45 protein-coding genes (2 of these 45 running past the window's edge) are annotated in these 57,671 nt (G+C 32.3%); 27 read left to right on the top strand and 18 right to left on the bottom strand.

All coding sequences use genetic code 11. The features are described from left to right. A protein-coding gene (locus NHF47_RS01640) for a bifunctional UDP-N-acetylmuramoyl-tripeptide:D-alanyl-D-alanine ligase/alanine racemase (RefSeq protein ID WP_252763285.1) crosses the window boundary here: on the bottom strand, positions 1-2,048 show its 5' portion. 397 nt of this gene lie to the left of the window's left edge; only the first 2,048 of its 2,445 coding nucleotides appear in the window; its start codon is at positions 2,046-2,048; the stop codon falls past the left edge of the window. Beyond that, positions 2,049-2,645, bottom strand: a complete 597-nt coding sequence (locus tag NHF47_RS01635) for a thymidine kinase (protein ID WP_130736295.1) — start codon at positions 2,643-2,645, stop codon at positions 2,049-2,051. Between the two features lie 102 nt (positions 2,646-2,747). Between NHF47_RS01635 and NHF47_RS01630 the strand changes: the two genes are divergently transcribed. After that, positions 2,748-3,587 carry a hypothetical protein gene (locus NHF47_RS01630; RefSeq protein WP_252763284.1) on the top strand — a complete coding sequence of 280 codons (840 nt, stop codon included), beginning with the start codon at positions 2,748-2,750 and terminating at the stop codon, positions 3,585-3,587. 3 nt (positions 3,588-3,590) lie between these two features. Further along, positions 3,591-4,268: a 16S rRNA (cytidine(1402)-2'-O)-methyltransferase gene (gene rsmI, locus NHF47_RS01625; protein WP_252763283.1), complete on the top strand. Its 678-nt coding sequence runs from the start codon at positions 3,591-3,593 to the stop codon at positions 4,266-4,268. 54 nt (positions 4,269-4,322) lie between these two features. Here rsmI and NHF47_RS01620 read toward each other — a convergent pair whose 3' ends face one another. Next, on the bottom strand, positions 4,323-4,553 hold the full coding sequence (locus NHF47_RS01620; RefSeq protein ID WP_252763282.1) for a hypothetical protein: 231 nt from the start codon (positions 4,551-4,553) through the stop codon (positions 4,323-4,325). Positions 4,554-4,665: 112 nt separating this feature from the next. Between NHF47_RS01620 and NHF47_RS01615 the strand changes: the two genes are divergently transcribed. Together NHF47_RS01615 and NHF47_RS01610 are read left to right on the top strand one after the other, a co-directional pair. Beyond that, positions 4,666-5,091, top strand: a complete 426-nt coding sequence (locus NHF47_RS01615; protein WP_252763281.1) for an OsmC family protein — start codon at positions 4,666-4,668, stop codon at positions 5,089-5,091. Positions 5,092-5,104: 13 nt separating this feature from the next. After that, positions 5,105-5,443 carry a HopJ type III effector protein gene (locus NHF47_RS01610; protein WP_252763280.1) on the top strand — a complete coding sequence of 113 codons (339 nt, stop codon included), beginning with the start codon at positions 5,105-5,107 and terminating at the stop codon, positions 5,441-5,443. 27 nt (positions 5,444-5,470) lie between these two features. Here the strand turns inward: NHF47_RS01610 and NHF47_RS01605 are convergent, their stop codons facing one another. After that, the gene (locus tag NHF47_RS01605) at positions 5,471-5,824 is read right to left on the bottom strand and encodes a hypothetical protein (RefSeq protein ID WP_252763279.1); all 354 of its coding nucleotides are present in this window, start codon (positions 5,822-5,824) and stop codon (positions 5,471-5,473) included. Between the two features lie 96 nt (positions 5,825-5,920). Continuing rightward, the gene (gene ade / locus NHF47_RS01600; protein WP_252763278.1) at positions 5,921-7,543 is read right to left on the bottom strand and encodes an adenine deaminase; all 1,623 of its coding nucleotides are present in this window, start codon (positions 7,541-7,543) and stop codon (positions 5,921-5,923) included. Between the two features lie 140 nt (positions 7,544-7,683). Between ade and recJ the strand changes: the two genes are divergently transcribed. After that, positions 7,684-9,393, top strand: a complete 1,710-nt coding sequence (gene recJ, locus NHF47_RS01595; RefSeq protein ID WP_252763277.1) for a single-stranded-DNA-specific exonuclease RecJ — start codon at positions 7,684-7,686, stop codon at positions 9,391-9,393. Continuing rightward, positions 9,386-10,654, top strand: a complete 1,269-nt coding sequence (locus NHF47_RS01590) for an MFS transporter (protein WP_252763276.1) — start codon at positions 9,386-9,388, stop codon at positions 10,652-10,654. Before recJ ends, NHF47_RS01590 begins: the two co-directional genes overlap by 8 nt. On the opposite strand, the gene NHF47_RS01585 is transcribed toward NHF47_RS01590, so the two are convergent. Further along, complete coding sequence (locus tag NHF47_RS01585) at positions 10,651-11,403, bottom strand: UDP-2,3-diacylglucosamine diphosphatase (protein ID WP_252763275.1); 753 nt, start codon at positions 11,401-11,403, stop codon at positions 10,651-10,653. The two genes, NHF47_RS01590 and NHF47_RS01585, sit on opposite strands and share 4 nt — an antisense overlap. 174 nt (positions 11,404-11,577) lie before the next feature. Between NHF47_RS01585 and NHF47_RS01580 the strand changes: the two genes are divergently transcribed. Genes NHF47_RS01580 through NHF47_RS01570 form a run of 3 tightly spaced genes read left to right on the top strand, consistent with a single transcriptional unit; the run spans position 11,578 to position 21,760 of the window. Next, positions 11,578-18,873 (top strand): fibronectin type III domain-containing protein, encoded by a 7,296-nt coding sequence (locus NHF47_RS01580; protein WP_252763274.1) that lies wholly within the window; start codon positions 11,578-11,580, stop codon positions 18,871-18,873. A 55-nt stretch (positions 18,874-18,928) separates the two neighbouring features. Continuing rightward, complete coding sequence (locus NHF47_RS01575) at positions 18,929-19,867, top strand: type IX secretion system membrane protein PorP/SprF (RefSeq protein WP_252763273.1); 939 nt, start codon at positions 18,929-18,931, stop codon at positions 19,865-19,867. An 18-nt stretch (positions 19,868-19,885) separates the two neighbouring features. Then, on the top strand, positions 19,886-21,760 hold the full coding sequence (locus tag NHF47_RS01570) for an OmpA family protein (RefSeq protein WP_252763272.1): 1,875 nt from the start codon (positions 19,886-19,888) through the stop codon (positions 21,758-21,760). A 74-nt stretch (positions 21,761-21,834) separates the two neighbouring features. Here NHF47_RS01570 and NHF47_RS01565 read toward each other — a convergent pair whose 3' ends face one another. After that, a complete protein-coding gene (locus tag NHF47_RS01565) occupies positions 21,835-22,287 on the bottom strand; it encodes a 6-carboxytetrahydropterin synthase (protein WP_252763271.1) in 453 nt (150 codons plus the stop codon). 99 nt (positions 22,288-22,386) lie between these two features. Here NHF47_RS01565 and NHF47_RS01560 point away from each other — a divergent pair, with 99 nt between their 5' ends. Beyond that, the gene (locus tag NHF47_RS01560) at positions 22,387-23,004 is read left to right on the top strand and encodes a 2OG-Fe(II) oxygenase (protein ID WP_252763270.1); all 618 of its coding nucleotides are present in this window, start codon (positions 22,387-22,389) and stop codon (positions 23,002-23,004) included. A gap of 125 nt (positions 23,005-23,129) precedes the next feature. Here the strand turns inward: NHF47_RS01560 and NHF47_RS01555 are convergent, their stop codons facing one another. From NHF47_RS01555 to NHF47_RS01535, 5 genes are all read right to left on the bottom strand, one after another. Next, positions 23,130-23,885, bottom strand: a complete 756-nt coding sequence (locus tag NHF47_RS01555; RefSeq protein ID WP_252763269.1) for an enoyl-CoA hydratase/isomerase family protein — start codon at positions 23,883-23,885, stop codon at positions 23,130-23,132. A gap of 1 nt (position 23,886) precedes the next feature. Next, a complete protein-coding gene (locus NHF47_RS01550; protein WP_252763268.1) occupies positions 23,887-27,393 on the bottom strand; it encodes a T9SS type B sorting domain-containing protein in 3,507 nt (1,168 codons plus the stop codon). Between the two features lie 66 nt (positions 27,394-27,459). Beyond that, positions 27,460-30,858, bottom strand: coding sequence for a hypothetical protein (locus NHF47_RS01545; protein ID WP_374670175.1), 3,399 nt, complete (start codon positions 30,856-30,858; stop codon positions 27,460-27,462). A 70-nt stretch (positions 30,859-30,928) separates the two neighbouring features. Continuing rightward, positions 30,929-32,182, bottom strand: coding sequence for an aspartate kinase (locus NHF47_RS01540; protein ID WP_252763266.1), 1,254 nt, complete (start codon positions 32,180-32,182; stop codon positions 30,929-30,931). Between the two features lie 38 nt (positions 32,183-32,220). Further along, complete coding sequence (locus NHF47_RS01535; protein WP_252763265.1) at positions 32,221-32,700, bottom strand: GNAT family N-acetyltransferase; 480 nt, start codon at positions 32,698-32,700, stop codon at positions 32,221-32,223. Between the two features lie 266 nt (positions 32,701-32,966). Here NHF47_RS01535 and fbp point away from each other — a divergent pair, with 266 nt between their 5' ends. Beyond that, the gene (fbp, locus tag NHF47_RS01530) at positions 32,967-33,971 is read left to right on the top strand and encodes a class 1 fructose-bisphosphatase (protein ID WP_252763264.1); all 1,005 of its coding nucleotides are present in this window, start codon (positions 32,967-32,969) and stop codon (positions 33,969-33,971) included. A gap of 36 nt (positions 33,972-34,007) precedes the next feature. Here the strand turns inward: fbp and NHF47_RS01525 are convergent, their stop codons facing one another. Next, a complete protein-coding gene (locus NHF47_RS01525; protein WP_140997253.1) occupies positions 34,008-34,439 on the bottom strand; it encodes a TerB family tellurite resistance protein in 432 nt (143 codons plus the stop codon). 177 nt (positions 34,440-34,616) lie between these two features. Between NHF47_RS01525 and NHF47_RS01520 the strand changes: the two genes are divergently transcribed. The 4 genes from NHF47_RS01520 to NHF47_RS01505 are packed head-to-tail and all read left to right on the top strand — an operon-like array spanning position 34,617 to position 40,378. Next, entirely contained in the window at positions 34,617-35,210 is a 594-nt protein-coding gene (locus NHF47_RS01520; protein ID WP_252763263.1) for a HupE/UreJ family protein, read from the top strand. Between the two features lie 2 nt (positions 35,211-35,212). Further along, positions 35,213-35,638, top strand: coding sequence for a dCMP deaminase family protein (locus tag NHF47_RS01515; RefSeq protein ID WP_140997255.1), 426 nt, complete (start codon positions 35,213-35,215; stop codon positions 35,636-35,638). Positions 35,639-35,641: 3 nt separating this feature from the next. Next, entirely contained in the window at positions 35,642-37,213 is a 1,572-nt protein-coding gene (locus NHF47_RS01510; RefSeq protein WP_252763262.1) for a S41 family peptidase, read from the top strand. 39 nt (positions 37,214-37,252) lie between these two features. Then, positions 37,253-40,378, top strand: coding sequence for a CHAT domain-containing protein (locus NHF47_RS01505; protein WP_252763261.1), 3,126 nt, complete (start codon positions 37,253-37,255; stop codon positions 40,376-40,378). Here NHF47_RS01505 and NHF47_RS01500 read toward each other — a convergent pair. After that, the gene (locus NHF47_RS01500) at positions 40,375-41,106 is read right to left on the bottom strand and encodes a tol-pal system YbgF family protein (RefSeq protein WP_252763260.1); all 732 of its coding nucleotides are present in this window, start codon (positions 41,104-41,106) and stop codon (positions 40,375-40,377) included. The genes NHF47_RS01505 and NHF47_RS01500 overlap by 4 nt on opposite strands. Continuing rightward, positions 41,103-41,654, bottom strand: coding sequence for an RNA polymerase sigma factor (locus NHF47_RS01495; protein WP_252763259.1), 552 nt, complete (start codon positions 41,652-41,654; stop codon positions 41,103-41,105). The genes NHF47_RS01500 and NHF47_RS01495 overlap by 4 nt, the downstream gene beginning before the upstream one ends. 117 nt (positions 41,655-41,771) lie before the next feature. Here NHF47_RS01495 and NHF47_RS01490 point away from each other — a divergent pair, with 117 nt between their 5' ends. Both NHF47_RS01490 and NHF47_RS01485 read left to right on the top strand, forming a co-directional pair. Continuing rightward, positions 41,772-42,368 (top strand): collagen-like protein, encoded by a 597-nt coding sequence (locus NHF47_RS01490; RefSeq protein WP_252763258.1) that lies wholly within the window; start codon positions 41,772-41,774, stop codon positions 42,366-42,368. 10 nt (positions 42,369-42,378) lie between these two features. Continuing rightward, positions 42,379-42,879 (top strand): DUF6252 family protein, encoded by a 501-nt coding sequence (locus NHF47_RS01485; RefSeq protein WP_252763257.1) that lies wholly within the window; start codon positions 42,379-42,381, stop codon positions 42,877-42,879. 127 nt (positions 42,880-43,006) lie between these two features. On the opposite strand, the gene NHF47_RS01480 is transcribed toward NHF47_RS01485, so the two are convergent. The 3 genes from NHF47_RS01480 to NHF47_RS01470 are packed head-to-tail and all read right to left on the bottom strand — an operon-like array spanning position 43,007 to position 44,437. Next, complete coding sequence (locus NHF47_RS01480; protein ID WP_252763256.1) at positions 43,007-43,615, bottom strand: FAD-dependent oxidoreductase; 609 nt, start codon at positions 43,613-43,615, stop codon at positions 43,007-43,009. A gap of 27 nt (positions 43,616-43,642) precedes the next feature. Further along, positions 43,643-43,837, bottom strand: a complete 195-nt coding sequence (locus NHF47_RS01475; RefSeq protein WP_252763255.1) for a hypothetical protein — start codon at positions 43,835-43,837, stop codon at positions 43,643-43,645. Positions 43,838-43,849: 12 nt separating this feature from the next. Further along, entirely contained in the window at positions 43,850-44,437 is a 588-nt protein-coding gene (locus NHF47_RS01470; protein ID WP_140997264.1) for a MarC family protein, read from the bottom strand. 89 nt (positions 44,438-44,526) lie between these two features. On the opposite strand from NHF47_RS01470, the gene NHF47_RS01465 reads away from it, so the two are divergent. The 10 genes from NHF47_RS01465 to NHF47_RS01420 form a co-directional block, all read left to right on the top strand. Further along, a complete protein-coding gene (locus tag NHF47_RS01465) occupies positions 44,527-45,093 on the top strand; it encodes a DUF3109 family protein (protein WP_252763254.1) in 567 nt (188 codons plus the stop codon). Positions 45,094-45,361: 268 nt separating this feature from the next. Beyond that, positions 45,362-46,339, top strand: a complete 978-nt coding sequence (locus NHF47_RS01460) for a ribonucleotide-diphosphate reductase subunit beta (protein ID WP_252763253.1) — start codon at positions 45,362-45,364, stop codon at positions 46,337-46,339. 310 nt (positions 46,340-46,649) lie between these two features. Next, positions 46,650-49,043 carry a ribonucleoside-diphosphate reductase subunit alpha gene (locus NHF47_RS01455; protein WP_252763252.1) on the top strand — a complete coding sequence of 798 codons (2,394 nt, stop codon included), beginning with the start codon at positions 46,650-46,652 and terminating at the stop codon, positions 49,041-49,043. A 107-nt stretch (positions 49,044-49,150) separates the two neighbouring features. Then, complete coding sequence (locus NHF47_RS01450; protein ID WP_252763251.1) at positions 49,151-49,372, top strand: hypothetical protein; 222 nt, start codon at positions 49,151-49,153, stop codon at positions 49,370-49,372. 14 nt (positions 49,373-49,386) lie between these two features. Continuing rightward, a complete protein-coding gene (locus NHF47_RS01445; protein WP_252763250.1) occupies positions 49,387-49,899 on the top strand; it encodes an RDD family protein in 513 nt (170 codons plus the stop codon). A gap of 24 nt (positions 49,900-49,923) precedes the next feature. Then, complete coding sequence (gene dgt / locus NHF47_RS01440) at positions 49,924-51,264, top strand: dGTP triphosphohydrolase (protein ID WP_252766048.1); 1,341 nt, start codon at positions 49,924-49,926, stop codon at positions 51,262-51,264. A 14-nt stretch (positions 51,265-51,278) separates the two neighbouring features. Continuing rightward, positions 51,279-54,092, top strand: a complete 2,814-nt coding sequence (locus NHF47_RS01435) for a hypothetical protein (protein ID WP_252763249.1) — start codon at positions 51,279-51,281, stop codon at positions 54,090-54,092. A gap of 220 nt (positions 54,093-54,312) precedes the next feature. Beyond that, positions 54,313-55,641: a T9SS type A sorting domain-containing protein gene (locus tag NHF47_RS01430; protein ID WP_252763248.1), complete on the top strand. Its 1,329-nt coding sequence runs from the start codon at positions 54,313-54,315 to the stop codon at positions 55,639-55,641. Positions 55,642-55,730: 89 nt separating this feature from the next. Further along, the gene (locus NHF47_RS01425; RefSeq protein ID WP_252763247.1) at positions 55,731-57,089 is read left to right on the top strand and encodes a T9SS type A sorting domain-containing protein; all 1,359 of its coding nucleotides are present in this window, start codon (positions 55,731-55,733) and stop codon (positions 57,087-57,089) included. Positions 57,090-57,206: 117 nt separating this feature from the next. Beyond that, positions 57,207-57,671: the 5' portion of a response regulator transcription factor gene (locus tag NHF47_RS01420; protein WP_252763246.1), read on the top strand. The gene runs 153 nt beyond the window's last position; 465 of the gene's 618 nt are visible here — the first part of the coding sequence; the start codon lies at positions 57,207-57,209; the stop codon falls past the right edge of the window.

Genomic DNA, 57,671 nt, shown 5'->3' with positions numbered 1-57,671 from the left:
TTCCTTTCTGACTTTGAGTTGCCCATGCCATATAATCCAATTCCCAATCGCACCATTTCTAATTGCATTTCTTGGGCATAATTAAAAATACCTGAAGTGTTTAAAATATGACGAATAGGTTGAATGTCTAAGGTTTTTATAATTTTTTGCGAAAGTGTATGAAAGCGTTCAAATTGTAACTGAGTAAAATCATCAAATTGGGTGTCATCTGAAGCTGATAAATGAGAAAAAACACTTTTCACAGTTACAAAATTATTATTGCGCAATAGAGAAATTAAAGCATCTATATCATTTGCTTCAAATCCTAAACGATGCATTCCAGTATCTAATTTAATATGAATAGGATAGGAAGTGATGTTTTTTTGTTGGGCCAATTGTAAAAAGGCTTGTAAAGCCGTAATCGAATAAATTTCAGGTTCTAAATCATAAGCAATCATCGCTGGAAAACTACTGTTTTCAGGATTTAACACCATAATGGGTAACGTAATGCCTGCTTTTCTCAATTCGATGCCTTCATCTGCAAAAGCGACACCTAAATAATCAACGGAATTGTGTTCCAATAATTTGGCTATTTCAAAACCACCATTTCCATAACCAAATGCTTTCACCATCACCATGATTTTGGTGTTGGAATTCAATTTTGATTTGTAAAAATTGAGGTTGTGCGTTAAAGCATCCAGATTAATTTCAAGAACAGTCTCGTGCTTTTTTTCTTCTAGAAGCACCACAATTTCATCAAAGTTGAAGCTTCGTGCTCCTTTTATTAAAATGGTTTCATTTTGAAAAGATTGTGTATTGAACTGTTTTAAAAAATCTATAGTCGCACCAAAAGCAATTACATTGGGCAATTCCGATAAATATTTTGAAATGGTTTCCCCAATGACAATGATTCGGTCAATATTATTATTTTGAATAGCCAATGCAACTTTTTGATAGAGCTTATCAATAGGTAAGCCTCCTTGGAAAATATCAGAAAGTATGATGGTCTTTTTAGAATGTAATTTTTGTTGCTCTAAGAAATCCAAAGCAATTTTTAAGGATTGGTAGTCTGAAGAATAGGAATCGTCTATTAACACACAACCGTTAATTCCTTTTTTGGCTTGTAACCTAATTTCAACAGGATATAATTTTTGAATGCGCTCTTGTATAATAGGAGTGTCCATTTTTAAATACAATAAAGTAGCCATACACGTCATGGCATTGTTTACTGCGATACTGTCTTGAAAAGGAATCGTTACTTCAAAACTGTTGTTTTGATAGTGTATTTGAATAACGGTTTTTTGGTTTTCTTGGGTTTTTATACTCCCAAAAACAGTCGCTTTTTCATCCGTAAGACTCCAAGTAAAGATAGGCACTTGAATGTGTTTTTCAACTGTTTCATTTTTTGGAAGAATTACAATTTCACAAGAAGAAAAGAATTGGGTTTTTTCAATGACTTTTTCTTCAATCGAATTAAAACCATCGTCGTGAGCAGCTCCTAAATGAGTAAAAACACCAATAGTTGGTTTGATAATAGATTCCAGTTTTATCATTTCTCCTTTTTGAGAAATACCTGCTTCAAAAATACCTAGATTGTGATTTTCATTGGTTCCAAAAATAGATAAAGGAACACCTACTTGCGAATTGTAACTTTTTGGGTTTCTTACAATGGTATAATCAGGACTCAGTAAGAAATTCAACCATTCTTTAACAATGGTTTTGCCATTACTTCCAGTAATTCCAATGATAGGAAAATGAAAGAGGTTGCGATAGTATTTTGCTGTTTTTTGTAAAGCGTCTGTTGTGTTTTCAACTGCTAAAAAAGTGGCTTTATCTACATAATTTTCAGGTACTTTTTCAACTACGAAAAAGCGAACCCCTTTTTTAATCAGTTCGTCAATATAATGATGGCCGTCATGGTTTTGTCCTTTTAATGCAAAAAATAAAGTTCCAGCATTATTCTGTAACGATCGGCTGTCAATTGAAATGTTCTCAATGATAAAATCATCAGCTATACCTGCGATTTTTGCGTTGAGATGTGGAATAATATTTTGAATAGAAAAGGTCACTTATTCTTTGGCTTCTTTGTTTTCTTTTAAAGCTTTGTAAAAGGCAGCTCTGCTTAGGGGTTCGTATTCTTCCGTTTCTCCAAGTAAAACTAATTTTTCATCTTGAGATTTTCTAAAACTATAGTTGGCTAAATTTCCTGTTCGCGTACAAACCGCATGTACTTTCGTTACATATTCGGCTGTAGCCATTAAATTTGGCATTGGACCAAAAGGGTTGCCTTTAAAATCCATATCCAAACCCGCCACAATAACACGAATGCCACTATTGGCTAAATCGTTACAAACGGATACAATTTCGTCGTCAAAAAATTGGGCTTCATCAATACCTACTACATCACAGCCTTGTGCTAAAATACGAATGTTTCCAGCTACAGGAACAGGTGTGGAACGAATTTCATTCGCATCATGTGAAACCACCATTTCATCATGATAACGGGTGTCTACTTCGGGTTTGAAAATTTCTACTTTTTGTTTGGCAAATTGTGCTCTTTTCAAACGTCGAATTAACTCTTCTGTTTTTCCTGAAAACATCGACCCGCAGATAACTTCTATCCAGCCAAATTGTTCAGATTGGTTTACTGTATTTTCTAGAAACATTTTGTTTTTTTCAGTCGATTAATAGTATTTTCTGCTATTTTTGTAATGGGAACAAATTTATTAAAAAACCACCCATATATTCAATTTCTATTCTATAAAGTTATGAAGAAAAAATTAGAAGCCGAATTAATCAGTATTGCACATCGTGTTTTAAAATTAAAAAATCGTTCTGAAACCAAACAATTGCAAGAAGAAGCAAAGAAATTATACGAACAATTAACGATTTTACGTTTTTATGAGGAAAATTTTGAAGCGATTAAAGCGGAAATTTCACCAGAAGAACTAGAAGCAAAATTGGAAACGCCTGTTGTAGCTGAAGAAGCAAAAACTACAACTCCAATTGTAACGGAAGTGCCTGTGGAAATGAAGGAAGCGGTTGTAGAGGAGGTTGAAGAAACAGAAGAGGAACCTGTTTTAAAAGAAGAGGAAGCGCAAAAAGAACAACCTGCTTTATTTGATGGTCTTGCGATGGACGATTACAAAGAAGTGGATTTTGTAAAAGTGGAAGAGGTGGCAAAAGAAGTAGAGAAAGCACCCGATATGACTTTTGAAAAAATAGAAGTAGCTGAACCTGTTGAAGAAATGGTAGAAAAACCTGTTGAAGAAGTTGCAGCAACCATTCAGCCAAAAAAAATGGAACCTGAAACTATTTTTGAAGCCAAAAAGACTTTTGATGAAGAACCGAGAACCCTATCGTTAAATGATAGATTGACCCGCGGTATTTCATTTGGATTAAATGATCGTATTGCTTTTGAAAAAAGATTGTTTGGCGGAAGTGCGCAAGATTTCAATAGGGTTTTATCGCAATTGAATACTTTCGATTCTTTCGAAGAAGCCAAAGATTTTATCAATGATTTTGTAAAACCAGATTACGATAATTGGGAAGGCAAAGAAGAATATGAAACGCGTTTTTTAGAAATTATTGAGCGCAAGTTTAATTAAAAAATGGGAAAACTTTTTTTAGTACCAACGCCCATCGGAAATCTTGAAGATATGACTTTTAGAGCCATTAAAGTGCTTCAAGAAGTGGATTTAATTTTAGCCGAAGATACACGCAATAGTGGGAAACTGTTGAAGCATTTCGAAATCAACACACCCATGCACAGCCATCATATGCACAACGAGCATAAAACAGTGGACAATTTAGTAAAACGAATGCAAGCGGGTGAAACCATTGCTTTAATTAGTGATGCGGGAACACCTGCTATTTCCGATCCTGGTTTTTTGCTAACCCGTGCGTGTGTAGAACATGGTGTGGCTGTAGAATGTTTGCCAGGTGCCACTGCTTTTGTACCGGCTTTGGTAAATAGTGGTTTGCCCAATGATAAATTTGTCTTTGAAGGATTTTTACCCGACAAAAAAGGAAGACAAACGCGTTTTTTAGCCTTGGCAGAAGAAACCCGAACCATGATTTTGTATGTTTCGCCACATAAATTGAATAAAACATTAGCCGAATTTATCCAATATTTTGGTGCCGACCGAAAAGTTACAGTTTCCAGAGAATTATCCAAACTGCATGAAGAAACAATTCGTGGTACAGCGGAAGAAGTTTTACAACATTTTGAAGCTAAACCCGCAAAAGGAGAAATTGTGGTTTGTGTAGCTGGGAAAAGTTTGAAATGATATTGAAATTAAAGAGAACTGTTTGAAATGCTCACTTTGACTTAAAAAATAATTTTAATCAAATAGTTTATTAATGATTGATTCTAAAGTTATAGCAGAACTTTCATCTTTTGACTTAATTTTAAAACTATAATTGAATGGAGTTCCATCAATAATGATTATTCCTTCACATTCATTTTTTGCAAGTTCACTCTCAAGCATGTTTTTTGTTTCTAAAAAAATAGAATTAAAAAAATCATTTTCACTTTCTTTTAGAAGTTTAACATTGTTAATAATTGTTACCATTTGAATCTTTTTTAAAATTAATAAAATACTTGTTTCTTATCATTAATAACGAAAACTGTTTTTTTCTGTTACACTTTTGTAAAAGCTGTAAATTTGTAAGAAATACTATATTATGACAACACAAACTACAACTACTACTTGGAAAGAGAAAATGCAATTTGAATCTACAAATCCTAGTGGGGAAACTTTTTTAATCAATGCCGCTCCAGAACATGGTGGAGCAGGAGCCGGTTTACGACCAAAAGCCTTACTATTATCTTCCTTAGCAGGTTGTTCGGGTTTGGATGTGGCTTCCTTAATTGAAAAAATGAAGCTAGAAGTAACCGATTTTAAAATAGAAACCATTGCCAATTTAACCGAAGAGCATCCAAAAGTGTATGATGAGGTTACCGTTGAATATCATTTTTATGGAAAAAATCTAGATGAAAATAAACTTCAAAAAGCGGTGAATTTATCGGTGGAAAAATATTGTGGTGTTATGGAAATGTTTCGACAATTTGCCAAAATAGATATAAAAACTTTTTTTCATCACGACTAATTCCTTCATTTATATGACGATTTCTAATTTGATTGAAGCAGTTCAAAAAGCTGAAATTGTAGCCTTCTCAGAAGTAATTGCAACTATAGATGCCTATTTTGAATTTACACCAACACGTTTTACAAATGGAACTGTAACAAACGAAGCCAATACCAATAATGGTTCGTGTAAAGTGTTGGCTTTCGCTAAAATGTACCAATTAGAAGCGAAAGAAACCTTGTTTTTATTTGGGGAACATTATCAAAAAGTACTAGTAACACCAGATGAAATGGATCATCAAAATATTAGAAATTTTATCAAATCGGGTTGGGAAGCTATTTCTTTTGAGGGAAAAGCTTTGGAATTGAAATAATAGTGAGAAATACAAAATAATGATTTTTTAAAAATCAAAATCATTTTCAGGCTCAGGTTCCCTGTTTGTTTCGCTTACTAATCGAATTCGTATTTGTTTTAAAGTGGTATCTTTTTCGATTTGGTATCTCGAATATATTCTTAAGCTATTCTTTGTAATATAATTGAAATAGAACTTTCTTTTGTAATTTGATAAATAAATTGTTCTGTCTGTTTGCCAAGTGCCTACTTTTTTATTGAAAGAATAAATACTGCCCTCTTTTTTAAAAACTACCGAATCTAATGGTATGTTTTGCAGCTTTTTTTCACTTGAAAAACTACTTTGTAGAGTGAAAACTTTATCGCATAACGAATCTATTTCTGTGTTTGTAATAACCTTCATTTTGGAAGGAAATAAATAGGATATATTTTCTTTGCTCGATTTACAGTTGCTAAGAATGGCAAAAATCAAAAAAACAAGAACTGTAAACTTTTTCATTTATTCGACTTGCAAATCCACGAAAGAAAAACTATTTCCACTGAACAAACCTTTATCAGAGAGTTTTAAATCTGGAATAACTAATAATGCCATAAAAGAAAGTGTCATAAAAGGAGCATGCAAGGTACTACCATATGCTTTGGCTTTTGCATCAATTTCTTGGTATAATTTGCCCGTTTCCCAACCGTCTTTAGCACTCATAATACCTGCAACAGGTAAAGATAATACCTTTTTTTCAGCACCGTTTACAGCACAAACGCCACCTTTGTTTTCGATCAAGAGGTTAACAGCGCTACAAATTTCTTCGTCAGAAGTACCTACGACAACAATATTGTGGCAATCATGTGCAACCGAACTCGCTATAGCTCCTTCTTTTAAACCGAAATTTTTAATGAAAGCTACTGCTATTGGAGCATTTTCATACCGATTTACTACAGCCATTTTTAAAATATCATTTTCCGTGTCTGAAACTAATTTACCCTCTTTCAAAAAAGCGTTATGATGGAGTTCATTGGTAATTAATTGTCCTTCTAAGGCTTCAATTATGCGAATGGTTTTAGCTGAACTCTTCATTTCAAAATCTTCTGGTTTTTTAAAAGAAGTGCTAAAATTATTAGGCGTTTCAAAATGAATATCTTGTATTTTAGAAGTGCCATTTTCGGCCACCAATACACCATTTATATAGGTTTGTTTAACTTGAAAATCAACTAAATCTTCTACTACGATAAAATCAGCAAAATCATCTTCACGAAGTATACCTACATTCATGTTATAATGATGTACGGGGTTGATACAAGCAGCTTGCAATACTTTAAAAACATCGATTCCCTTTTTTACAGCTCTAGCACATAATGCGTTAATATGACTCACAATTAAATCATCTGGATGCTTATCATCGGAACAAAACATCATGTTTTCATAATGCTCTGGCAATAAATCAATCAAAGCTTCGAAATTTTTAGCAGCACTTCCTTCCCGAATAATTACTTTCATGCCAAGTGCTAATTTTTCACTAGCTTCTTCATAGGTAAAACACTCGTGGTCTGTTGTAATTCCAGCAGCAATATATTTTTGTAAAGATTCACCTCGTAAGCCAGGAGCATGACCGTCTACCGGTTTGTTAAAGTGTTTGGCCCATTCCATTTTTTTCAACACTTCGGCATCATCAAATAAAACACCAGGATAATTCATCATTTCTGCTAAATAATGAATATCTGGGGAGGCTAATAATTCTTTGATATCATTTGCATCTATAACGGCACCAGCTGTTTCAAAAAAGGTTGCAGGAACACAAGAGGGTGCTCCAAAATGAAATTTTAAAGGTACTTTCTTACTGTTTTCAATCATATAATACACCCCTTCTTTTCCTAATACATTTGCGATTTCATGTGGATCAGAAATGGTACCAGTAGTGCCATGTAATACAGCAATTTTAGCAAATTCTGAAGGAACTAACATGGAACTTTCAATATGAATATGAGCATCGATGAATCCAGGAAGAATGTAGTTTTTTACTTGATGTTCTTTGGCTACAATGGATATAATTTTTCCATTTTCAACGGTAATTTCTCCTGAAAATATTTTTTTGTTTGCGATATCTACAATTTGTCCTTGAATTTGCATGCTTTAGTTTTGAAAGTAATAAGTTCAAAATTAACTAAATTTTATTGGTATGAAAATAAGCCAGCATCAATTTTAATAGTAAATTTGTTTTTCAATTGTATAAGCCAAAAAGAAAACTCAAATTCCTAAAATTAATAAACATGCGTTGGAACTTAAAATCAAAGCCAAATAAAGAAAAAGTACAAGCCTTACAAGAAGTCCTTCAGGTAGACGAAATCATTGCTACCTTATTAGTTCAAAGAGGCATTGAAACGTTTGAACAAGCCAAATCTTTTTTCCGTCCCACTTTAAATGATCTTCACGATCCGTATTTAATGAAAGATATGGATAAAGCAGTGTCTCGTATTGAAACTGCCATCGCAAATCAAGAAAATATTTTAGTTTTTGGAGATTATGATGTTGACGGAACAACAGCAGTTTCCTTAGTTTCAAGTTATTTAAAAACGGATTATTCCAATGTAGCCACTTATATTCCAGATCGTTATTTAGAAGGATATGGTGTGTCATTTCAAGGAATTGATTTTGCAGAAGATAATGGTTTTTCACTAATTATAGCTTTAGATTGTGGGATTAAATCAGTTGATCATGTGGCTTATGCCAAAGAAAAAGGAATTGATTTTATAATTTGTGATCACCATCGACCTGGAGCCGTTTTACCAGATGCAGTTGCTGTTTTAGATCCAAAAAGAGAAGATTGCACCTATCCTTATGATGAATTGTGCGGTTGTGGAGTAGGGTTTAAATTGATACAAGCTTTAGGGAGAAATAAGGGGCAAACGATTCAGGACTTAGTACCGTATTTGGATTTAGTGGCTACAGCTATTGCTGCAGATATCGTCCCCATGACTGGTGAAAATAGGGTTTTAGCTAAATTTGGATTGGAAGTTATCAATACGAATCCAAGACCCGGAATTAAAGCCTTAGTTCAAAATGTGAAAAAGAAAACTTTAACTATAACGGATGTGGTTTTTATAGTAGCACCAAGAATTAATGCAGCAGGTAGAATAAAGCATGGTGATTATGCGGTTCAGTTGTTAACCGAGTTCGATTTAAAACAAGCCGAAACCTTTGCTCAAGAAATTGAAGAAAACAATGCAGAACGAAGAGGTTTAGACAAACAAATAACCCAAGAAGCCCTTCATCAAATTAAAGAAAACAAAGAAGAATCTCGGTTTACAACAGTAGTGTATGATGAAAATTGGCATAAAGGGGTGATTGGAATAGTGGCTTCCCGTTTAACCGAAACGTATTACAGGCCTACTTTAGTTTTTACCAAAAGTGGTGATAAATTAGCGGCTTCAGCACGATCCGTTCAAGATTTTGATGTGTATCAGGCCTTGGAAGCGTGTGCACATCATTTAGATCAGTTTGGAGGTCATATGTATGCTGCAGGAATGACATTAAAGGAAGAAAAGTATTCAGTTTTTAAGCAAGCCTTTGAGGATGTGGTAAAAGATACTATTAATCCAGAACTATTGATTCCTGAAATTACAATAGATATGGAAATTGATTTTTCTGATATTACACCAAAATTAATTCGAATTTTAAAAGAATTTGAACCTTTTGGTCCTCAAAATATGCATCCTGTTTTTATGAGCACCTCTGTCTTTGATACGGGTTTTGCCAAAACATTAGGTAGTGAAGGTGAGCATTTGAAAATGTATGTAAAGCAATATGATGATTCACAAGATGCAGGTATTGGTGCGATTGGTTTTGGATTAGGAAAATATTTTCCTTTGGTACAAGATAAAAAAGAATTTCAAATGGCATATGTAGTGGATGAAAATGAATGGAATAATCAAGTGAGTTTACAATTGAATATTAGAGCAATAAAAGAGTATAATGGCTAAAAAAGACCCTTACGCAGCCTTGCGTTTTAAAGAATTTCGTTTTTTCTTATTCATGCGTTTTGCTATGGTTTTTGCTTGGGCCATGCAATTTGTAATTATTGAATGGGAAGTATATAGTATTACAAAAGACCCATGGAAACTAGCCTTAATTGGTTTAATTGAATTTGCTCCTGCAGTATTGACTGCCTTGTTTGCCGGTCATATTGTCGACCAAAGAGAAAAGAAAACTTTATTAGTTAAATGTCTTTTAGGTTTTTCTATTATTAGTTTAGGTTTGTTTCTAATTACGGTTCCAAGCATACAAGAATCACTTTCTCTTTCAAATACATTAGTAATTATTTATGTTTTAGTTTTTTTTGGAGGATTTGTTCGTGCTTTTATTGGCCCTACTGTCTTTTCTTTATTGTCTTTAATTGTTCCAAAGAAGCATTATCCTAATGCTGCTACTTGGAGTAGTTCCACTTGGCAAATGGGTTCCGTTTTTGGACCAGCTGTTGCAGGAATTTCTATTGGACTTATTGGAGTACATTGGTCTATGTGTTTGGTTTTTGGATTTACACTTTTTGCATTATTGGGTTTAAGTCAAATTAAAAGAAAACCCATTTTAAATCCGAAAATTGGCGAGCCTGTTTTTAAAAGTTTACTCGCGGGACTTGATTTTGTATTTAAGAATCAAACTATTTTAGGTGCTATTTCTTTAGATATGTTTGCTGTCTTATTTGGTGGAGCTGTTGCTTTATTGCCCATTTTTGCACAAGATATTTTAAAGGTTGGTTCGGAAGGTTTTGGAATTTTAAGAGCAGCTCCAGCTGTTGGGTCTATTATAACTATGTTAACTTCTGCCTATTTTTCATTGAATAAAAATGCAGGGAAAAAATTATTGATTGCGATATTCATTTTTGGTGGAAGTATCATCCTTTTTGGTGTATCGGAAATTTTCTGGGTTTCAGTCTTTGCGTTGTTCTTAAGTGGAGTCGCAGATGGGGTATCTGTGGTTATTCGAAGTACTATTTTACAATTACATACCCCAGATCACATGAGAGGAAGGGTCTCGTCTGTGAATTCAATTTTTGTTGGTTCTTCTAACGAATTAGGTGCTTTTGAAAGTGGAGTAACAGCTAAGTTAATGGGTGCCGTGAGAGCTGTTGTTTTTGGTGGATGTATGACCATTGGAACAGTTTTGGTAACCGCTTATGTGTCACCGAAATTTAGAAATTTGGATCTAGAAAAAGAAGTGGAGGACTTGGAAAAAGAATCTTAATTTTTAAAATCTTTTAATTCAAAATGTTCTCCGTCAAAAACCCCATAAGTAAAATAACCAATCCAATCTCCAAGATTAATATACTTTGAGTTTTCATTTAGGTCGATAATCATGGGTAAATGGCGATGTCCAAAAACAAAATAATTATAGTTTTTAGTTTCCAATTTTCGTTTGGCATATTGAACAAGCCACTCGTTTTCCTCTCCTAAAAATTTAACATCTTCTGCTCCAGAAATCAATTTGTTTTTAACAGATAAATATTGTGCTAAACGAACTCCAATATCAGGATGTAACCATCTAAAAAGCCATTTTGAAAAAGAGTTGGTAAACACTTTTTTCATTCTTTTATAGCCTTTGTCGCCAGGTCCTTTTCCGTCTCCATGACCTATTAAAAAAGTTTTTTCATTAAATGTAAATTCTTGATTATCATGATAAACAGGAATGTTTAATTCTTTTTCAAAATAATCGTGCATCCATAAATCATGATTTCCTACAAAAAAATAGATTGGAATTCCAGAATCTCTTATTTCTGCTAGTTTTCCTAAAACCCGAACAAAACCTTTTGGAACTACAGTTTTGTATTCAAACCAAAAATCAAACAAGTCACCTAATAAAAAAATAGCCGTAGCATCTTGTTTTACATAATCTAACCACGCTACAAATTTTTGTTCTCTAGGGAAGCTTTTTTCAGGAGTTGGAGCACCTAAATGTTGGTCTGAAGCGAAGTAAATTTTGGATGTTTTTTTCAAAGGTTTTGCAATTGATTTTGAGAGACAAAAATAAGCAAAAAAAATATAAAGATTTAGAAACTTAAAAAATGCATTTTAACGATGAAAAGTTACATTTCGTCGGTAGATATTTAATAGCATTAATTTATTGTTAACTTTGAAATATTAATCAAATTTTAACTAAAAACTTATAGAATGAAAAAATTATTACTTTTTTTCATGTCATTAGTAACATTTATTGGATATTCTCAATTACCTGAGAATTTCGAGGGAACCTTTCCCCCTACGGGTTGGGCTGTGTTTACTAGTGGTAGTGGAACTTCCAACTGGAATGTTACTACAGCAGGAGTGTTAGTGTATCCAGATGGAGGAACTCAATCTGCATACATTGCCAGAGAAAACGTAGGACAAGGCAATACCTCCTACAAATGGATGGTAACTCCAGCTATTACAGGACTCAATGCAAATTCTGAGTTGCGTTTTCAAACGAGGCAACAATTTGTTGGAAATTCTGGAACTATCTTTGAATTAAGATATTCTACAACTTCTCAAACAGATATTAACAGCTTTACTACTTTGCAAACTTGGGATGAAAATCAATTGAATTCTCCTTATGATCAATACAATGAAAAAGTGGTGGATATATCTTCTTTAGCCGCTTTTCCAAATGTATATTTTGCATTTGTTAAAGTGCATACTCAAACAGGAACTACCACTCCAACTTTTGGAGATGGTTGGTTAATTGATGCTGTTCGTTTAACTGAAGCCTGTTTACCACCTTCAGCTCCATTGTCTGAAATTAATATTACTTCTACTTCAGTTGAATTAAGTTTAACTACAAATGGTTCTGCAACGCAATGGGAAGTAGAAATTTATCCAAATGGAGGTTCACCAACAGGAAGTGGTGTAATTGTGAATTCGATGCCATTTACTATTTCAGGATTAATTCCTAATACAACATATGAATTGTACATTAGATCGGTATGTAGTGGAGGAGTAACAAGTGCGTGGGTGGGCCCTTTTAATACCCAAACTTTACCACAAGGATTAGATTGTAGTGACCCAATACAAATAACTAACGTACCATACAGTACTACAGATAATACAAATGTTTATGGTAACGATTTTAATGGTCCACAAGGGTCTAGTTGTGCTGGCGGATCTACCAATTATTTAGCAGGGAATGATGTAGTATATGAATTTATACCAACATTTACTGGAAATGTAAGTATCATTTCTACACCAGTAGAAGGGAATTCTTCTTTATTTGTTTATAGTTCTTGCGCTAATATTGGGGTTACTTGTCTCGCAGGTGTTGCTAATACCAATAATGCACCAAGAGAAATAAATGGTTTTTCGGTTACTGCTGGACAGTCTTATTTTATAGTAGTGTCTTCTTCAGCAGTTACAACAAGTATCAATTATAATTTGGTCATTCAAAGAGAGAGTTGTGCTCCGCCAACTAATTTAGGAATTAATAATTTAAGTAATACTTCCGTAGATTTATCTTGGGATAACCCAAGCGGCGCTACTTCTTGGGAAGTAGTGAATCAACCAGTAGGAGGTGGTATTCCATCAGGTTCTGGAACACAAACGAATAATAATACTGCATATACGGTTACAGGCTTAACACCTGGGACGAATTATGAATACTGGGTAAGAGCAGATTGTAATGATGGTACCTTCAGTACATGGGCAGGACCATATACATATATGACAACTTTATGTTTACCAACGGAACAATGTAACTATATTTTTGAACTATGGGATACAGGATCAAATGGTTGGCAAGGAAATACAATGAACGTAAGTCAAAATGGAACTGTTGTTGCCGTTTTAACAGGACCAGAAGTTTCTGATGGTACAAATCATATTCAGGTTTCTGTTCCATTGTGTAACAATCAACCTTTTGTGCTGTATTGGAATCCTACAGGAACATCTCCAGCACAAGTTGGAGTTTCTATTATTGAACCAACCGTTAATAATGTAATTTATACAAAGCCTCCAGGAACAGGAACTCAAAATTCACAATTATTTAATGGTGTAGCTCAATGTACACCGCCAACTTGTCCACAACCTAATAATATAGTTGTATCCAATGTAAATTCAAACTCAGCTTCAGTTAACTGGTCGGATAATGCAGGTGCTACTCAATGGGAAGTTATTGTGCAACCTGCTGGTACAGGTTATCCTGGAACTGGAGTTAATGGTACACTTACTTCAACAAGACCATTCTTAATAACAGGATTAAATTCAAATACACAATACGAAGTGTACGTGCGTGCTATTTGTAGTGGATCAGATTCTAGTGTTTGGTCTGGACCAATACCGTTTAGAACGACTCCAGATTATTGTGCTGGAGATCATTTTTATGATACAGGAGGTGCAGCAGGTAATTATGGAAATGATGAAAGCAATGTTTTTACAATTTGTCCAGATGCTTCTGGAAATGTGGTAAGTATTGTTTTTAATGCTTTTAATACCCAAGCAGGAAATGATGTTTTAGAGGTTTTTAATGGACCAAACGTATCAGGTACTCTTTTAGGTGCTTTTTCGGGTTCAAATCTTCCTCCAAATCTTACTTCGAGTCATCCAGGTGGTTGTTTAACTTTTAGATTTAATTCTAATGGAGCAACAACTGCTTTAGGATGGGATATAAGTGTAACTTGTGGGCCTCCACCAGCTTGTCCTGCTCCAATCAGCTTAAGTTTAATTAGTATCAATGAAGACGAATTTACTGTTGGATGGAATGAAACAGGTTCTGCTACTCAATGGGAAATAATTTATTTGCCAGCAGGGAGTGCACCACCATCAGCTTCTGATACTGGAACTATTGTTAATAGCAATCCAGCGACTATAGTTGGAGCTGCAGCAGGTTTTTATGATGTATATGTAAGAGCAATTTGTGGGCCAGGAAATATTAGTGCCTGGTCATCAATACCTGTTAACTTTTATGTAGTTGCTGGTTTACAAGCATGTGCAGGAGTTGAAATTGATACAGCTAACAACGGTGTTATTGAGGTTTGTTCAACGGATAACTGTGTGGATTTATCTGCTTCTTTCTTTCAAACAGGAAATACTTCCGTTTATAAAGTGGACCCAATAGCTTTTGCTCCACCTTTTCCTTTTACAGGAGGAACTCCTTTAAATATAAGTACCGATGATATTTGGTCTGGAAATATCCCATTACCTTTTGATTTTTGTTTTTTTGGAACTAATTATAATCAATGTAGTGTGGGCTCAAATGGGGTAGTAACCTTTAATTCTACAACTGCAAATCAATTTTGTAATTGGAGCTTTAATCAACAAATTCCAAATACAGGATTTCCTATAAAAAATGCTATTTATGGAGTGTATCAGGATATCAATCCAGCTGTTACTACTCCTCCAGCAATGCCAGATATAAATTACCAAGTCTTGGGTTCTGCTCCTTGTAGAGTGTTTGTATTTAACATTTCTAATGTTGCTCAATTTAGTTGTAATACAAATGTTCCATTACAAACGAGTCAAATCGTAATGTATGAGACTAGTAATGTTATTGAAGTTTATGTTCTAAATAGAGTACCTTGTACTTCATGGCAAAGTGGAGTTGGTGTTATTGGAATTCAAAATAATGCTGGAACTTTAGCATATACACCACCAGGGAGAAATACAGGTGCGTGGTCTGCTTCAAATGAAGGATGGCGTTTTACTCCAGATGGAGCTCCAAATGTTACTTTTTCTTGGTTAAAAGACGGTCAGTTTTATAGTGCAGATACTGACATTAATGTTTGTATAAATGCTTCTACTACAATGACAGCTCAAGCAATTTATACTTCATGTAATGGTCAGCAAACAGTTACTTCTCAAAATGTATTATTAAATTATACCAATGAGTTTGAGCCAACTTTTACGCCTATTGATCCTATTTGTAATGGTGAAAGTGTTACTTTACCAACCGCATCATTAGAGGGCGTAACTGGTTCTTGGACACCTGATACCGTAGATAATACACAAACAACAGAATATATCTTTACACCAGATCCAGGTCAGTGTGCTAGACCAACAAGCTTGGAAATTATTGTAAGAGATCAAGTTACACCAAGTTTCATTCAACCTGCACCTATATGTGCTGGAGATGTTGCACCGGTGCTTCCTACAACTTCAGATAATGGCGTTACTGGTTCTTGGTCACCATCTGTAGTAGATAATATGACTTCAGGACAATATACATTTACTCCAGATTCTGGACAATGTGGTTTGCCATTTGTAATGGATATTACCGTGTTACCTGCCTGTGATCTAAATATTATTGCAACCGCAGTGAATATTCAAAATTGTGAGACTACTGGAAGTGGAGAATATTTTAATGTTACGGGTAATGGTACTGATTTAATTGGTCCTTCAGGTAATGTTTTCCCTAATTCCGATTTAGGAACATATGTTCAAAATTCAGGAAGTTTAATTTTAAATGGAGGAGAATTAAGAACACATAAAGGAACTTCTTCTAATATATGTTCAGTTGAAATGAAGTATAGAATTTATGAAGTGAGTGCAACACCAGGGGCATTTACAAGTTTAGCGCTTCCTTTATTAGATGATTGTAACGCAGGTTCGTTCCCATCAGGAGGGACTTGTGACCCAGGAGATCAAAAATGGAATGCTATTTCTGCTGTTGTAGATTTAACAACTTTAGCTCTTGGTAATTACCGTATTGATGTTTATTATGAATTAGTAGGTGATTATGACTCTACGACAGATTGCTTTGATACAATATTAGTAGATAACAATGGCAGTTATTATTCTGCAGAATTTGCAATTCAATCTACTCCAGTATTTACTTATGAAGATCCTACCTATTGTAATGCTACAGACGGATCAATCACAATTTCAGGATTAAATCCTAGTGATGGTTATTCTATTGCTTATACTGATGATACAGTAGCTGTAGGTCCAACAACCTATTACGCAAATTTAAATGGTCAAATAGTTCTTAACGGATTAAATGCTGGAGTTTATGCTAATTTTGATATTATAATTAATGGATGTAATATTGTAAATTCAAGCGATATAACATTAGTAAATCCAACGATTACACCAACCTTCAATCCAATTGGTCCATTTTGTGCAGGAACAATCTTTAGTTTACCAGTTAATTCAATTGAAGGAATTACAGGTACATGGAGTCCTGCTGTAAATAACTCACAAACAACAACCTATACTTTTGTGCCAAATGCAGGCCAATGTGCAGTAAATTCAGCTCCATATACGGTGGTTATCAATCAATTACCATTTGTAACTCAAGTAGCTGCAACAGATTTTTGTCCTGGTTCTGATGCTTCTTTTACAATTACAGGTAGTCCAAACGCAACTGTAGATTATCAAATAGGTGGAGGTTCAACAGTAAACACTACTTTAGACGCTAATGGTTCTGCAACTATAGTAGTTCCAAGCCCTACAGCCAATGTAGTATTAACATTGTCTCTTATTAACGATGGAACTTGTGTGAACCCTTTAAATAATACAGCTACGGCTTCAATTTTACCATTACCAACTATTAGCAGCTTTGTGGCAACTAATAATTTAGTATGTATTGGTAATGATGCTCAATTTGTTATAAATGGGACTCCAAATTCGACTGTGAATTATACTATTAATGGTACGCCAAGTCCAGCAGTTGTATTAGATGCTTCTGGAACTTACACAATTAACCTTACAGCTCCAGTATCAGATACAGAAATTGAGTTAATTACGATTACTAACAATAGTACAAGTTGTACAACTACCTTATCTGGTATTGTTGCTAATATAACTATTATTACTGTTCCAGTACCAACGGCAGATTTGACACAACCAACTTGTGCTACTCCAACAGGTACTGTAGAGGTCACTTCTCCATTAATTAATCAATTGAATTATCCTTCTGATTTATTTATTTCTGAAGTAACTGATGCTCAGCCAGGTTCATTGTCTTATATTGAAATTTATAACGGTACAGGAGCATCTGTTGATTTAAGTAATTATAAGCTTAAAGTATATACTAATGGTAATCCTACTGCTAGTTGTGATATGGTTTTAAGTGGAACCTTAGCTAACGATGATGTTGTTGTAGTTAAATTAAGTTCAAGTGCAAATGAAGGTGGAGTAGTTCCAGATTTAACTTTCACTACTTGTTCAGGATTTAATAATAATGATCAAGTTGTTTTAACAACCATCGGAGATGTAGAATTAGATGTATGGGGAATCAATGGTACTCCATTTACTCCATCAAATGGTATTGGATATAATTATCAAAGAATTGCAACAGGTACAACACTACCTTCTATTGTTTGGAACCCTGCAGATTGGAATGCAGTGGATTGGCCAAACCCTACTTCTAGTGCGGATTATTCAACTGTTGGTTCGTATACATTATTTGTAGCGAGTTATGAATATGTTTTAAACGATGGAACAAATGATATTTCTCAAACCACAACTACTTTTGCAAATCTTGTACCAGGAGATTATACATTAGTAGCTTATGACACTGCTGCAGGATGTTATTCTGAACCTCTTCAAATTACAATTGATCAGCCAAGTTTTAATGATCCAATTGTAACATTCACTTATGCAACACCAGTTTGCGAGGATAGTGGTAATTTATTACCAGATACATCTGCAACAGGATTTACAACTGGAGGAACATTTTCTTCAACTACAGGATTAAGTATTGATTCTTTAACTGGAGAAATAGATGTAGTTAATAGTACACCAGGTTCTTATGTTGTTACTTACACTGTAATAGCAGACCCAGGTAATTGTTTGAATGCAGCAAGTGCAACTTTTACTTTGGTAATCAATTCTAGAACTACAGCTACGTTTGCAGCAATTTCATTGTGTGAAGGGTCTTTATCAACAACTTTACCTAGTACTTCATTGGAAGGTTATACTGGTACATGGGATGCTGCAAATATTGATACTTCTATGACGGGTAGTTATACTTATACCTTTACACCAGACGCAGGTCAGTGTGCTGATGTGGGAACTTTATCTGTAATGATTGATCCAAGGGATATGCCAACATTTAACCCTATAGCTGACTTATGTTCGGGTTCTTTAGAGACAGAATTACCTTCTACATCTTTAGAAGGTTACACAGGTACTTGGTCACCTTCAGCTATCAATACTTCAGTTGTAGGCGTTGCAACATATACCTTTACTCCTGACGCTCAATTCTGTGCTACATCAACTACGTTAGATGTCACTATTAAAGGATGTACCATACCTAAAGGATTCTCTCCTAATGGAGATGGTAATAATGATACTTGGGATCTTTCTACATTTAATGTGAAAAAAGTGGAAGTATTTAATAGATATGGACTTCAAGTTTACTCCAAAAATGATTACACAAATGAATGGGGTGGTAAACAAGATAATGGAAATGAACTTCCTTCTGGTACTTACTACTATACTATTGAGTTCTATGATAGAGAAAGTGTAACAGGTTGGGTTTACATCAACAAAGGAGAATAAAAATAATGCAGCTTTCATTTTTTAATGAAAGCTGCTTAAATACAAAATATTAACAATGAAAAAACTAATACTAGTTGCTATAGTTGCTTTAAGTTTTACGTTTGATACTTTTGCGCAACAAGATCCGCACTATACACAATATATGTATAATATGAGTGTAATTAATCCTGCCTATGCAGGGTCAAAGGAAAGTCTCTCAATGGGATTATTATACAGAAAGCAATGGATTGAAATTGAAGACGCACCTACGACAGCTACTTTTTTTGGTCATTTACCGACAGGAAAAAATGTAGGATTAGGATTATCTGTTATATCTGATAAATTAGGACCTGTTGAGGAAAATAATGTATTTGGAGATTTTTCTTATACATTGAATTTAGGAGATACACATAAATTAGCCTTCGGAATCAAGGCAGGTTTAACCATGCAAAAAATTGGTTTATTAAGTGACGTTGATCCTTCTTTGCAAGATAATTTTATTATTGATCCAGCTTTTGGGCAAAATGTAAGTAATACTTATTTTAACTTAGGTTCTGGATTATTCTTTTATTCCGATAAATACTACATTGCTTTATCGGTTCCTAATTTTTTAAGGAAAACACATTTAACGATTAACGATTCTGGAACTCAATATGAATTTGGAGCAGAAACAAGTCATTATTTTTTAACAGGAGGTTATGTCTTTGATTTGAATGAGAAGGTTAAATTCAAGCCTTTCTTTATGTTGAAATCTGCTTTTGATGTATCTCCATCCTTAGACGTTTCTGCTAATTTCTTGTTTAATCAAAAATTTGAAATCGGTGCAACTTATAGAATTGAAGATAGTTTTGGAGCCATGATTAACTATGCAGTTTCACCTAATATAAGAATAGGATATGCATACGATCACATTGTATCTGATTTGAAGGTAACTACACCCTCATCACACGAGATTATTTTATTATTTGACTTGAATTTTCCAAGAAAAGTATCTCGTTCACCACGATATTTTTAATTTAAAAGCGATAAAGACATGAAGAAACTATATATAACCTTAAGTTTTGTAATCGCTAGTGGATTGCTAAGTGCACAAAACGCAAAGACTAAAGATGCCGATAAACTATATGAACGATTTGAGTATATTGATGCTGCAAATGCTTATTTAAAGTTGACTGAAAAGGGATACGAAGACACCTATGTTCAAAAACAATTAGCCGACAGTTATTACAATGTATTTAATACTACAGAAGCGATTAAATGGTATGCAAAATTAGTTGAAGAAAAACAACAAGATGCTGAAACCTACTATAGATATGCTCAAATGTTAAAAGCTGAAGGAAAGTATGATGAAGCTAAAAAGCAAATGGAACAATTTGCTCAATTAAAACCAAAAGATGAAAGAGCTGTAGCATTTAAAAGTAATCCAAATTATTTAACGGAATTAAAGGCTAAAAGACCTTTGTTTGATGTAAAAGCATCAACGATTAGCAGTGACAAATCTGATTTTGGGGCCATTCTTTCAAATGATAATTATGTCTACTTTGCTAGTGCAAGAAATGAAGCTAGAAAAACATATGGATGGAATGACCAACCTTATTTAGATTTGTATCAAGCAATTTATAATGAGGATGGTACAATGAGCGAACCAACATTAGTTGAAAGTGTAAATACAAAATGGCACGATGGACCTGCTGCTGTTACTGCTGACGGAAATACTATGTATATTACTAGCGAAAGCTTTAATGAAAATAAATTTGAAAAATCTGAAGATAAGAAATCTAAGTTTAGTAGAATGTATTTATATAAAGCTACAAAACAAGAAGGTGGAAGTTGGTCAGATTTAAAACCTTTATCAATTAATAGCGTGGAATATTCACTACGTAACCCAAGTATTAGTAATGATGGCAAAACCCTTTATTTTTCATCTGATATGCCTGGAGGTTTAGGAGGTGAAGATATCTGGAAAGTGAGTGTGAATGGTGATGAATATGGAACTCCTGAAAATTTAGGTGATAAAATTAATACACCTGGTGATGAAAGTTTCCCTTACATAACAAGTGAAAACCTGTTGTATTTTTCTTCTAATGGAAAACAAGGGTTTGGAGGATTAGACATTTTTGAAGCAGACTTAAATGCAAACACGGATGCAGTTAATATTGGTGATCCCGTAAATACTGCAAAAGATGATTTTGCTTTCAGTTATAACGTGTCTAAAAAAATAGGATTCTTCTCTAGTAATAGAGACGGAGTAGATAACTTATATTTGGCAAGCCCAGTTTGCGGTGTGAATGCTATTGTAGTAGTTAAAAACGCTACAACTGGTAATTTAATTGAAAGTGCTTTAATTAATGTTTTAGATAATTCGAATTCCTTAGTTACTACAGGTTCTAGTGATGGAACTGGTAGACAAAGTTTTGAAGTAGAATGTGATAAAGTATATACTTTTAAAATCTCTAAAGAAGGTTTTGAAGATGGAATTTTTACAATGCCAGCTTCTCCAAACGGATCTACAACTGTGGATGCTAATTTAGAGCCAATTAAACCAATTATTACCGAAACAGAAGTAATCTTACAACCTATTTTCTTTGAGTTCAATAAGAGTAATATCACAGCTCAAGGAGCGGAAGAGTTAGATAAATTAGTAGTTGTAATGAATGAACATCCTGAAATGATAATTTTTGCAAAGTCACATACAGATAGTAGAGGTAGTGATAAATACAACTTGGATTTATCAGATCGTAGAGCAAAATCTACAGTTCAATATATTATTTCTAAAGGTATAAGCAAAGAAAGAATATCTGGGCAAGGATTCGGAGAAAGCGAACCAAAAGTGGCTTGCGGAGATAATTGTACAGAAGAAGAACATGCACAAAACAGACGCTCGGAATTTTTAATTGTAAAAAAATAGTGAATTAGTTAATATCAATTTTTATAATTAAATTAAAAACCCTTAAATATTTTTTATTTAAGGGTTTCGTTTTTTTATATATTATCTGAAGCATACCACTCTGCAAAAGAACTCTCGGTTTCTTGAAGTCGTAACGAATGCAATTGAATACCACCAGGAAGACGGTCTTGTATTTTTTTAGCAAAATCAATTACCATATTCTCACTGGTTGGCTGATAATCTACTAAAATAACATGATGGCCTCTATCGCTTAATTCTTGTGCTAATTCAACATGAGGTGTGTTTTTATTAAAAACAGTCGCATGATCAAATAAATCCACAATTTCTTCTTTAACTATTTTTTTTAAATCGGTAAAATCAATCACCATTCCATATTTTACATTAGAAGTGTCTGTAATAGGTGTTCCAATAACAGTTACAGAAAGTTTATAACTATGTCCGTGTACATTTTTGCATTTTCCATCATAGCCATATAAGGCATGACCTGTTTCAAATGAAAACTGTTTTGTAATTCTAATTTTACTCATTTTTTATAATCCTATATTTCTGCAAAGTTACTAAATTTTAATTCTTGTTTTTTGTTGCTTTTTTCGCATTATATTTGCTCACTTTTTTTGAATAGTATTATGAGCGAATTTGTCTTAATTCCAAAATATGAGAAGGTTATCCAAGACCTGTTAGAACAGCAATATAGTATTGTTGATGATTTTTTTTCAGTCGTTGAAGTAGAAAATCTCAGGGATAGTCTATTGAAAAAATATGAAGAAGATGAATTTAAAAAAGCAGCTATTGGCAATCAGTTCAATGAACAAATTATAAAAACTATTCGCGGTGATTTTATTTCCTGGATAGATGAATCACAAAAAAACGAAGCAGAAGCTGTTTTTTTTGATAAAATTGAACATTTTACAAATTATTTAAATCGTACCTGCTTTCTTGGTATTCAAGAACGAGAATTTCATTATGCTTTGTACCCAATAGGAACATTTTATAAAAGACATTTAGATACATTTCAAAATGATGATAGTCGAAAATTATCGATTGTTTGCTATCTCAATGAAGAAGACTGGAACGAAGATTTCGGAGGTGAATTAGCAATTTATAAAGAAAAAGAAACCATTAATGTGTTTCCTCTAAAAGGGAGAATGGTTGTTTTTGAAAGCCAAATATTAGAACACGAAGTAAAACCAGTTCGTAGAGAAAGATTAAGTATTACGGGTTGGTTAAAAACTCGAAAATTATAATTTTTAGGAGCACCGCATTGTTTTTCAGTAGACGACTTCTCCCGTTTTCCGCGTTACAAGGTAACTTGCTGCAACCGGGGCTATTTAACAACAATAGCCTTTCGATAGCTTAATTTGATTGTACCTTATTTTTGTTTAAATTGTGCTAATGCTTTTTTTGTAAAATCGGAAAGTACTAAGCGACCAGATATAGCGGCTCTTTCATATAAAAGAGTGTCCCAGTGTTCCGTTCCTTCCCACAAAACCTTTTTCATTTCTAACAATGCATCTGGATTATAACTAGCTAATTGTTCTGAAAATTGTAATAGTGTCTCATCTAATGTCTCCACAGATGAAAAAAGTTGAGAAAATAAGCCTTTTTCGTTTGCCCATGCTGCACTTTTCCACTGTGTAGCTTCCAATGTCATAGCTGCCATTGCGGTTTTGCCTATTTTCTTTGTAACAGCTGGTTCAATAACAAATGGACCAATTCCTATAGCGAGCTCAGATAATTTTATGGCTGCATTTTCATGTGCTAGTACATAATCACAAGCAGCTAACAAACCTACGCCACCACCAACTGCTTTTCCTTGTGCTCGACCAATAATTAATTTTGGACACTTTCTCATAGCATTAATAACATTGGCAAAGCCTGAAAAAAAATGATTGCCTTCTTCTAAATTGGAAACTTGTAACAATTCATCAAAAGATGCTCCAGCACAAAAAGCACCTTCACCTTCACTTTTTAGAACAATCACATGTACATTTTCTGATTTTCCTACTTGATTGATCTCTTGAGTTAATTGTTGTAATTGCAAACTGGGAAAAGAATTTCCGGCAGGATGAAAAAATGAAATGATAGCAATATGATTCTGAATAGTTGTTGTAATACGAGGTTCCATGTTATCTTTTTAAACTAAAATGCGATTTAAATTCTTTTATATTTCCATTTTCTTTATACTCAAGTTTGAACCAATAATCCGAAGAAGGAAGGGGTTGATTATTGAAAGTACCATTCCAACCCTCACCATAAGGACTTATTTGTTTGATTAACTTTCCATAACGATCAAAAATGTAGAGTTTAGCTTCGTACTCTTGAGGTAAATTTTCAATATTCCAAGTGTCATTATATCCATCTCCATTTGGAGTAAAAAAAGCAGGATAAGTAATAGCGTATAAATTACTTATAGAAAGTATTCCACAGCCTAAAATATCCCTCACATACACGGTATAGCTTCCATTTGAAAGATTGCTAAATGTAGGACTAGTTTGCCAAGTAATTTGATCCAAACTGTATTCATAAGTTCCAAAACCACCAGAAGCAAATGCTTCAATGGTGGCTAATCCTGATGAAAAATTAGGATTGATTACATTGGCTTCAAAAATTGAAGGTTCAGAGGAATAGGTAGCTACTATAGTATCAAAATTAGAGCAACCTGAAATAATATCTGTAACTATAACTGAATAAGTGCCTTCTTCTGTTATTAAAAATTGTGAACTTTCATTACCCAAACTGTCTAAACTTGCATTCATTGGACTCCATTGGTATACATAATTGCCAGGACTCATTGGTGTAGCATCTACTATTTGTGAACCTTGACCTGAAATTGGATCCACACAAAGGGCAAAATCAACGCCTAAGTTTAGTTCTGGAATAGCTACAACGTGAAGATTTAAATAGGGTCCTAAACCAAAGCATTCGTTATTTAAGTTGCTATCAATTCGTACCCATAATGTTTGTAAAGTTGGGATGTTATTTCGGAAATTAGTCAGGTCTACTATTGGATTCATTTCAGCTAAAGCATCTGTTTCATTTTCAAAGAAAGTCACAGTTAAATTTTGGTTGGATGGGAATAGGTTTTTAAAATGTTGGACTGCATCTCTATTTGGATTCGCGGTATCATTCAAATTGAAATAATCTATACCGTCATTGTCAGGGTCATTCGCATCTATAAAATCATCACATTCGTATAAATCAAAACTGTTATTTTGAGTAATAGTAGTAGCAGAAACAACTAAATTAACTTGAGCTGTGCGATAACAATTGTTAGTGTTTACAATTCTTGCCCAAACCATGCTTCCGTTAGGAGCTATATAATTCACATCATCAGTGATTATGTTGGTGTTATTAGATGCCCCTATTTGTGAAGTATGATACGTGAAGCTTACATTAGATTCAGTCGATATAATGGTATTGGCTTGTGTTAAGTTAAAACTTGTTACAGCATCATTGTCGGTATCGCACTGTTTTAAAATAACATTGTTTTGAATGACGGGCAATGGGTGTACAATTAAATCTATTGTATTTATTGCCACACAATTTGTAATAGTGTTTCTTAATCGAACATAAATAGTTTTAGAATTAGAATAATAATTATTGGGTAATGCATTGGTGCCTAGTTCTGCCTCACTTTGTAATGTATGATAAGTAATAGCAATATTGGCTTGACCTTGTAAAATTTCATTATTTCTAGAGTTTAAAATAAAATCAGCAAAACCATTTGTATCATCTCCATCTAAATTGTTGTCACATTGTTCATAAGGAAGAACAGAAAATATGTCTGGTAAATTATTTATAGTCACCGAAACCGTAGCGGCAACAGCATCACAAACACCATTTGTTTCTATAGTATAAATGTAATCTCCAGAAACATCAGTTGCAGGATTAAGAACTCCGTTAGGTCTAGGGGTGCCATTTAAACTCCATGTTCCAGAGGTGTCAGAAGTTCCTAAAAGCGTGAATAAATCTTCAGCAGCATCAGAAGTACAATAAGATTTTGAAGTGCTTAACCCTGCATTAGGTGCTGTTTGAATAGTTACAGTAATTGCTACAGTTTCTGTTACAGTAAAGCCATCACACGTAATGTCATACGTATATTCATAAGTTCCTGCTGAGTCTATGTTTGGGTCGAAAAGATTTGTACCACTATTTAATGCAGGATTCCATGTACCGCCTGCAATTGGATTCCCTTCAATAGCATCATATAAATCGATAGTTGTATTGGAACATACTTCTATAAAAGTATCTATAGGTTGGCTCCCAAAACCCGAATAATAACCTCCATAGCCTGCAGAAATACCATCTGACCCAAAAATACCCACAGCTAATGCACCTGTTGATTCTACTGCTATATCTCCATTTAAACCATCTATTCTATAGGTTTCCCAACCTGTGTTTCCATTTACAGATTGCGGAGTTGCAACTGTTGTTGTTCCATTTATTGTAATCGTTGATCCTGTTTCAGTAACTATGATAACGCCACTTTCTGTATATTGTTTGCTGCCAATTGTATTGTATTCAGGAATCATGTTTACACTTTTTTGCCAATAACAACTCAAAGGTGGGATGAAATTTAAACCAGAAGTGGCATCATTTTGATTTCCAGCTAAAATTTGGTACAAATAAATAGGTTGAGAACTCTCTATGTACATATTTTTATTAGTACCACTACCTTGATAGTTATTGGTTGGAATAGTAAAATATTCGCCTGTATTAAGAGTAGTTATAGGTGAAGTGTTGCCATTTACAAATACTTGTGTATTGTCTACGGTAGCAATTACTAGTGGTAATTCAGAATTATTACTTCCATTTCCTTTAACCACAACATATTTTTGTCCAACATTATTATATCCTACTATTTGATCGAGATTAAAATCTTGTCCTGATGCTCCATTTCCAGGGTCTGGACCACTGCCTCCTGTTGCATTACCAGTATTTACTACAATTGGTTTGTCCGAAGTAAGTAAAGCACCTATAAATCCATTTCTATTGGCTATTACATCTGTATAACCTGATAAAACAACAGATTGCCCTTTATTTAAAGTAAAAGTCTGTGAAGTTACTGTAGTGGTGCCAGATGGAGTAATAAAAGTAACACCTGGACCGTAATCAGAAACATATACTGTCGTATTATCTTCAGTTGCCATGAAACTTGTTACAAAATTTCTAATAGCACTATCATATAATTGGGGTAAACTTCCTACTCGAAAAGATGTTCCTAGGGCTGTTCGCCCTTTCGGAACTAATATTTCTGCATGATTTTGAGATTGAACTCTAAAGCTAACATAAAAATCTTTAGAAGCTTGTAAAATCAATCCTTTATCAGATTGAACTGTATTCACGTTATTTTGTTCTAAAAACATTATAGAAGGTTGAGAATTTCCAATAGTTATTCGAACGGGATTGGATTGTGATAGTGTAAAAGGAGAACCTGCTAAAGGAACGCCATTTCCTAAAGTAACTGTTACTTGAAAAGGAGTGACTTCTGGTGTTGATAAATAAATATAATGGTCATTTACTGTAGAATTAGATCGACAATGTAAAGGAGGTATCCAATGTTTATTACTAAGTTGAGAGTATGAAGAAAAACTCAGTAAGATAAGAAATAATATAGCTAGTAATTTTCTCATTATAATAGATGATAAAATTAAAATTTCGTAAAGTTACTAAGTTTAAAGCTTATTTTTTAAAAATAACTAGAAAAAGGCTCTTAATTGTATATTTCCATTATGAATCGTTTTACTTGTCTCTGATTTTCGACCTTGATAATTAATATTAATGTCTAAATACTTAGTGATATTTTTTTGAACAAGTAGTCTCCACACACTGTTTTTTCCTGATTGTAAACCTTGAAGCATTTGAAAGGCAACAGGGGATAAGGAATTGCCACTGAAATTATTGTTGTAAAAAGAGTATTCTCCATTAATAGTAAACCCTTTTTCACTATTAAAGGAAAAAGAACTTCCAATCCTGTTTTGTTCTAATGATTCTAATGCTAGGATGCTATTCTTTTGATTTTTATATTCGTAAAAAATATCCCAACTCGCATTTTTAGAAAATAAATAGGATAATTTTGGATAAATTGTATGGCTGTTAATATTAAAATTTCTGCTAGAATAATTTTCAGATTCAGTTTTTGTATTTCCAATGCTAGACTGAAATTGTATTAACCATGTCTTTGCTAGTAAATGATTGTATTGTAATTGATGGGAAAAAAGAGTGGTTTCTTGAGCGCCAATATTTAAAAGGGTTTTAACCTTATTGTTTAAATAGGTGTAAATCATAGAATGTTTTTGCTTGCCTCTATTGTAAAACAAACTGTTTCTAAAGCTATTATTTAGGCCAATGCTATTTTCATTGTTTGAAAAAGGATTTAAATCAAAAGTAGTTGCATCTCTACGTATTTTACGCTCTACTAAAAACGAACTTTGATTGTAAAAATAAGAGAGTAGCTTTTTCAAGCCCGTTTCATTTTGCCAAATCAATCCATTGAAATTTAAAGATTGTGAGAATTTGTTTTGATGGGTTCTAATGAAAACTTGATTGGGTAAAAAAACGCGAACATATTTTGCTTGATCTGAAAATGGGGCGACTTCAAATTCTTGTAGTTCTTGAATGCCATTAGTATTGTAATCATTCCACATGTATACACCTTGTCCTGGTTCCACTTCTAGATAGGTAAATTCTTGTTGTGCTATTGTTCCAGAAGTAGTTTCATATGTAGTTGTAGCTTGAAGTAATTTATTAAAAAAACTATTGTTGTATAAAACCCTTGAATTGAACGAAGGTTCATCTTCTTTTTGAGAATCTTCGTATTCTAGTAAGCGATAATTTGCAAAAATAGATAAGCTACTCGTATTTGTTTTTATTAGCTGTGATTTTAAATAATAGGAATTGGATTGATTCACTCGTTGAATACTTCCATTTTGTAAACTGTCATTTATTCGGTGCAAATATCCTAATTCTACATAAACATTAGTAGAATCACCACGTCCAACAAAAGCACCATATTCTAAAAAACTTTGACTGTTATTGGTGAAAGTTTCTGCAGGTAGTAGTTTTTCTTTATTGTTTTCAAATCGAAGAGTTGTACCAATCCAATTCTTCTTGAAATGATGCTTAATCTGACTCTGATTTCTTAAGAATGTTGATTCTGAAGAAGTACTCGAGCTTTTCAATGCACTAAAGTTTGTTGTAATAGTGGTTTTTTTTAATTTTATAAATGATTCCACAAGATGTCTGTTTCCTGAAAAATTTTCTGAGAAATCTAATTTTTCCAATTGGTATTTTACAAATCCATTTTTCTGTAAATTTAAATGCAAACCTGAAGTCAGCAGACTTTGATTTCCTAAAGGGGTGTTCAAGTTCCAATCCCGATTGAATTCAATATTGAATAAACGTTCAATAGTTTTGAAATCCCTATTAATAAATTGAAAATTAGCAAATCCGTCTAAACTGTATCTTCCTGTAAACAGTCTTTGTCTCAATTCTATTTTACCAGCTACTCCTTGATTGTCAGTATCATCTATTGAAGAATATAAATTTTTATCATTATTACTTAAGGCAATTTCAAAATCAAGATTGGTTTTTTCCGAAGGATTATAGCCACCAAGCAAACTTGCAATTTGGATTTTGTTAGGAGCAATTAAAGGTATAATAGGTTCATAACTACCTTGCGGAACACCTGCAATTGGAGCTATGTATTCATAAATTTTACCAATAGTATTGGTGTTGGAAAGCCTATAATTTCCTTGATTTTGACCTACAAAAGTAAAACGAACATTATATAGTTCGTCGTTAGGATCATTTGAAAATTCAAAGATTTCTGTGGTTCCTGAAAGCGTTTTTCGATACAAAATTTTATTTTCTGAATAGGTGTCTAAATAAGCAGAGGGAGCATTCATTAAGCTAACATCATCACCTGCATTTTGTAAAACCATTACTTGCTCTTCCGATAAATTTTGTTGAAGTGGTTGATTTTTAATGTCGTTTTCTGAATAAACAAACCCGCCAATAGTAAATTTATCTTGTTCATGTTGTACTCCAGAATAAGCTACGAAACGAGTGTAGTTTCTGTCTGAAAATTGATATTCAATAATGATTCTCATTTCAGAGGTAATTTGAAAAAGAGAAGTAAAAATAACTTCACCGGCATTATAATCGATAATATAATCGTTGTTTTCTCCTCTTTTTAAAAGAATTCCATTTACATAGACTCTTTCTGAACCTGAAATCACCAATACAAACAACTCTCCGTTATTTCCTTTTAGTTTATACGGACCTTGATTTCCTTCCTGACCAATGAAAGTGCTTCGAGCATATTGTCCTCTAACTAATGCAGCTGCTCCTAAAATGGTGGTTTTTTTTTCAGGTGTTCCCAATGTAAATTGAGTTGAAAGACCCTGTACTTTTTTATTGAAATTTAAGAATTGAGATTGCCTGTTTTCTAAAAATAAGTCACCCGCTTTAACACTCCATTGATCCGATGCTAATTCGATAAAAATTTGGTCAAATTCGTCGAGTTTTTGAGAATAACCTCCTTCTTGTAAAGGAATATTACTGTCTTGAATAGAGGCACGTAGACTGACTTTTTCTGAAATTTTTCCTGTAATTTGTAAATCTAAATTAGAGTTAACGACCGTATTTTGGTTGTTGCCAACCGTGATTCCTCTTGAGATGCTTCCGGATGTATTTAGTCCTTCAAAAGGAGTAAAACGATTTTGATTGGGCTCATTAATGGTGTAAACGGCACCAGCTTCATTGGGAACTACTTTTTGATCGTCGTAAATACTATATTTTTTAGTTAAGAATTCAGGGAATTTTAAATATTCAACCACTAAGGTATCTTGTGAATTAAAATTTTCATTAAAAATGAGACTTGCTTTTTGAAAATTTATGCTGTAATAGATTGTATCAATTTTCTTTTGATTTTTGTCTTTAATTGAAAAAAAAGCAGGATTAATACTAACTGATTCTAAGAAAATAGTGTCTTTTGTAACAAGGATTTTTTTGGTTTGATAATGGTTTTTTATTTCCTGACTGAAAGTAACAGAAAATAACATGCAAAAAATCCATAAAAACCAGTTTTTGATCATAAATAGATAACTCCTATTTTTCAAAAGTAGTATTTATGGATTAATTTATTGTAAAAAAACGTATCGCTTATTACTCTTTTGTAATAATCTGTAAGGTTTCTCTTGATATTTGTTTTAATAAAACCGTTTTATTCGTTTCAACTATTTGGGTGGCATTTGTATCAAAATGTCGAATAGTATACAAGGATACATTTTCATGGAAAGCAATCTTAAATCTTTGTTCTAGAATTTCTTTCACGTCTGGAAAATTGTGAAACTTATCTTCTATACATACGGAGAAACTAATAGCCGAATTTTGAATTAAATTTACTTTTAATTTATGCTCGTGAAACAAAGCAAAAATTTCGCTAATATGCTCTTCCATGATAAACGAAAAATCTAAAGAAGAAAGGGACAACAATAATTGATTTTTCTTAATAATATAACAAGGCAATTGTGGCTCTAAATCTGCTCCTTTGGAAACACTTGTGCCTGGTAAAAGAGGATTAATAAACGATTTTACAAATAAAGGAATTTCTTTATTTTGTAGCGGTTGTAATGTTTTTGGATGTATTACACTTGCTCCATAAAAAGCTAATTCTATAGCTTCCCTGTAAGAAATTTGGTTTAAAAGTGAGGTTTCTTCAAAATAGCGTGGATCGGCATTTAAAACTCCCGGAACGTCTTTCCAAATCGTTACACTCTCTGCATTCAGGCAATATGCAAAGATAGCAGCCGTATAATCGGAACCCTCACGCCCTAAAGTAGTAGTGAAATTATTAGAATCCGATCCTAAAAAACCTTGTGTGATGTATAATTCATCTTTTTCAATTTTTTTGTTAATCAAGTTTTGTGTTTGTTCCCAATTCACATTAGCATCACGATAGGTAGTGTCTGTCTTAATAAAATTACGTACATCTAACCAGGTATTTTTAATACCTCTTTCGTTTAAGTAATAGCTTACAATTGTGGTTGAAATTATTTCACCATAGCTTACAATTTGGTCATACACAAAATTATAGTTAGGAGATTTATTACTTCTTAAAAAGTATTCTAAATCATCAAAATGCGCATTGACAGTAAAATAGGCTTCATGGTCTTCATCTGCAAATAAGTCTTGTAATATTTGGTTATGGTATTTTCGAACTTCTTGTACTGAAGGGTGTAATTGACTTGATTTTTCAAAATAATTTTTAATAATTACTTCTAAGGCATTGGTGGTTTTGCCCATAGCAGAAACTACAATTAATGTGTCTCTAAAACCAACTTTTTCTAAAACAGAAGTTACATTTTTTACCCCTTCTGCATCTTTTACAGAAGCACCACCAAATTTGAAAATTTTCATATGAAGACCTAAATTATTTTATTTTTATATGTTGTTGATTACTTGTTTAATTTGGAAATAAAATGGACAATACCTTCTTTATTCATTTGAACTACTTTCCAATCTTGAAGTATTTTAGCGCCACTTTTTTCATAAAAGGTAATAGCATGGGTATTCCAATCTAATACATTCCATTCGATTCTCTTAACACCTTCTTTATGCCCTTGTTGGATAATTTGAGAATACAAAGCAAATCCTGCTCCAGTTCCTCTTTTGTCTTCTTTGACTACTAAATCTTCTAAGTGTATGGTTTTTCCTTTCCAAGTAGAATAACGGTAATAGTATAAAGCAACCCCAATTACCGCATTGTCCTGCTCAGCTACAAAAGTTTGGAATAAAGGAGTATTTGAAAATCCATCTCGTTCTAAATCAGAAAGGGTAACTTCAACTGCATTTGGTTCTTTTTCAAATTCAGCTAGTTCTTTTATTAGTGCCAATACTGCTGGCATATCTTGAATCGTACCTTTTCGAATAATCATTTTTGTATTTTTAAGCTAAATTACCATACTTTGCTTATATCACAAAAGATAAATTAGGTTATTTTTAAGGCCACAAAATTAAACATTATTTTATATTTTTTTGTTATTTTGTAGTTTTATAACAAAATTTTATATTTATGTATTTTTATCATGTATTAAGTGAAATTTTAAAAAGTAACTAACAATTTTAGTGAGGAATTGTGTCTAAATATTTTATAAAAAAGCCGATATTTGCCACCGAAACACAACTACATCGATTTCGTAAAATGGAAGAAAAAAACAGAACCCTTGGTGAATTTATTATTGAAAATCAGAATTCTTTTCAATATTCTACAGGTGAGTTATCACGTATCATTAACTCAATACGTTTAGCAGCAAAAGTCGTAAATTATAAAGTAAATAAAGCAGGTTTAGTAGATATAGTAGGAGCTGCTGGTGAGCAAAATGTACAAGGTGAAGATCAACAAAAACTAGATGTTTTTGCAAACGAAACTTTTATCCAAACCTTAATTAATAGAGAAATTGTTTGTGGGATTGCATCAGAAGAAAATGATGATTTTATTACTGTTGCCGGTTCAGATAAAGGACACAATAACAAATATGTGGTTTTAATGGACCCTTTAGATGGTTCTTCAAACATCGATGTAAATGTTTCTGTTGGAACAATATTTTCAGTGTATCGAAGAATTACACCCATGGGAACACCCGTTCAATTAGAAGATTTTCTTCAACCTGGAATAAATCAAGTAGCTGCTGGATACGTAATATATGGAACATCCACCATGTTAGTGTATACGACTGGGCATGGAGTAAATGGTTTTACGTTAAATCCTGCAATTGGTACATTTTATTTATCCCATCCCAATATGCAGTTTACTCCTGATGGTAAAATATATTCTATAAATGAAGGGAATTATATTCATTTTCCTCAAGGCGTAAAAAATTATTTAAAATACTGTCAGATGGAAGAAGGAGATCGACCTTATACTTCTCGTTATATTGGAAGTTTAGTATCTGATTTTCACCGTAATATGATTAAAGGTGGGATTTATATTTACCCAACCAGTTCAAAAGCGCCTAATGGAAAATTACGTTTGCTATATGAGTGTAATCCTATGGCTTTTTTAGCAGAACAAGCAGGAGGAAAAGCTTCAGATGGATATAATCGAATTATGGAACTCCAACCTAAAGAATTACATCAACGTGTTCCTTTCTTTTGTGGAAGTAAAAATATGGTAGAAAAAGCGGAAGCATTTATGAAAGAATCTTAATAATAAAAAAGCTCTGAAATTTCAGAGCTTTTTTATTTATTTATTCATGTGTTGCATTTCGTAAATGAAGGTGTCTAAATCTACATTTAACACCAATAAAGATAATGCTTTGTCAACAATATAATTTACATTACTTGGTGTAAACCCTAAAGCTAAGGCAAAACGAGTTAAAATTTGTTTTTGTTTTGGTCCTAAAACATGATCTGCATACACCATACGTGCTAAGTCATATAAACGCTCTAGTCTATTAATGTGTAATACTGGAGGATTAATAGGATATTTCGTTGGGTTTTCTAAAATCTCTTCATATTCTGAACTAGAAATTTCTAGACGCGTAGCTAATTTATCTAAGAATTCTTTTTCTTCAGCCGTTAAAGCTCCATCAGAAAGAGCAACTCTTACAATAGCAGAAAAATGACCTTTATTTCTATTTTTAAATTCGTTATCAAATAAATCTGAAAATGACATATCGTTTTTTTTAAAAGTTGGACAAAATTACATATAATTTAGCTTTAAAAACAAGCAAAAAAATATTTTTTGAAGCGTATCTCTTTATTTGTCGTAAAATTTAGTAAGCTTTTTCTAAAGCCAGTTATTTTTACTAAAATAAATTGTAAGTTTGAATTCCCCAAAAAAATTATAATTATGTCAGAATTTTGGTTGTATTTTAAAATTGGTCTTAACCATGTTTTGGATATTCATGCGTATGACCATGTGCTTTTTTTAATCGCTTTAATGGTACCTTATGCCTTTAAAGATTGGAAACGAGTGTTAATTTTAGTTTCCTTATTTACATTAGGACATACTTTAGCGCTTCTGTTGTCAGTTTTTGGAATTGTTTCAGTAAAATCTTCATTAGTTGAATTTTTGATCCCAATTACAATTCTAGTAACTGCTGTGTTTCATCTTTTTACAGCCGGTAAATCCTCTAAAAATGAAAGCATTACATTTGTAGCTATTGTAACGTTATTCTTTGGAATTATTCATGGATTAGGATTTTCTAATTATTTTAAAACCATTCTACCAGGAAATGCTTCAGATAAACTGTTACCGCTCTTAGAGTTTGCTTTAGGAATAGAAGCGGCTCAAGTTATAGTGGTATTTTTAGTTTTGATTTTAGCCTACATCGTTCAAACTTTCTTTAGATTTTCAAAAAGAGATTGGGCATTGGTTATGTCTGCATTTATTATTGGTGTAGTTACTCCTATGATCATTCATAGTGAAATTTGGAACAGATAACAATGAAACAAAAAAAATTAAAATACGATAGAGCCTATTTGCGTATCGCTAAAGAATGGGGTCAATTGTCTTATTGCAAACGGAAACAAGTTGGCGCGATTATTGTTAAAGATAGAATGATTATATCCGATGGATACAATGGTACTCCGTCTGGTTTTGAAAATTGTTGCGAAGACGAAAGTGGATTAACGAAATGGTATGTGCTCCATGCAGAAGCAAATGCCATTTTAAAAGTAGCACGTTCCACACAATCTTGTGAGAATGCCACTTTATATATTACATTGTCGCCTTGTAAAGATTGTAGTAAATTAATACATCAATCAGGAATTAAGAGAGTAGTGTATCATGAAGAATATAAAGATACTTCAGGAGTTGATTTTTTAAGGAAAGCAGGAGTTGAAGTAGAATTGTTAGAAGATTTAAGCTAAAGAATGAAAACTAATAAAATATATTTCCCAATTATTATTGCAATGGCAGTCGCTATCGGTTTGCTATTGGGGAATTATTTAAATTCTTTTCAAGATTCAGATTTTTTAAGTAAGAATACACGAAAAAACAAACTGAATAAGTTGATTGATTTTATCGACAGAGAATATGTTGATGATATCAATACCGACTCTATTGTTGATTTAACGGTAAACGGCATACTCGAAAATTTAGACCCACATTCGGTTTATATCAGTAAAAAAGATTTAAAATCGGTTACCGAAAACATGAAAGGGGATTTTGTAGGAATTGGGGTTAATTTTTATGTATATAAGGATACTGTTGCGGTTATAAAACCCATTCACAATGGTCCTTCAGAAAGAGCAGGTATTAAAGCGGGTGACCGAATTTTATTCGCAGATAACTATCAATTGTTTGATAAGAAAATCCAAAATGATAGCTTATTTTCCAAACTAAAAGGAGAGAAAGGTTCTACGGTTTTAATTACAGTCTTTAGGAAAACCACAAATGAAAAGCTAAAAATTAAAGTAAAAAGAGATGTTATACCTATTAAAAGTGTTGATATTGCTTTAAAAGTGAATGCTGAAATAGGTTATATTAAAATAAACCGATTTGCTGAAACTACCTATGATGAATTTCATAAGGCCTTGTTATCTCTAAAAAGACAAGGGATACAAGATTTAGTAATCGATTTGAGAGATAATGGTGGTGGGTATTTAGAAATGGCCGTTGCAATTGCCGATGAATTGTTGAAAGACAAAGAATTAATTGTAAAAACCAAAAATAAAAAAGGATCAGAAGATGAAACTTTTGCTACTTCTAAAGGGGATTTTGAAAAAGGGAAAGTCTATGTACTTATAAATGAAAATAGTGCTTCAGCAAGTGAAATTTTAGCAGGAGCTATACAGGATAATGATAGAGGGACAATTGTAGGAAGACGTTCTTTTGGAAAAGGATTGGTGCAGCGCGAAATGCCTCTTGGTGATGGTTCAGCTGTTAGATTAACCATTGCACGCTATTTTACGCCTTCAGGACGTTCTATTCAAAAACCTTATGACGACAAAGCTGATGGTTATTTCAATGAGTTTGAAAAACGTTTTCAAAGCGGAGAATTATATGAAGCGGATAGTATTAAGGTGGCCGATAGTTTAAAATTTAAAACCAAAAGAGGTCGGATTGTGTATGGAGGTGGAGGTATTACTCCAGATGTATTTGTGCCTTTTGAAGCTAAACATGGAGAAGAAGCAACGCTAATGATTATGCAATCGGGTGTAGTGAGTTATTTTGTATTTGAGCAACTAGATAAAAAAAGAACTTTTTTCAACACATTAGATTTTAAAAAATTAAAAGCTGAGGTCATTGAAAAAGACGATTATTTAGAAGCTTTCAAACAATATGTTTCGGATAGTGGTATTATTTTAAATTTTTCAGATAAGGAAAAAATTAAAAAATATTTATATGCTGAATTTGTAAAGCAACTCTTCGATGATAATAGCTATTATGAGATACTCCTTTCAGAAGATGCTATGATTAAAAAAGTTTTGGAACTGAATTAGTTTTTTTATATTTGAATTCAGTTGGTTGATTTCTAAACTATGCCATTAAAAACTCTTGTTTTATTCTTTTTGATTCCTCTTGTTATAGCATGTAACTCACATCAAAATAACAAGAAAGAAAACCTTAAAAATGAAGCTACTGTTGTTATCACGAAAGTGTCACCCAACACAAACATAGATACCTTGCAAACTCTTTTTTTAAAGGTTTATAAAGAAGGTGCTATGAGTTCTATGGACAGCTTGAATAAAGCATTTAAAAGCGCAGTCCATTTTTATGATTCTACTTCTAATTTTCACCAAAAAATAAAAGCTTTAAATTATCTAGGCAGAAGCTATTTAGCACTTTCAAAACCCGCCGAAGCTTTTCCAACGTTCCTTCTAGCCGATAGTTTATATCAAGCGCACAAAATTAAAGACACGCCACTCAAACATAGTATTGATTATTATTCTGTTTATGCTAAAGTTCAGTTTACCAAAAAACTACATTTTAATGAAACAGTAGCCGTTTATGAAAAATATAAGAATGAACCCCGAGATACTTATGTATTTGCTTTATCAGAAGAATATTTAGCACGGGTTTACATTGATTCTGCAAAATATGATAAAGCTATTCCAAAATTGCAAAGTGCTATCGCATATTTTGAAAGAGAGTCTTATAATTTATCGGCTTCTATTGCCTATTCGGTTTTAGGTGTTGCTTATGATGGTAAAGAAGATATCGATCGTTCTTTACAAGCCTATCAACATTCCATTGCCATCGGAGAAAAATTAAAAGAGCCTAATTATGCTGTGTTAGCCAGTAACAGTTATAATATTGGGTTGATGTATCAAGATCGATTAGGTAATGCAGTTAAAGCCATTAAATACTTGGAAAAAGCTGTCGCATATGATCAAAAAAGTACAGCGCAACAAGGTTATTTAGTAGATGATTATACCAGTTTAGCAGCTGCTTATTTGGCTAAATTTGACTTATACAACGCTAAAATTTATGCTGAATTAGCGTTGTCAATAGCCAATGAAAAGTTGCCTGAAACCGAGTTTTACAGAAGAGCAATTGCTTATTTTACCTTGTCTAATGTGCTGTCTGAAAATAATGAAAACGAAACTGCATTAGTATTGGCTCAAAAAGGATATGTTATAATCACAGAAAATACACCTGAAAAACATCGTTATGTATGCAATGCAAACCTGCACTTAGGAAATGCATTTTTAAAAAATAAGGATACTTTAAAAGCCATTTCTTGTTTTAAAAAAACGGCTCAAATTGCCAAAGATATCGATCGGGCTGTTTTTGAAGTTCAAGCCAACAAAGCCTTACTCAATTTAAGTAAGAATCCACTTGAAATGCAAAAAATATTCGTAAGACAAGATGCTATTTTTACTGAAAAATTTGAGAATGCTTACAAGTATCAAATGGAGAATGAATTGCAAAAATTGAATTTTTATGAAAAAAATAAAGAGGATGAACTGCGTTTCAAAACATTTGAGCATTTATCCAAATTGATTCACAAAGAAGATTTGTATGCAGAAATTGCGATTCAATTAAAAGCTGCTGAGATTGCTATTTTTAATGAGAAATATAACTTTAATGCTAAAAAAGCTATTCAGGCTTTTATCCAAAAGCTAATTACTAGTAAAAACAACTATCAAAACCCTAATAACAAAGTCTTTTTTTCGAATCAATTAAAAGAACCTATTGCTAAAGTATTGCAAGTGGTATATCAGAATTATAAAAAGACAAAAGATAAAGACTACTTAAAATTGGCTTTTCAGTTGATGGAAGTAAATAAAAATACGGTTTTATTACAAGGGCTACAGTATGTGTCATTTAAAAATATTACGGGTATTCCCAAAGAAATTTTTGAAAAAGAAGAAGCTTTACAGGAAAAAATTAATAGTAATTATCAATATATTCATTATTACAAAAATAATTCATCAGCCAATGAAGATTCCATTCGGAAATTGTTCCAAAAGCAATTGGCTTATGAAAAGGAATATTCAGCCTTCTTACTTGATGTAGAAAAAAAATATCCCAATTATGCCAATGCTAAAAAACTAACCGTTATCAAGGATTATTCTGATTTTATTAAAAATAAAATTCAAGAGGATGAGGTGGTTTTGCTTTATTTTATGGATACTAGTTTTTGGTACAGAATGGAATTGACTAAAAAAGGAGTGCAATTGGAACAGTTTAAAAATGCAGCTGTGATTTTAAATCAAATAGAGCGTTTGCAAAACCAAATCTATAAAAGGCAATCCATAACGACTTTGTCTAACAGTTTAAGTGAAAGTATTCTTCCAAGATTTGATACTTCTATTAAAAGAATTACCATAATAGCGGATGATTTTTTAAATGTTATTCCTTTTGAAATTCTTCAAGTTAATAATTATTTTTTGTTTGAAAGTAAGGCAATTCGATATGCTGGTTCGGTGCAATTATTGAGTAAACAAATGGAATTACAATCTTCTCAAAATAATACGAATTGGGTGGGCTTTGCTCCGCAATATACTACTTCAGAATTACCAAATAATACCAAAGAAGTAGCAAGAATTCAAGAAATGGTGGGAGGAAAATCCTATCTTGAAAATCAGGCAACCAAAGAGAATTTTATTGCAGAAAGTAGTCAAAGTGGTATTCTTCATTTGGCAACTCATACTGAATTAAACCAAGTAAACCCCATGTTCAATCAGATGTGGTTTAGTAGTGCCAATAAAAAGCAATCACTAACTGCTGCAGAAGTTTATAATTTGAATATTCCTGCACATTTAGCTGTTTTAAGTTCATGCAATACGGGCTTTGGTAAATTGGAAAAATCAGAAGGCTTAATGAGTATGTCTCGATCGTTTACTTATGCAGGAGTGTCAAGTACTTTAATGAGTATGTGGAAGGTGCCAGATAAAGAAACTTCAGAAATCATGGTTTCTTTTTATAAGTATCTTTCATTGGGGAAACCCAAAGATGAAGCCTTGCAATTCGCAAAACTGGAATATTTAAAAAAGCAAGACGATGAAGCGCTAAAACATCCGTATTATTGGGCTGGATTTATAGTTTCTGGAAATGTTGAACCATTGCCAACAAACCAAAATACCATAATTTATTTTATTTTTGGAGCCCTTCTATTAGGTTTAGGATTGTTTTTTCTTTTGAAATGGAAAAAACCTTAATTTGTTGTTATACTTTCTAAAACCTTTTTGGCTTTAGTGTAATTATAGCTTTTATGTTTGATTACTTCTTCCAAAAGCAACTTGCATTTTACAATATCATTATTTTTTAAATAAGCTAAAGCCAAATACCATTTTCCTTTTTCTTTGAAAGTATCGTTTAATTTTTGATGTATTAAAAAAGTACCTATAGCAGCGTCAACTTTATCAAGTTGTAATTCGCAAATCGCTTTGTAAAAGAGATAATACGATGTTTTTTCGGATTCGTATAAACGTGTAAATTCTAGTAAAGCCGTTTCATAATTTCCAGTTTCATACTCATAAAAAGCAAGATATTCTTGACTCTTATTATGAGCTGATTCTTCGCTTCTTTCAATAGGAGTAATGATATTTCGATAGGGTTCAAAATTTTCTGCAAAAAGAGCTTCATTTGAAACGGGACTATTTATTAAAAAATAAACTACTATTAGAATACTTATAAAAACAGAAGCGGCTACACCATAAGATATGAGTTTCGTAATAAAAGGTCTTTTTTTAGGTTGCTCCAATGTTTTAAAAGTACTTTTTAATTCCTCTTTTTTGTGAGCGATTATTGCTTTTCTTAGATTATAAGCTTCTTCTAATTCTCTTTGAAAATCAGGGTTTTCTTTTATTTCTTTTTCAAGCAAGGTTTTTTCTTCCTCTGTTAAAGAATGATCTAGGTATTTTTGAAGGAGTTGGTCTTTGTTCATGATTTATTGGTTATCATTTCACGTAAACTTTTCATGCATCTCGATTTTTGTGCTTTTACCGTATTTTCATTTTCGTAATTTTCTAAATGCATAATTTCTTTAATGCTTTTGTTTTCAGTATAAAAGAGCTCTAAAATGCGTTGGCATCTTTTTCCTAAGCTTTTAAAAGCCGTCTTTACTTTTTCTTGTTGCTCACTGAGGAAACTTTCTTCTAAGTTCCAATGGGCTAAGTTCTCAATATTTTCAATTTGTTCCAAGGCAATGGTATGTGCTACTTTCTTTTTTCTTCGGAATAATTCATATATTTTATGTTTACCAATGCTAAAAAGGTAGGTTTTAATACTGCTTTCAAAAGAAGTCAGTTTGCCTTCTGCAATATTTTCGTAAAAAGCTATTAACGCTTCTTGGTATACCTCTTCGATTTCATCTTCAGATATCGTAAATTTTCTGGCATAACTATAAAAGGTATCCTTATTTTCTTTATAGAGGAGACTGTATATTTTATTGTTACCGGTTCTTAAATCTTCAATCGAGAAGTTGGTATTCATTAATGCTTTTATGTTGAAAAAGTTAACATGATTTGAACAAAAATAATTAATTAAATTAAAAATGTTAACCTATTTCCAAAAATGACATTAAGTAATAAATATCAAACAAAATTTATAATGAAAAAAATCAAATTTATTAGCTATTTAGCAGCAGCTGTGCTCATTTTAACTTTAATGTCATGTTCAGCTGAAGACGGAGTAGATGGTCAAGAAGGGCCACAAGGAATTCAAGGACCTGCTGGTACAGATGGTCAGGATGGAGTTGACGGTCAGGATGGAGCAGATGGTCAAGACGGGAACGCAAATGTTGTTGCTTCAGGTTGGTTGCCAGCAGATTGGAGTTTTTACGATACACCTACCAAAAAAATCATGCGTGTGGTTGTAAATCAATTCACGCAAGCGGAATTAAGAAATGAGTGTTTAGTTATGGTGTATGCAAGACAATATGGCACCTCGGCGGTTTATAGTATTCCAGGTCCAGGAAGATGGTCAAATGTAGCGTATAATCTCTATTTTGGTTCTAATGCGGCTAATGCTGATGGCATTTTAATTGAGATTAAGTCAACTGATGGAGTGGTTTTAACCGATTATCAATACGATGTTGCAAGGGGAAATTACTTTCGTTACGTAATCATTCCTTCTAGTCAAACCAATAGATTGCCAGATCTTTCAGATTACGAACAAGTAAAAGCATATTATAATTTAGTAGATTAAAAATAAAACTATGAAAACAATTTTTTTAAACACTTTTGTCCTTTTTTCTTTCTTCACTTTGTCTTTATTTTCCTGTTCAAAAAGTGATGACAGTAGCCCTTCAACTGCAAATACTTTCTTTTGTAAAGTAGATGGCGTAGATTACAATCCGCCCAACGCTACCGGTTTAATTTCTACGATAACGAATACTTTAGTAATTACGGGTTCAACGGGAAGTAATGCTCAAAAGATTCAAATTTTCCTGCCTAATGATATTGCCGTAGGAACCTATACACAATTTTATGATTATAATGCAGATGAATTTATTCAAATGTATTACTCACCGCCTACTTCTCAAGACGCAGATGATGATGGTTTTGCTAATTCAGGGCAATTGGTAATTACAGAACACGATACCAATACAAAAAGAATAAAAGGAACGTTTAACTTCGTAACAGATCCTTCTATCAATGGTAGTACCGTTTGGAATGTCACAGAAGGAAGTTTTACCATTACTTATCAAGAGCTATAATACTTAGTGACATAAGATTGTTACGAATTTGTTTTGAATTCAATTATAAATCCAGTGGGTTAGATGGAATTTCATATAATGGATTACAATGAATTAGTATGAAAAAGGAGCTATTATAGCTCCTTTTTTATTTGTTTATCGCGTCATGAACTTGAACATGATTGCCGTCATTCCATAAAGTTAAAACATCTCCCGCTACGCTAGCACCACTACCAGCAGCAATAGACAGTTGACTTCGATGTCCGGCTAATGTTCCACAAACATAAATGCCTGGTTTGACTAAGTGATCGTCATTTTGCAATTGAATTCTATTTTTTATTGCTAGCGCTTTTTTATGTGGAATTACATAGGTTTCTAACCCTTCAATTAAAAAGGGACTGCCGGAACCAATAGCAATAACAATCAATTTAGAGTGGTACTTATTTTTGTTGGTTACAATCGTAAAATTCCCAACTGAACCTTCAATTTTTACTACTTTTTCTTTTTCAATTGGTGTTACATGAGGATATAATTGTTGAAGGTGCTCTAAGCTTTCGTCTAACAATTCAGAGCCTAATTTTCCTGGAGGAATACCATAAGCATTATTGTAAACTCCATTTTGTAAAGAAGATGCCTTTTGATGCGCAATCAAACCTATTTTTTTGTTTGAAGCAAAAGGTTTGGTGTAGGCTGAACCTAGTACTAAAGCACAAGAAACTCCAGAAACACCTCCTCCAATGATTAAAACATCATACATGATAAAAATCTTTTTTGATTTTAAAAATTACTTTGTTTTTTCTTCTATTTTTTTGGAAACCAAAAAGATTAACATCAAAACAATCGCGCAAAAACCTGAAACAATTCCAATTAAGGCTACAGTGCTTTTGCCTTCTAAAGGGGCATCATAATTAATTTGAGTGGCATTAAAAACAATCAATGCAACCGCTAAAATAATGACTACAATACTAAATATTTTCATGAACTTATTTTTTTATATAAATAATTGTTTCACATTGGCACCAAATAATTTTACAGATATCGCTAATAAAATGATGCCAAATATTTTACGAATAATACCTAACCCGTTTGGGCCAAGTATTTTTTCAATTTTTCCTGAGAGTTTTAAAACGATATAGACGACAACTACATTGATGATAATGGCGATAATAATATTGATTTTGGCATATTCGGCACGCAAAGATAGTAAAGTAGTCATGGTTCCTGCACCAGCAATTAAGGGAAAAGCAATTGGAACAATAGATGCTGTAGTAGGATTGTCTTCTTTATACAAACGAATGCCTAATATCATTTCTAAAGCTAAAAAGAAAAGGACAAAAGAACCTGCAACAGCAAATGAATTGGCATCTATTCCAATTAATTTTAAAATTTCTTCTCCTAAAAAAAGAAAAGCAATCATAATAATGGCTGCTACAATAGTGGCTTTTTCAGATTGAATATGTCCAATTTTACTTCGTAAATCGACAATAATCGGAATACTGCCTATAATATCAATTACAGCAAATAAAATCATGCTAACTGTAAAGATATCTCTCCAATTAATAAGTTCTGCTAAATTCATTTTGCAAAGATAGGAATAAGTAAGAAACAAATAGAGTATGTGTGTTATGAATACAAAAAACTTATCTTTGCCGAATAATATATACAAGTATGTTTCAGTTAAATAAAACCATAGTTTCCGAAGAAATTTTAGAAAAAGAATTTGTTTGCAATTTGTCAGCATGTAAAGGCGCTTGTTGTGTAGATGGCGATGCGGGAGCTCCATTGGATGAAGCTGAAACGAAGATACTTCAGGAAATTTATCCCAAAGTGAAGCCTTTTTTAAGACCAGAAGGTATTCAAGCTATTGAAGCGCAAGGAACTTTTGTGACAGGTGAAGATGGCGAGTTTGAGACTACTTTAATTGAAGGTAGAGATTGTGCCTATGTTATTTTTGATAAACAGATCGCATTGTGCGGTATTGAACAAGCCTACAATCAAGGTGTTATCGATTGGAAAAAACCAGTTTCTTGTCATTTATATCCAGTTCGAGTTAAAGACTATTCTGATTTTGCGGCTGTCAATTACCATAAATGGCATATTTGTTCGGATGCTTGTTCTTTGGGAAAAGAATTAGAAGTGCCTATTTATAAATTTGTCAAAGAAGCGTTGGTTCGTAAATTTGGACAACAATGGTATGATGAATTAGAAAAAGTAGCTCAAGATTTAAAAAAATAGGCTTCCTTTTTCATCTCTAAAAAACACTTCTTAGCAAAGGTGTTTACTGCTGTTTTCGACTATTTAACAGTTGTTTGTTAAAAAGATAAAAACCTATAAATCAATGTTTTAAAAATATTTTTTTCAGTAAGAAAATTTCTACTCGTTGTTAAAAACTTGCTTCAATTGTGAATAAGTTTGGCTTTCATTTCTCGTTTCAAATTGCAAACTTTGTAAACTCTAATTCAGACAAAAATCTATAACCTAATACGTTTAAATCAAAACAATTATGTCGGCAGTAGAACCCATATTACAAGAAAATAAAGATCGTTTCGTAATTTTTCCTATCAAACACCATGATATTTGGGAATGGTATAAAAAAATGGAAGCCAGCTTTTGGACTGCTGAAGAAATAGATTTACACCAAGATATTACAGATTGGAATACGAAATTAAATGAAGATGAAAAATATTTCATTAAACATATTTTAGCATTTTTCGCTGCTTCAGATGGAATCGTAAATGAAAATTTAGCAGAAAACTTTGTCAATGAAGTGCAATATGCTGAGGCAAAATTTTTCTATGGATTCCAAATTATGATGGAAAACATTCATAGTGAAACCTATTCTTTGTTAATTGATACGTATGTTAAAGATGAAGTAGAAAAAGACAAACTATTTCATGCTATTGAAGTGTTTCCAGCGATTAAGAAAAAAGCGGAATGGGCATTAAAGTGGATTGAATCGGATTCTTTTGCAGAACGATTAATCGCTTTTGCTGCTGTAGAAGGGATTTTCTTCTCAGGTGCTTTTTGTTCTATTTTTTGGTTGAAAAAACGTGGTTTAATGCCAGGGTTAACTTTTTCAAACGAATTAATCTCACGTGATGAAGGCGTACATTGTGATTTTGCAGTTCACTTACATAATCATCATTTAGTGAACAAAGTTCCTAAAGACAGAATTAAAGAAATTATAGTGGACGCTTTAAATATTGAAAGAGAGTTTGTTACCGAGTCACTTCCCGTAAGTTTAATTGGAATGAATGCGGCTTTAATGACTCAATATTTAGAGTTTGTTACCGATCGTTTATTAGTAGAATTAGGATGTGATAGAGTATACAACGCTTCTAATCCATTCGATTTTATGGATATGATTTCACTTCAAGGGAAAACTAATTTCTTTGAAAAACGTGTGGCAGAATATCAAAAAGCCGGTGTTATGAATAACGATTCTGAAGCTGGTAAAATTAGTTTTGACGCTGATTTTTAGAACGATCAAAGCGCGTTTCTAAATAATTAAGCGCTTTATAAAGATACAAACCGATAATTCTATTGTTTACCTACAACAATAATATGTAATTTTCGGAACGAAAGAATTGAAATAAGAACGCCCCTTCTTTTCTTATTTTTCGTTTCAATGAGTTACCTTTCTCGATGCTTTTGGTTTCGAGTAGTCATTTTTAATAAAAGAAAATGAACAAAACAAACTATTCAAACCTTTTAAACAGGTTTTCTTCTAACAAAGCTAGGAAGTAAAACAAAGCTTTGGCTAATAACCATTATATAAAACAAGTTACAATATGAATGTAGTAAAAAGAGACGGAAGAAGAGAGCCTGTAATGTTTGATAAAATTACGGACAGAATTAGATTTTTATGCTATGAGCTGAATGAATTAGTAGATCCTGTAAAGGTTGCTATGCGAGTAATTGAAGGGCTATATGATGGTGTTACCACTTCAGAATTAGATAATTTAGCCGCTGAAACAGCAGCGTCTATGACTATTACGCATCCAGATTATGCGCAATTGGCAGCGCGTATTGCCGTTTCTAACTTACACAAAAATACCACAAAATCATTCTCTGAAACCATGACAGAGATGTACCATTACATCAATCCTAGAACCAATCAAGAAGCACCTTTGCTTTCTGATGAAGTGTATCAGGTGATCATGGAAAATGCAGAAAGATTGGATTCTACGATAATCTATAATCGCGATTTTAATTACGATTACTTTGGTTTTAAAACCTTAGAGCGTTCGTATTTATTAAAGATAAACGGGAAGATTGTTGAAAGACCCCAACATATGTTAATGCGTGTGTCTGTTGGAATTCATTTAAATGATATTGAAGCAGCGATTGAAACCTACGAATTAATGTCGAAAAAGTTCTTTACGCATGCAACCCCAACGTTGTTTAACGCGGGTACACCAAAACCACAAATGTCTTCTTGTTTCTTATTAACGATGAAAGACGACAGTATTGATGGTATTTATGATACATTAAAACAAACGGCAAAAATTTCACAATCGGCGGGAGGAATTGGTCTTTCTATCCATAACGTGAGAGCTACAGGTTCGTACATTCGTGGAACAAACGGAACTTCAAACGGAATTGTACCGATGTTACGTGTGTTTAATGACACCGCAAGATATGTGGATCAAGGTGGAGGAAAAAGAAAAGGAAGTTTTGCAGTCTATGTAGAACCATGGCATGCCGATATTTTTGATTTCTTAGATTTAAAGAAAAATCACGGGAAAGAAGAAATGAGAGCTAGAGATTTATTCTATGCCATGTGGATGTGTGATTTGTTCATGAAAAGAGTAGAAGAAGATGGAAAATGGACATTAATGTGTCCTAACGAATGTCCAGGATTATATGATGTCTATGGTGAAGAATTTGATGCTTTATATTTGTCTTACGAAGCTGCAGGTAAAGGTAGAAAAACCATTAAAGCACGTGAACTTTGGGAGAAAATATTAGAATCTCAAATTGAAACGGGTACGCCTTATATGTTGTACAAAGATGCAGCAAATAGAAAATCAAATCAGAAGAATTTAGGAACGATTCGTTCGTCTAACTTATGTACTGAAATTTTAGAGTATACTTCTGAAGATGAAATTGCAGTATGTAATTTGGCTTCTATTTCATTACCAATGTTTGTAGAAGAGGGTAAATTCAATCACCAATTCTTATTTGATGTAACCAAAAGAATTACACGAAATTTAAATCGAGTTATTGATAGAAATTACTATCCTGTTAAAGAAGCAGAAAACTCAAACATGCGTCACCGTCCAGTAGGATTAGGGGTGCAAGGTTTAGCAGATGCTTTCATTTTGTTAAGAATGCCATTTACAAGCGACGAAGCTAAAAAATTAAATCAAGAAATTTTTGAAACGATTTATTTTGCAGCCGTAACTGCTTCTATGGAATTAGCCAAAGAAGAAGGACCGTATTCAACTTTTGAAGGTTCTCCAATTTCGAAAGGAGAGTTCCAATACAACATGTGGGGCTTAAAAGATGAGGATTTATCAGGAAGATGGGATTGGGCTTCTTTACGTAAAGAAGTAATGGCAAATGGAGTACGTAATTCTTTGTTATTAGCACCAATGCCTACGGCTTCTACGTCTCAAATTTTAGGAAATAATGAGGCTTTCGAACCGTATACTTCTAATATTTACACGCGTAGAGTATTATCAGGTGAATTTATTGTGGTAAACAAACATTTATTACACGATTTAGTAGCACTTGGATTATGGAACGAAAGTTTGAAACAAGAAATCATGAGAAACAACGGTTCGATTCAAAATATTGATGTGATTCCTCAAGATATTAAAGAGTTGTATAAAACCGTTTGGGAAATGAGTATGAAAGATATTATCGATATGTCACGTCACAGAGGATATTTTATCGATCAGTCACAATCGTTAAACTTATTTATGGAAGGTGCTACCATGGCAAAATTAACGTCGATGCATTTCTATGCTTGGAAAAGCGGCTTAAAAACAGGAATGTATTATTTACGTACCAAAGCGGCGGTTGATGCGATTAAGTTTACCTTAAATAATGATAAAAAAGAGCAACCAGTTCCTGTTTCTGTAGAAGTAGAACCAGAAATGACAGCAGCTGAATTTAAAGCCATGTTAGAGCGTTCTAAAAATGCAGGACCAGAAGATTGCGAAATGTGTGGTTCTTAATACACATTTTCTAATTATAAAATAAATAAACAGTCATCAAACGATGGCTGTTTTTTGTAAAGTAGAATTGCATTTCAATTCGTACCTTTGGAACCAAATAAAAAATCATGTCAAAAGAGAAAAAAGGAATTTATACTGGAAAAATTGAGCAAGATGAAAAAGGGAATTTTTTCTGTGGGGAATATTTATTAGATTATAAATATACAACAGCTAAGTTTGCCATTGGAGATGAAATTACCATTAAATCGGTAATTGAAAACCCAAGTGATATTAGTTATGATCAATATCCCAAAAAAACGAAAGATTTCGTTTTGGCAGACAAAGCTTAAATTGTAAAATAATTATGGATACAAGACAACAGATAATTCACATTACTCCTGACATGTTAGCGACTAAGCAAAAACGGTTTTTGACATTTTTAATTGATTATATCATGAGATTTGTAATCATTTTTGTTATTGGAGTTATTTTAGGATTAGCAGTCTATTTTACAAATGATACTGATTATTTATCGTGGTTAGATAATTTAAATAGAGTGGAAGAAGTTTTATATGAGTTACTCCTCGTTGCTCTTTACTATATTTTTATGGAAAGCATTACAGGAAGAACAATAGGAAAATACATTATGGGAACAAAGGTTCTTATGAGAGACGGTACTAAACCTGAAGCGGATAAAATTTTATTACGAACTTTGTGCCGTTTTATTCCTTTAGAACCCCTTTCTTTTTTTGGAGACAATTCAAAGGGTTGGCATGATACATTAACAGATACTGTTGTTGTAGATATAAAGAAATACAACCAAATAAAAGATTCACAATTATCACTTTCTGAAATTGGTAAAGAATCTAACTATTAAAATATTAACTTCTACACTCAAATGATGCACTGGGAACAATTACTTTCATTAAAAAGACAAGGCGATACAGCAAAACGACTGCGAAAAGACCAAGACGATACGCGTTTGGGTTTTGAAGTCGATTACGATCGTATTATTTTTTCAGCTGCTTTTAGAAGTTTGCAAGATAAAACCCAAGTCATTCCACTTTCCAAAACTGATTTTGTGCACAATCGTTTAACTCATAGTTTGGAGGTTTCCGTGGTGGGAAGGTCTTTAGGGCGTTTGGTTGGGAAACAAGTGTTAGAAAAACATGGCTATTTGAAAGAATTGGGGTACCAAATGAACGATTTTGGAGCTATAGTAGCAGCGGCTGCTTTGGCACACGATATTGGTAATCCACCTTTTGGACATTCGGGAGAAAAAGCCATTGGAGAGTATTTTAAAACAGGAAACGGTTTGCGTTTTAAAGCGCAACTATCCGATAAAGAATGGCAAGATTTAATCGATTTTGAAGGAAATGCGAATGGTTTTTCGGTTTTAGCTACTTCTAGAGAAGGTATTGAAGGTTCGTTGCGTATTTCCTATGCGACTTTAGGTGCTTTTATGAAATACCCAAAGGAAAGTTTGCCTAAAAAACCCACCTCAAAAATATGTGATAAGAAATACGGTTTTTTTCAACAAGATAAAGTTTTCTTTACCGATGTTGCTCAAGAATTAGGGCTTATACCTAATAAATCAGGAGAAGATATTGGTTTTGAACGTCATCCTTTGGCTTATTTGGTAGAAGCAGCCGATGATATTTGTTACACGATTATCGATTTTGAAGATGGTATCAATTTAGGCTTAATTCAGGAAGAATTTGCTTTGGAATACCTAATCAAATTGGTTAAAAATGGCATTGATACGAATAAATACCATCAATTGACTACAAAAGAAGATCGTATCAGTTATTTGAGAGCTTTGGCTATTGGAAGTTTAATTAACGATGCGGTGAACGTTTTTATGGACAATGAAGAAGCTATTTTAAAAGGCGATTTTCCGTATTCTTTAATGGACAAAAGTCAGTATATCGCTCAAATGAAAGACATTATTAATATTAGTATTAAAAATGTGTACCAATGTCGTGAAGTGGTTCAAAAAGAAGTCATTGGTTATAAAATTATCAACACCTTATTGGATAAATTTTGTACGGCCTATCATAATACCATTGAAGGCAAAGCCTCAAATTACGATACCATTGTCTTAAAATTATTACCCGAACGTTTTCTACATCCTAAAGAAAGAGTGTATGATCAATTACTGCATATTTGTCATTTTGTTTCTCTTTTAACCGATGGAAAAGCGCTTCAAACCTACAATATCATTGAGGGAAATCCTAACTAAAGCCTGCTTTCAAAGTGAAACGATTCTTTGGTGTTTTTCTGCTTTTCTTTTTTTGGAGTTCAGCACAATATAAAATCAAACAATACAATACGTTAAATAGTAATTTGCCTCATGATTTGTGCTATGGTTTAGAGCAAGATCATAACGGATTTATTTGGATTGGTACCGATGATGGATTAGCTAGATTTAATGGTTCCTATTTTAAAAATTATACATCTAAAGACGGGCTTTTCTCGAATTATGTTATTGATATTACTACTTATGCTAAAGATACTTTGGCTTTGGTTACTTGGGGAGGAGGAATGCAACTCTTAGCAGAAGATCGATTCATAAATATAGGTGAAAAACTCAAGCTAAATAAAATTAAAAAGTTTAATCAAGGCCTTTTTACGAAAGGTGTTTATTATGTTTTTTATCAGAATAATGATGCTAAAAGGAAGGAATTCATTTTTTTGAATAATCAGAGTATTGTTATTGAACCCAAAAAACAAAATCCTGATGTTATAAACTGTTATCCTAATTTTGAAGTTGTTCACGACCAACTTTATTTCTTCAGTGATTTCAACGAAGTTAAACCCTTCAAAGGAATTTATAAATTTGAGGAGGAAGCTTTAAAAAAAGATTTTCTCTTTTTAAATGATTATGAAATTACTGGATTTGGAGCTATAGATGCCACTTCCTACTTTGCCACTTTTCAACATAAAATGGTTTTCTTTACGGATAAAGGTATTAAAAGAATAGAGTCAATCCCATACCAAAATTGCCGCATCAAAAAAGCGATTTATAAAGAGGATGTTTTAGTCATGATACTTTATAATTTAATAACAAAAAAAGAAGAATTGTTCATTTATGATTTGAAGCTTAAAAAACAACAATTAATTCCATCTACAATTATTGAAAATCAATTAATAAGTGATGTTCTTTTAGATGTTGAAGGGAATATTTGGGTAAGTACGTATGGAGCTGGTTTATTTAAAATTTTTAAAGAAGACGTTTATATTGCAAACCATAATATTACTTCAGAAAATATCATCGATGTTTTTGAAGGCCATAAAAAAGTATATTTTATTGCAGCTCATAAACTCTTTCAAATTGACAAAACAACACAAAATATAGATTCTATTACTGTTGATGAAGAGTTATGGCGTTTTGGAACTAATTCCAATGAAAATAAAAAAATTAGAATTTTTAAACGAAGTAGTAGTAATGATAGTCATGAAGTTAAGATTTTTGACAACATATGTATTACGAATCAAAAACCTGATAGCGTTGCAAACGAAGCAATTCGAACCACTTTTATTGAGTATGATATTACTATTGAATCTAAAGGAATAAAGAAAAAATATTTACTTAAAAATAAAATAAGAAAGGTTCTCTTAAAAGACGACAAAGTATATATAGCAACTACAAACGGATTGCTTATTTACGATGTGAACACTAATGCATTCAAATTGCTATTAGGAACTAATAAAGACTACGCCAATAATGATATTAAAGATATTGCTTTTATTGATGATACACTTTGGATGGCTACTTCAAAAGGGCTATTAACATTAGAAAATAATAAAATTATAAATTATTCTAAAGGCAATGAGTTATTAGAAGCAGGGCTAAACTCTTTATGTGTTGATCATCATAATGTCATTTGGTTAGCCACTCAAAAAGGTTTTTCGATTTTTAAGGATAATACATTTTATAACTTTTTTTATAAAGATAAAGAGGTTTCGACATTTACACAGAAAGTGTACGAAGACATAAATAATATCATTTGGATAATTGGGAATAAAGGGGTTTTAAAGGTAAATAACCAAAATGAGTTTCAATCTAGAGAAAAACCAAAAATAAATGTAACACAGAAAGGTTTGATTTTTAATGTTGATATTATTTCTTTTTCTAAGATTGAGGTTTTAAAAGAGTATAAAGTAAATCAGGAAAATTGGCAAAAACTGACAGAAGCAGAATTGGATTTTAAGAATTTTCAATATGGGAAATATACCCTTCAGTTTAGAAGCAGGTTGCTTAATTCGGATTGGGTATATTCAAAGAAATACACTTTAAATATTAAAGCTCCTTGGTATAAGCAATCGTGGAGTTTGTTGTTAATTGTATTTTTATCTGGAGTTATAGTTATTGGAGTTATATACATTCGCTTAAAACATGTTCAAAAAAGAAATCAATTTTTACAAGCTACTATTTTAAAAAATGAAATATTACAAACTGAGTTAAGCAGTGTAAGAGAGAATGTTGCACAAGATTTTCATGATGAATTAGGAAATAAATTAGCAGGAATAACCGTGCTATCTGGGATGATAATAGAAGATGAAAAATTTAAAAAAACAGATTGGTTCAAACAATTGGAACGCATCAATAAAGATGCACAAGAACTGTATTTTGGAATTAAAGATTTTATTTGGAGTATCGATAGTAAAAATGACGATTTAAACGAATTGATTTTTTATCTGAAAGATTTTGGTGAAGAATTATTTGCTTCAACTAAAATTGAATTCAATATTGAAATTAATATCGATAATACAACAATAAAATTGCCTTATTATTGGTCGAGACAACTTTTATTGTTGTTTAAAGAAGCCATGACAAATACCTTAAAATATTCTGAAGCTACTCACTGTGTTTTGAAAATAAAAACAAAAAAGAACAAACTAAAAATAATCTTTTCAGATAATGGAAAAGGGTTTGATAGTGCTACTTTAAAACGGAAAAACGGATTATTAAATATGCATAAAAGAGCCAATAAAATTGATGGCAACCTCACCATTGAAGCGATTAATGGAACTGAAATAACTTTTATAAGTAAGCCTATTTTTTAAATTAAGAGAAATAAGCAAAATAATCCTATAATTAAATAGAGAAGAAATAATAATAGCTCTAGCTTATTCTCTTTAAAAAAAGAACGTATTGTTTTCATTTTATTGGAATTTGGGGAAAGCAAATTTTACAAAAAAGAACCAATAAAAAATCACCCTCAATGGGTGATTTTTTATTGTAGGAATAAAGAGAAATTTGCACCAATTTTAATAATTACAACTTATGAAAAAAATTACTTTTTTGCTGCTATTATTCTTAAGTAAATCTCTTTTGTCACAAAACCTAGTTATTCCAGATATAAATTTTAAAAATGCACTTTTGGAACACGGCAACTCTATTACGAGTCCAATCATTTGGAAAATAGATACCAATAATGACGGAGAGATTCAAATGTCAGAAGCCATTGCATATGAAGGGTCGATAAATGTAGAAAACAAAAATATAACCGATTTAACAGGAATTGAAGCTTTTGAAAATATTAGGTATTTATTCTGTTATTCCAATGAACTAACAAGCTTAGATGTAAGTCATAATACAAAATTAATTACATTATATTGTCAATACAATCAATTAACAACTATAGATGTAACTCAAAATAATTTGTTGAAGTATTTTTATTGTGGACATAATAGGTTTTCTAATTTGGATATTAGTCAAAACATACAATTAGAAAGTTTTGCTTGTTGGAACAACCAAATTGATAATTTAGATGTAACTCAAAACACCCTTTTGCAATATTTTCATTGCGATGAGAATGCTATTTCTAATCTAGATGTAACTCAAAATACCAATTTAACGTATTTGTCTTGTAATGGTAATTTGTTAACAACACTCAATATAACAAATAATACGCGTTTACTTGAAATACATTGTGGTAGAAACGATTTAAATACTTTGGATATTTCCCAAAATCAAGATCTAACAGATTTGTCTTGTAATCAAAACAATTTATTAGCATTAAATCTTAATAATAATCCGAACTTGGAGTTTTTAAATTGTCATAGAAATGATTTAATAAATTTAGACCTTTCATCCAATTTAAATCTTTCTAAATTATATTGCGGAGAGAATAACTTAACGTCTTTAGAATTAACCCAAAATCAAAATTTAACTGAGATTTACTGTTTTGGAAATAATCTAACCGTTTTAAATGTTGCAAATGGGAATAATACTAGTATTGCAGAATTTAGTGCTATAAATAACCCAAGTCTAACCTGTATCCAAATTGATGCTGGTTTTGTACCAGTTAATAATTGGCTAAAAGACAATTCAGCTTCGTTTAGTGAAAATTGTACTTTAACTACCAAAGATTTTATTTGGAATGAATCTGTTTTTTGTTATCCAAATCCAACTTATGAAAAGCTAACAGTTGGTTTAAAAAGAAATCAAAAAATTGATAAATTAGTATTAACCACTTTAGAAGGGAGAGTAATTAGTACAATAAAGAATACAACTGAAATGAATTTAGAGTCTGTCGTTGCAGGAGTTTATCTGTTAAGAGTAGCAACTGAAGAAGGTAAAATATATACTCAAAAAATTATAAAAAAATAGTGTATAGAAACATAAAAAATCACCCAAAAAGGGTGATTTTTTATTGAAAACAAAATTTCAAATTTGCACCAATTTTAAAAATAACAATTATGAAAAAAATTACTTTGTCTTTTATTTTTTTGTTTCTTACGTCTGTAAATTTATATTCGCAAACATGGGAAAGCATAGGTAGTGCTTTTACCGGAAATTATTTTGAAGGAAAGGTTGCTTTAAATTCTGATGGGAATGATGTCTATTTTATTCAGAAATATGATGACGGTGTCTACTTTCATGGTAAAGTAAAAAAATATGCAAATAATTCGTGGGCTGATTTTGGAACCGATTTCTACACTCCTTATAATTATTCTGTTTTTTTTGATTTGAATTTAAAGATTTCATCTGTAAATGAAGCTTATATATCTTATTCAACTTTAAATGGAACAACAGTTAAAAAGAATAATGCAGGTAATTGGTCTACTTTAGGAAATGCAACATTTTCTGATGTTAACGGAAGTATACAATCTGTTTTAAAAACTAATAATCAAGGAATACCTTATTTTGCATTTACAGAAAATACTGGAAATAGACTATCAGTTATGAAATTAAATGGAGGTAATAATACATGGGAATATGTAGGAAATCCTAGTTTTAGTACTTGTAGTGGTTTATCTACTATGAGTTTTGAAATTGCCCCAGATAATACACCATATGTGGTTTATGAAGATTGTGTTTTAGTTAATGGAAGTTATGTTTATCGAATTGTGGCAAAAAAATTTAACGGAAGTTCTTGGGTTACTGTTGGATCAGGAGTTGTTTCTGATGGTAGTTCAAGTGTTGCTTCATTAGCTATTGGAACTGATAATGTACCATATGTTGTTTATGGAGATAGTAATCAAGGATATAAATTAACAGTAAAGAAATTTGATGGAGCTAACTGGGTTGTAGTTGGTTCGGCTGGATTTACGCCTTCTACAGCTAATAAGCTAGTTTTAAAACTGGATTCAGCTAATAATCCAGTTGTAGGTTTTAAAGATAATGCAAATTCAGGAAAAGTATCTGTAATGAGATATAATGGTTCTATTTGGAACTCTGTTGGAACGTTAGGTTTTTCAACTTCAACTATAACAGAATTAAGTATGGACATTAAATCGGATAAAATTGTAGTTTGTTATAAAGATAATAGTGGTTATAATATTAAAAAATTAAGTACAACATTGTCTAAGACTTTATTTGATCTTAATAATCAAATTTCAGTCTATCCAAACCCTGTAAATGATGTTTTAAATGTAGCTGTATCGAATAACCAAGAAATAGCAAAGATTGAGATACTTGCTTTAGATGGAAGAACTGTTCAAGAGGTTGCAACAGGTGCTTTTGTCAATTTGGAACATATTTTGTCGGGTATTTATTTGGTAAAAATAACCTCTAAAGAAGGAAAAACAGGTGTGCAAAGAATAATTAAAAAGTAAAAATTATTTTGTTTCTGTTTTTAGCACAAGCCATAGTTTTACTATGGTTTTTTGCTTTTGAAAATGACAGGTAAAATTGTGATACATTTGTAAAATAAATTTCACGCTATTTTAATAATGAAAAGAATTGTTTTAATTGAAGACTATGAATTGGTAAGAAACACTTACAAAGAAATGATTAATTCTACAGAAGATTTTGAAGTGGTAGGTGATTTTGAAAGCTGTGAAATAGCCATTCCTAAATTAGAAGAATTGCAACCTGATATTTTGTTTATGGATATTAATTTGCCAGGAATGAATGGAATAGAAGGTATTAGGATTATTAAGAAACAATTTCCAAGAGTAGCAATCATTGTAATTACAGTTAATGAAGAATCAAATTATGTTTTTGAGGCTTTATGTGCGGGTGCTGTTGGCTATATTACAAAAGTAAGTGGAAAGCAAAAAATTATAGAAGCGTTAGAACAGTTGAATCAAGGAGGAGCACCTATGAGTATTAAAATTGCTCGAATGGTGGTAGAATCGTTTCAAGAAAAAAAATTAAACGAACTTTCCAATCGAGAAAATGAAGTAGTAACACTT

Origin of the sequence: Flavobacterium sp. NRK F7 (assembly GCF_024054195.1) — a bacterium.
GTDB lineage: Bacteria > Bacteroidota > Bacteroidia > Flavobacteriales > Flavobacteriaceae > Flavobacterium.
This window is presented reverse-complemented; position numbering and strand designations above follow the sequence as displayed.

Bases quoted from the DNA above. Each gene is read 5' to 3' on its own strand.
- NHF47_RS01635 (WP_130736295.1), bottom strand. From the start codon at position 2,645: ATGTTTCTAGAAAATACAGTAAACCAATCTGAACAATTTGGCTGGATA.
- NHF47_RS01630 (WP_252763284.1), top strand. From the start codon at position 2,748: ATGAAGAAAAAATTAGAAGCCGAATTAATCAGTATTGCACATCGTGTT.
- rsmI (WP_252763283.1), top strand. From the start codon at position 3,591: ATGGGAAAACTTTTTTTAGTACCAACGCCCATCGGAAATCTTGAAGAT.
- NHF47_RS01620 (WP_252763282.1), bottom strand. From the start codon at position 4,553: ATGGTAACAATTATTAACAATGTTAAACTTCTAAAAGAAAGTGAAAAT.
- NHF47_RS01615 (WP_252763281.1), top strand. From the start codon at position 4,666: ATGACAACACAAACTACAACTACTACTTGGAAAGAGAAAATGCAATTT.
- NHF47_RS01610 (WP_252763280.1), top strand. From the start codon at position 5,105: ATGACGATTTCTAATTTGATTGAAGCAGTTCAAAAAGCTGAAATTGTA.
- NHF47_RS01605 (WP_252763279.1), bottom strand. From the start codon at position 5,824: ATGAAGGTTATTACAAACACAGAAATAGATTCGTTATGCGATAAAGTT.
- ade (WP_252763278.1), bottom strand. From the start codon at position 7,543: ATGCAAATTCAAGGACAAATTGTAGATATCGCAAACAAAAAAATATTT.
- recJ (WP_252763277.1), top strand. From the start codon at position 7,684: ATGCGTTGGAACTTAAAATCAAAGCCAAATAAAGAAAAAGTACAAGCC.
- NHF47_RS01590 (WP_252763276.1), top strand. From the start codon at position 9,386: ATGGCTAAAAAAGACCCTTACGCAGCCTTGCGTTTTAAAGAATTTCGT.
- NHF47_RS01580 (WP_252763274.1), top strand. From the start codon at position 11,578: ATGAAAAAATTATTACTTTTTTTCATGTCATTAGTAACATTTATTGGA.
- NHF47_RS01575 (WP_252763273.1), top strand. From the start codon at position 18,929: ATGAAAAAACTAATACTAGTTGCTATAGTTGCTTTAAGTTTTACGTTT.
- NHF47_RS01570 (WP_252763272.1), top strand. From the start codon at position 19,886: ATGAAGAAACTATATATAACCTTAAGTTTTGTAATCGCTAGTGGATTG.
- NHF47_RS01565 (WP_252763271.1), bottom strand. From the start codon at position 22,287: ATGAGTAAAATTAGAATTACAAAACAGTTTTCATTTGAAACAGGTCAT.
- NHF47_RS01560 (WP_252763270.1), top strand. From the start codon at position 22,387: ATGAGCGAATTTGTCTTAATTCCAAAATATGAGAAGGTTATCCAAGAC.
- NHF47_RS01555 (WP_252763269.1), bottom strand. From the start codon at position 23,885: ATGGAACCTCGTATTACAACAACTATTCAGAATCATATTGCTATCATT.
- NHF47_RS01550 (WP_252763268.1), bottom strand. From the start codon at position 27,393: ATGAGAAAATTACTAGCTATATTATTTCTTATCTTACTGAGTTTTTCT.
- NHF47_RS01545 (WP_374670175.1), bottom strand. From the start codon at position 30,858: ATGATCAAAAACTGGTTTTTATGGATTTTTTGCATGTTATTTTCTGTT.
- NHF47_RS01540 (WP_252763266.1), bottom strand. From the start codon at position 32,182: ATGAAAATTTTCAAATTTGGTGGTGCTTCTGTAAAAGATGCAGAAGGG.
- NHF47_RS01535 (WP_252763265.1), bottom strand. From the start codon at position 32,700: ATGATTATTCGAAAAGGTACGATTCAAGATATGCCAGCAGTATTGGCA.
- fbp (WP_252763264.1), top strand. From the start codon at position 32,967: ATGGAAGAAAAAAACAGAACCCTTGGTGAATTTATTATTGAAAATCAG.
- NHF47_RS01525 (WP_140997253.1), bottom strand. From the start codon at position 34,439: ATGTCATTTTCAGATTTATTTGATAACGAATTTAAAAATAGAAATAAA.
- NHF47_RS01520 (WP_252763263.1), top strand. From the start codon at position 34,617: ATGTCAGAATTTTGGTTGTATTTTAAAATTGGTCTTAACCATGTTTTG.
- NHF47_RS01515 (WP_140997255.1), top strand. From the start codon at position 35,213: ATGAAACAAAAAAAATTAAAATACGATAGAGCCTATTTGCGTATCGCT.
- NHF47_RS01510 (WP_252763262.1), top strand. From the start codon at position 35,642: ATGAAAACTAATAAAATATATTTCCCAATTATTATTGCAATGGCAGTC.
- NHF47_RS01505 (WP_252763261.1), top strand. From the start codon at position 37,253: ATGCCATTAAAAACTCTTGTTTTATTCTTTTTGATTCCTCTTGTTATA.
- NHF47_RS01500 (WP_252763260.1), bottom strand. From the start codon at position 41,106: ATGAACAAAGACCAACTCCTTCAAAAATACCTAGATCATTCTTTAACA.
- NHF47_RS01495 (WP_252763259.1), bottom strand. From the start codon at position 41,654: ATGAATACCAACTTCTCGATTGAAGATTTAAGAACCGGTAACAATAAA.
- NHF47_RS01490 (WP_252763258.1), top strand. From the start codon at position 41,772: ATGAAAAAAATCAAATTTATTAGCTATTTAGCAGCAGCTGTGCTCATT.
- NHF47_RS01485 (WP_252763257.1), top strand. From the start codon at position 42,379: ATGAAAACAATTTTTTTAAACACTTTTGTCCTTTTTTCTTTCTTCACT.
- NHF47_RS01480 (WP_252763256.1), bottom strand. From the start codon at position 43,615: ATGTATGATGTTTTAATCATTGGAGGAGGTGTTTCTGGAGTTTCTTGT.
- NHF47_RS01475 (WP_252763255.1), bottom strand. From the start codon at position 43,837: ATGAAAATATTTAGTATTGTAGTCATTATTTTAGCGGTTGCATTGATT.
- NHF47_RS01470 (WP_140997264.1), bottom strand. From the start codon at position 44,437: ATGAATTTAGCAGAACTTATTAATTGGAGAGATATCTTTACAGTTAGC.
- NHF47_RS01465 (WP_252763254.1), top strand. From the start codon at position 44,527: ATGTTTCAGTTAAATAAAACCATAGTTTCCGAAGAAATTTTAGAAAAA.
- NHF47_RS01460 (WP_252763253.1), top strand. From the start codon at position 45,362: ATGTCGGCAGTAGAACCCATATTACAAGAAAATAAAGATCGTTTCGTA.
- NHF47_RS01455 (WP_252763252.1), top strand. From the start codon at position 46,650: ATGAATGTAGTAAAAAGAGACGGAAGAAGAGAGCCTGTAATGTTTGAT.
- NHF47_RS01450 (WP_252763251.1), top strand. From the start codon at position 49,151: ATGTCAAAAGAGAAAAAAGGAATTTATACTGGAAAAATTGAGCAAGAT.
- NHF47_RS01445 (WP_252763250.1), top strand. From the start codon at position 49,387: ATGGATACAAGACAACAGATAATTCACATTACTCCTGACATGTTAGCG.
- dgt (WP_252766048.1), top strand. From the start codon at position 49,924: ATGCACTGGGAACAATTACTTTCATTAAAAAGACAAGGCGATACAGCA.
- NHF47_RS01430 (WP_252763248.1), top strand. From the start codon at position 54,313: ATGAAAAAAATTACTTTTTTGCTGCTATTATTCTTAAGTAAATCTCTT.
- NHF47_RS01425 (WP_252763247.1), top strand. From the start codon at position 55,731: ATGAAAAAAATTACTTTGTCTTTTATTTTTTTGTTTCTTACGTCTGTA.